The 57,671-nt window shown below is 36.1% G+C and carries 50 protein-coding genes and 2 tRNA genes (1 of these 52 running past the window's edge); 31 read left to right on the top strand and 21 right to left on the bottom strand.

The window, feature by feature from the left end:
• The 4 genes from FLAVO9AF_RS00260 to FLAVO9AF_RS00245 form a co-directional block, all read right to left on the bottom strand.
• Positions 1–1,499, bottom strand: the 5' portion of a protein-coding gene (locus FLAVO9AF_RS00260; RefSeq protein ID WP_370516436.1) for a putative porin. Its footprint begins 379 nt before the window's first position; 1,499 of the gene's 1,878 nt are visible here — the first part of the coding sequence; its start codon is at positions 1,497–1,499; its stop codon lies off the left edge, out of view.
• A gap of 224 nt (positions 1,500–1,723) precedes the next feature.
• Positions 1,724–3,580: a S8 family serine peptidase gene (locus tag FLAVO9AF_RS00255; RefSeq protein WP_159682303.1), complete on the bottom strand. Its 1,857-nt coding sequence runs from the start codon at positions 3,578–3,580 to the stop codon at positions 1,724–1,726.
• 41 nt (positions 3,581–3,621) lie between these two features.
• Positions 3,622–5,034: a RagB/SusD family nutrient uptake outer membrane protein gene (locus tag FLAVO9AF_RS00250; RefSeq protein ID WP_159682293.1), complete on the bottom strand. Its 1,413-nt coding sequence runs from the start codon at positions 5,032–5,034 to the stop codon at positions 3,622–3,624.
• A gap of 18 nt (positions 5,035–5,052) precedes the next feature.
• Positions 5,053–8,016: a TonB-dependent receptor gene (locus tag FLAVO9AF_RS00245; RefSeq protein WP_159682281.1), complete on the bottom strand. Its 2,964-nt coding sequence runs from the start codon at positions 8,014–8,016 to the stop codon at positions 5,053–5,055.
• A gap of 198 nt (positions 8,017–8,214) precedes the next feature.
• Here FLAVO9AF_RS00245 and FLAVO9AF_RS00240 point away from each other — a divergent pair, with 198 nt between their 5' ends.
• Complete coding sequence (locus tag FLAVO9AF_RS00240; protein ID WP_159682278.1) at positions 8,215–8,874, top strand: ribonuclease HII; 660 nt, start codon at positions 8,215–8,217, stop codon at positions 8,872–8,874.
• Between the two features lie 27 nt (positions 8,875–8,901).
• On the opposite strand, the gene lipB is transcribed toward FLAVO9AF_RS00240, so the two are convergent.
• The 3 genes from lipB to FLAVO9AF_RS00225 all read right to left on the bottom strand — a co-directional run bounded on the left by lipB (position 8,902) and on the right by FLAVO9AF_RS00225 (position 11,246).
• Positions 8,902–9,609, bottom strand: coding sequence for a lipoyl(octanoyl) transferase LipB (gene lipB / locus FLAVO9AF_RS00235; protein WP_159682276.1), 708 nt, complete (start codon positions 9,607–9,609; stop codon positions 8,902–8,904).
• A gap of 10 nt (positions 9,610–9,619) precedes the next feature.
• On the bottom strand, positions 9,620–10,363 hold the full coding sequence (locus tag FLAVO9AF_RS00230; RefSeq protein WP_159682273.1) for a hypothetical protein: 744 nt from the start codon (positions 10,361–10,363) through the stop codon (positions 9,620–9,622).
• Positions 10,364–10,508: 145 nt separating this feature from the next.
• Positions 10,509–11,246: a hypothetical protein gene (locus FLAVO9AF_RS00225; protein WP_159682271.1), complete on the bottom strand. Its 738-nt coding sequence runs from the start codon at positions 11,244–11,246 to the stop codon at positions 10,509–10,511.
• A 169-nt stretch (positions 11,247–11,415) separates the two neighbouring features.
• On the opposite strand from FLAVO9AF_RS00225, the gene FLAVO9AF_RS00220 reads away from it, so the two are divergent.
• The 3 genes from FLAVO9AF_RS00220 to lysS all read left to right on the top strand — a co-directional run bounded on the left by FLAVO9AF_RS00220 (position 11,416) and on the right by lysS (position 15,527).
• Positions 11,416–12,651: a hypothetical protein gene (locus FLAVO9AF_RS00220; protein ID WP_236552250.1), complete on the top strand. Its 1,236-nt coding sequence runs from the start codon at positions 11,416–11,418 to the stop codon at positions 12,649–12,651.
• A 14-nt stretch (positions 12,652–12,665) separates the two neighbouring features.
• Entirely contained in the window at positions 12,666–13,673 is a 1,008-nt protein-coding gene (locus tag FLAVO9AF_RS00215) for a hypothetical protein (protein ID WP_236552249.1), read from the top strand.
• Positions 13,674–13,823: 150 nt separating this feature from the next.
• Positions 13,824–15,527: a lysine--tRNA ligase gene (gene lysS / locus FLAVO9AF_RS00210; RefSeq protein ID WP_159682267.1), complete on the top strand. Its 1,704-nt coding sequence runs from the start codon at positions 13,824–13,826 to the stop codon at positions 15,525–15,527.
• Positions 15,528–15,595: 68 nt separating this feature from the next.
• Here the strand turns inward: lysS and FLAVO9AF_RS00205 are convergent, their stop codons facing one another.
• Entirely contained in the window at positions 15,596–16,522 is a 927-nt protein-coding gene (locus FLAVO9AF_RS00205) for a glycerophosphodiester phosphodiesterase family protein (RefSeq protein ID WP_159682265.1), read from the bottom strand.
• A gap of 392 nt (positions 16,523–16,914) precedes the next feature.
• Between FLAVO9AF_RS00205 and FLAVO9AF_RS00200 the strand changes: the two genes are divergently transcribed.
• From FLAVO9AF_RS00200 to FLAVO9AF_RS00170, 7 genes are all read left to right on the top strand, one after another.
• On the top strand, positions 16,915–19,023 hold the full coding sequence (locus FLAVO9AF_RS00200; RefSeq protein WP_159682263.1) for a ribonucleoside triphosphate reductase: 2,109 nt from the start codon (positions 16,915–16,917) through the stop codon (positions 19,021–19,023).
• A gap of 186 nt (positions 19,024–19,209) precedes the next feature.
• On the top strand, positions 19,210–19,368 hold the full coding sequence (gene nrdD / locus FLAVO9AF_RS00195; protein WP_157490620.1) for an anaerobic ribonucleoside-triphosphate reductase: 159 nt from the start codon (positions 19,210–19,212) through the stop codon (positions 19,366–19,368).
• A complete protein-coding gene (locus tag FLAVO9AF_RS00190; protein WP_159682261.1) occupies positions 19,352–20,041 on the top strand; it encodes an anaerobic ribonucleoside-triphosphate reductase activating protein in 690 nt (229 codons plus the stop codon). The genes nrdD and FLAVO9AF_RS00190 overlap by 17 nt, the downstream gene beginning before the upstream one ends.
• 192 nt (positions 20,042–20,233) lie before the next feature.
• A complete protein-coding gene (locus tag FLAVO9AF_RS00185) occupies positions 20,234–20,755 on the top strand; it encodes an outer membrane beta-barrel protein (RefSeq protein ID WP_159682259.1) in 522 nt (173 codons plus the stop codon).
• A gap of 301 nt (positions 20,756–21,056) precedes the next feature.
• Positions 21,057–21,986: a quinolinate synthase NadA gene (nadA, locus tag FLAVO9AF_RS00180; protein WP_159682257.1), complete on the top strand. Its 930-nt coding sequence runs from the start codon at positions 21,057–21,059 to the stop codon at positions 21,984–21,986.
• A complete protein-coding gene (gene nadB, locus FLAVO9AF_RS00175; RefSeq protein WP_159682255.1) occupies positions 21,986–23,521 on the top strand; it encodes an L-aspartate oxidase in 1,536 nt (511 codons plus the stop codon). Before nadA ends, nadB begins: the two co-directional genes overlap by 1 nt.
• A 71-nt stretch (positions 23,522–23,592) precedes the next feature.
• Entirely contained in the window at positions 23,593–24,039 is a 447-nt protein-coding gene (locus tag FLAVO9AF_RS00170) for a hypothetical protein (protein ID WP_159682253.1), read from the top strand.
• A gap of 56 nt (positions 24,040–24,095) precedes the next feature.
• Here FLAVO9AF_RS00170 and hemL read toward each other — a convergent pair whose 3' ends face one another.
• From hemL to FLAVO9AF_RS00150, 4 genes are all read right to left on the bottom strand, one after another.
• A complete protein-coding gene (hemL, locus tag FLAVO9AF_RS00165) occupies positions 24,096–25,382 on the bottom strand; it encodes a glutamate-1-semialdehyde 2,1-aminomutase (RefSeq protein ID WP_159682250.1) in 1,287 nt (428 codons plus the stop codon).
• Positions 25,383–25,442: 60 nt separating this feature from the next.
• Positions 25,443–26,252: a glucosaminidase domain-containing protein gene (locus FLAVO9AF_RS00160; RefSeq protein ID WP_159682248.1), complete on the bottom strand. Its 810-nt coding sequence runs from the start codon at positions 26,250–26,252 to the stop codon at positions 25,443–25,445.
• A complete protein-coding gene (locus FLAVO9AF_RS00155; protein ID WP_159682245.1) occupies positions 26,249–27,139 on the bottom strand; it encodes a 1-aminocyclopropane-1-carboxylate deaminase/D-cysteine desulfhydrase in 891 nt (296 codons plus the stop codon). Before FLAVO9AF_RS00155 ends, FLAVO9AF_RS00160 begins: the two co-directional genes overlap by 4 nt.
• A gap of 111 nt (positions 27,140–27,250) precedes the next feature.
• Positions 27,251–27,592 carry a hypothetical protein gene (locus FLAVO9AF_RS00150; RefSeq protein WP_159682243.1) on the bottom strand — a complete coding sequence of 114 codons (342 nt, stop codon included), beginning with the start codon at positions 27,590–27,592 and terminating at the stop codon, positions 27,251–27,253.
• Positions 27,593–27,693: 101 nt separating this feature from the next.
• Here FLAVO9AF_RS00150 and FLAVO9AF_RS00145 point away from each other — a divergent pair, with 101 nt between their 5' ends.
• The 7 genes from FLAVO9AF_RS00145 (at position 27,694) to FLAVO9AF_RS00115 (ending at position 35,828) form a co-directional block, all read left to right on the top strand.
• Positions 27,694–27,885 carry a DUF5522 domain-containing protein gene (locus FLAVO9AF_RS00145; protein WP_159682240.1) on the top strand — a complete coding sequence of 64 codons (192 nt, stop codon included), beginning with the start codon at positions 27,694–27,696 and terminating at the stop codon, positions 27,883–27,885.
• A 641-nt stretch (positions 27,886–28,526) separates the two neighbouring features.
• Positions 28,527–30,512: a urocanate hydratase gene (locus tag FLAVO9AF_RS00140; protein ID WP_159682238.1), complete on the top strand. Its 1,986-nt coding sequence runs from the start codon at positions 28,527–28,529 to the stop codon at positions 30,510–30,512.
• A gap of 178 nt (positions 30,513–30,690) precedes the next feature.
• Positions 30,691–31,227 carry a DUF4136 domain-containing protein gene (locus FLAVO9AF_RS00135; RefSeq protein ID WP_159682236.1) on the top strand — a complete coding sequence of 179 codons (537 nt, stop codon included), beginning with the start codon at positions 30,691–30,693 and terminating at the stop codon, positions 31,225–31,227.
• A gap of 309 nt (positions 31,228–31,536) precedes the next feature.
• The gene (locus FLAVO9AF_RS00130; protein ID WP_159682234.1) at positions 31,537–31,965 is read left to right on the top strand and encodes a hypothetical protein; all 429 of its coding nucleotides are present in this window, start codon (positions 31,537–31,539) and stop codon (positions 31,963–31,965) included.
• Between the two features lie 11 nt (positions 31,966–31,976).
• Complete coding sequence (ilvA, locus tag FLAVO9AF_RS00125) at positions 31,977–33,221, top strand: threonine ammonia-lyase IlvA (protein WP_159682232.1); 1,245 nt, start codon at positions 31,977–31,979, stop codon at positions 33,219–33,221.
• A gap of 68 nt (positions 33,222–33,289) precedes the next feature.
• A complete protein-coding gene (locus tag FLAVO9AF_RS00120) occupies positions 33,290–33,685 on the top strand; it encodes a group III truncated hemoglobin (RefSeq protein ID WP_159682230.1) in 396 nt (131 codons plus the stop codon).
• Positions 33,686–34,064: 379 nt separating this feature from the next.
• Positions 34,065–35,828 (top strand): aromatic amino acid hydroxylase, encoded by a 1,764-nt coding sequence (locus FLAVO9AF_RS00115; protein ID WP_159682228.1) that lies wholly within the window; start codon positions 34,065–34,067, stop codon positions 35,826–35,828.
• A gap of 199 nt (positions 35,829–36,027) precedes the next feature.
• Here FLAVO9AF_RS00115 and FLAVO9AF_RS00110 read toward each other — a convergent pair whose 3' ends face one another.
• Together FLAVO9AF_RS00110 and FLAVO9AF_RS00105 are read right to left on the bottom strand one after the other, a co-directional pair.
• Positions 36,028–36,648, bottom strand: coding sequence for a DUF4230 domain-containing protein (locus tag FLAVO9AF_RS00110; protein ID WP_159682227.1), 621 nt, complete (start codon positions 36,646–36,648; stop codon positions 36,028–36,030).
• A gap of 2 nt (positions 36,649–36,650) precedes the next feature.
• Complete coding sequence (locus FLAVO9AF_RS00105) at positions 36,651–37,601, bottom strand: GSCFA domain-containing protein (protein ID WP_159682225.1); 951 nt, start codon at positions 37,599–37,601, stop codon at positions 36,651–36,653.
• Positions 37,602–37,731: 130 nt separating this feature from the next.
• Between FLAVO9AF_RS00105 and FLAVO9AF_RS00100 the strand changes: the two genes are divergently transcribed.
• Positions 37,732–38,508 carry a CPBP family intramembrane glutamic endopeptidase gene (locus FLAVO9AF_RS00100; RefSeq protein WP_159682224.1) on the top strand — a complete coding sequence of 259 codons (777 nt, stop codon included), beginning with the start codon at positions 37,732–37,734 and terminating at the stop codon, positions 38,506–38,508.
• A gap of 61 nt (positions 38,509–38,569) precedes the next feature.
• Here FLAVO9AF_RS00100 and alaS read toward each other — a convergent pair whose 3' ends face one another.
• Positions 38,570–41,200, bottom strand: coding sequence for an alanine--tRNA ligase (gene alaS, locus FLAVO9AF_RS00095; protein ID WP_159682222.1), 2,631 nt, complete (start codon positions 41,198–41,200; stop codon positions 38,570–38,572).
• 321 nt (positions 41,201–41,521) lie between these two features.
• On the opposite strand from alaS, the gene FLAVO9AF_RS00090 reads away from it, so the two are divergent.
• The 7 genes from FLAVO9AF_RS00090 to FLAVO9AF_RS00060 all read left to right on the top strand — a co-directional run bounded on the left by FLAVO9AF_RS00090 (position 41,522) and on the right by FLAVO9AF_RS00060 (position 46,906).
• Positions 41,522–42,493 (top strand): M23 family metallopeptidase, encoded by a 972-nt coding sequence (locus FLAVO9AF_RS00090; RefSeq protein WP_159682220.1) that lies wholly within the window; start codon positions 41,522–41,524, stop codon positions 42,491–42,493.
• A gap of 60 nt (positions 42,494–42,553) precedes the next feature.
• Entirely contained in the window at positions 42,554–42,886 is a 333-nt protein-coding gene (locus FLAVO9AF_RS00085; protein WP_159682218.1) for a MerR family transcriptional regulator, read from the top strand.
• 31 nt (positions 42,887–42,917) lie between these two features.
• Positions 42,918–43,505, top strand: coding sequence for a LemA family protein (locus FLAVO9AF_RS00080; protein WP_159682216.1), 588 nt, complete (start codon positions 42,918–42,920; stop codon positions 43,503–43,505).
• A 58-nt stretch (positions 43,506–43,563) separates the two neighbouring features.
• The gene (locus FLAVO9AF_RS00075) at positions 43,564–44,001 is read left to right on the top strand and encodes a TPM domain-containing protein (RefSeq protein ID WP_159682214.1); all 438 of its coding nucleotides are present in this window, start codon (positions 43,564–43,566) and stop codon (positions 43,999–44,001) included.
• Between the two features lie 3 nt (positions 44,002–44,004).
• Complete coding sequence (locus FLAVO9AF_RS00070) at positions 44,005–44,817, top strand: YgcG family protein (RefSeq protein ID WP_159682212.1); 813 nt, start codon at positions 44,005–44,007, stop codon at positions 44,815–44,817.
• A 205-nt stretch (positions 44,818–45,022) separates the two neighbouring features.
• Positions 45,023–45,790: a DUF2490 domain-containing protein gene (locus FLAVO9AF_RS00065; RefSeq protein ID WP_236552248.1), complete on the top strand. Its 768-nt coding sequence runs from the start codon at positions 45,023–45,025 to the stop codon at positions 45,788–45,790.
• A gap of 93 nt (positions 45,791–45,883) precedes the next feature.
• The gene (locus FLAVO9AF_RS00060) at positions 45,884–46,906 is read left to right on the top strand and encodes a hypothetical protein (protein ID WP_159682208.1); all 1,023 of its coding nucleotides are present in this window, start codon (positions 45,884–45,886) and stop codon (positions 46,904–46,906) included.
• A gap of 65 nt (positions 46,907–46,971) precedes the next feature.
• On the opposite strand, the gene der is transcribed toward FLAVO9AF_RS00060, so the two are convergent.
• Positions 46,972–48,282, bottom strand: coding sequence for a ribosome biogenesis GTPase Der (gene der / locus FLAVO9AF_RS00055; RefSeq protein WP_159682205.1), 1,311 nt, complete (start codon positions 48,280–48,282; stop codon positions 46,972–46,974).
• Positions 48,283–48,356: 74 nt separating this feature from the next.
• Here der and FLAVO9AF_RS00050 point away from each other — a divergent pair, with 74 nt between their 5' ends.
• Positions 48,357–48,917, top strand: a complete 561-nt coding sequence (locus FLAVO9AF_RS00050; RefSeq protein WP_159682202.1) for a hypothetical protein — start codon at positions 48,357–48,359, stop codon at positions 48,915–48,917.
• 242 nt (positions 48,918–49,159) lie between these two features.
• Here the strand turns inward: FLAVO9AF_RS00050 and era are convergent, their stop codons facing one another.
• Positions 49,160–50,041, bottom strand: coding sequence for a GTPase Era (gene era, locus FLAVO9AF_RS00045; protein WP_159682201.1), 882 nt, complete (start codon positions 50,039–50,041; stop codon positions 49,160–49,162).
• Positions 50,042–50,191: 150 nt separating this feature from the next.
• On the opposite strand from era, the gene FLAVO9AF_RS00040 reads away from it, so the two are divergent.
• Positions 50,192–50,264: transfer RNA gene (locus FLAVO9AF_RS00040), tRNA-Met, on the top strand.
• Between the two features lie 35 nt (positions 50,265–50,299).
• Positions 50,300–50,372: transfer RNA gene (locus tag FLAVO9AF_RS00035), tRNA-Met, on the top strand.
• A 133-nt stretch (positions 50,373–50,505) separates the two neighbouring features.
• Here FLAVO9AF_RS00035 and FLAVO9AF_RS00030 read toward each other — a convergent pair.
• Positions 50,506–51,324 carry a Two component regulator three Y domain protein gene (locus tag FLAVO9AF_RS00030; protein ID WP_159682200.1) on the bottom strand — a complete coding sequence of 273 codons (819 nt, stop codon included), beginning with the start codon at positions 51,322–51,324 and terminating at the stop codon, positions 50,506–50,508.
• Positions 51,325–51,504: 180 nt separating this feature from the next.
• Between FLAVO9AF_RS00030 and FLAVO9AF_RS00025 the strand changes: the two genes are divergently transcribed.
• Positions 51,505–51,993 (top strand): DUF1761 domain-containing protein, encoded by a 489-nt coding sequence (locus FLAVO9AF_RS00025; protein ID WP_159682199.1) that lies wholly within the window; start codon positions 51,505–51,507, stop codon positions 51,991–51,993.
• Positions 51,994–52,165: 172 nt separating this feature from the next.
• Positions 52,166–53,314, top strand: coding sequence for a peptidogalycan biosysnthesis protein (locus FLAVO9AF_RS00020; protein WP_159682198.1), 1,149 nt, complete (start codon positions 52,166–52,168; stop codon positions 53,312–53,314).
• A gap of 52 nt (positions 53,315–53,366) precedes the next feature.
• Here the strand turns inward: FLAVO9AF_RS00020 and FLAVO9AF_RS00015 are convergent, their stop codons facing one another.
• The 3 genes from FLAVO9AF_RS00015 to FLAVO9AF_RS00005 all read right to left on the bottom strand — a co-directional run.
• A complete protein-coding gene (locus tag FLAVO9AF_RS00015; protein ID WP_159682197.1) occupies positions 53,367–55,310 on the bottom strand; it encodes an OmpA family protein in 1,944 nt (647 codons plus the stop codon).
• Between the two features lie 12 nt (positions 55,311–55,322).
• Positions 55,323–56,234, bottom strand: a complete 912-nt coding sequence (locus FLAVO9AF_RS00010) for a type IX secretion system membrane protein PorP/SprF (RefSeq protein ID WP_159682196.1) — start codon at positions 56,232–56,234, stop codon at positions 55,323–55,325.
• A 55-nt stretch (positions 56,235–56,289) separates the two neighbouring features.
• Positions 56,290–57,671: gliding motility-associated C-terminal domain-containing protein (locus FLAVO9AF_RS00005; protein ID WP_159682195.1), on the bottom strand; the 1,382-nt coding region annotated here is incomplete at its 5' end.

Raw genomic sequence — 57,671 nt, 5'->3', positions numbered from 1 at the left:
TATAAAAAGGTATTATCGAAACCAAATTTTCCAAAATTGAATTCACGACTTGCTTTTACCGATAAATAATTGATTGTTTTATCATACTGATTAGGCGCAACAATCTGTTGTCTATCTAACTTTTGAGCTGTAGTCGTTATATCTTCAAAAAATAAAAAATCTTTTAAAATGGTGTATTGAGCAGAAAAATTCACCCATTTAGTCGTAGCATTAGCTAAAATATTATTAATTTTTTCATTCTTAAAATTGTTCGACCAATTGTAGCTAACGAAACTAGATTGGTACAAATTATAATTATTATTGACTAATTTATTTTTATTTTGGTATTCAAAAGAAAACTGATTATCCTCGTCTAAGTCAAAAACCATTTTAGCCTCAAGATTAGACAACGATTGATTAGTAATAGATCGGGAATACAAAAATTTACCGTTCCATTTTCCTTTTGAATAATTGTATTGAGCACCAAAACTATTAATCTTTTCACTTATCACACTTGGAATTACGTCTGAAGCTAAAATTAAAATTTGGTTGTAATAATAGTTGCTTCTAAAATCATCAATGAAAAAATTAAACTTACCTAGTGTCGTGTTCTCATACGCAACTCCAACTCGATTATACATTTTATTGAAATGCGTTTGGTCGTTAATATCGCTCGAAGAATAAGAATCTCCAAATCTCATAACAGAGGAGTTTCCTACTGTCGATGCTACAGTGGCTTGATTGTATTCAAAGAATTTATTTTCGTAATTGAATTGATGGTTCAACAATAAGTTATTAGCTCCCTTTTTTTTGTTAATCCTAAATTCGTGATCCAAAAACAAACGCCTTCCTTTCAAAAAAGATTTTGCATCGGTTAAAAAAACCTCCAAACGTGCTCGATTATCATAGTTTGGATCCTCCCCTTCAAAATCAGAAACCGTTGTAATGCCTCCATTTTCGCCATTTAGAATATCTTGATAGGTAAAATGACCGTCGGCAATATATCTAAAATCCTTAGTATGATAACTGGTAGTAAACCTGAAATTTCCTGAACTCGATAATTGGTTGATGTATCTTCCTAAAGATCGCAATCCACGATAAGCAATAGAAAAATTCAAATTTTCATTCACATTAACTGCAAAGTAGGAATCTAAAGATTGCCCTTGCTGAATAGTCGTCTTAAAGTAAATCTCTGTAACAGGAGTAGCAACAGATGCATATCTAATTTGATTGGCCTCCATAAAATTGAAATGCTTTGCTTTAAATCCCATTTCAGGAAAAATATCATTTTTGACTAAACCGTAATTAAGTATATTATAAGTTTGCCCCTCATTCGGAAAAGCCAAAAGACCAAAATTATCTTTTCTTAAATAATTATGCGAGTACTCTTTTCTGATTGTCAAAGAGGTATCAATATAAGTAGTATCTCTATCCAAAGTAATGATACGATACAAATCTATTGGGGCAACTTTTACTTTGGTTGTATCTACAGACTTAGAACTATCTCTTTGAGAGTTCATCCTTTTTGGAGCTTGGGGGTAAGCTATACAAGAGATTAACAAGAAGAGGACATATAAGTATATTCGCATCGTAAAAATTAAATTTTAAACTTGTTCACAATTTTAGTCAGCAAAGATAATTTATATAATGTCTTTTTTGCCTACAAATCATAAAGATTTAAATCACAAAAAAGGGATTAAAAACTTAAAAGCTTTTAATCCCTACAAAATAAATACAAAATATACTATTCTTTAATAAATTTTGAAGTTACTGAAGTATTATCACCCACAAAAGATATCAAATAAAGTCCTTTGTTAAGACTACCAATTCTCAATTGATTATTGCTAAATTCATTAGTAGACAAAACCTCCTTACCCAAAACATCATACACTTTAATAGATTTAAGATTAAATTCTGAAGGCAAAGAAAACGAAACAAAATCTTGTGCAGGATTTGGATAAATCTGTATAGATTTTTCAATAGAGAAATCTTTACTTGATAATGTCAAACCACTGGCTGCATCAGCAATTAAAGAGAATTCTTGACTACCATCTTTCAAAACACCTTTGTGCTTAACTTCTATTGTATAGGTTCCAGGTTCAGCATTCTCAATATAAACTTTTTCAACATTGTCAACGTCATTATCAGAATTTTGTGTTGCAGGACTTTGAGGACTACTAACATCTAATTTCCAAGGAAAATAAACAACACCGTCTTTCATTATCTTCAAATCCAAGTTATTTACTAATCTAGGAGCTTTTTCATCTATGACATCAGCCGTGTTTAGGGCTCCTGTCGGATCTGTCCAACAAATAGTAACACCTAAAGGCTGTCTTGAATTCAAAACAATTGTTTTTGAATACACACCATTATTACTTAAAACTACTTGCTCAATTACCGAACTTTTGTTGGCATTAGAAATAATTTGTGCAGCTTTCTTCCCGTCAGCCAGCCCCCAACCAAACTCATAGTCAGGACCAAGACCACTTCCTGCTTCTTTTGCAGAATGAATTAATAAACCTCTAACCATTGAAGCTTTCATATACTTTGATGGATTAAGATTATTAAAATGATTCTGAAGTAATACAATCAAACCTGTGATAGCCGGAGCTGCCATTGAGGTTCCATTATTAACACCATAAGCCGTGTTGCTTGTCGAAATTGTTGAGCTTATTCCAACACCTGCTGCAGAGATATCAGGCTTAATTCTACCATCATCAGTAGGACCGTAATTACTAAAATTACTCATTGAAACACTAGTATTATCAGAATAGTTTTCAACTTTATTGACTGCAGCAACAACAATACTGTTTTTAGAACACGTAGCTCCTGATAACATATCATAACCTAGCTTATCTTGAATCTGAGGCAAAGCAAAATCATTCCTATCATTACCAGCAGCATAGACTACTTGATAATAAGGAAAAACATTAGATATGTCATCAATTTCAATTGAGGATTCATCATAACTACCAAAAATTGATTTTGGTGAAGAAGGAGTTAAAGCATACCCGTAAGAATGATTAGAAACTAAATAACCTTGACTAGCAAAAATTGTCATTTCATCAATATCTGAATTCCAATCATTTGTATAAGCTTTGGCATTAAATGCAATACCTTTTCTAGAAGCAGATACTCCTGACGCAATTATAGTACCTGTTACGTGTGTAGCATGTTCACTTAACGCACCTCCTCCATCATTAATGGTAACTCTACCTGAAAATTCAATATGAGTATCTCTAACTTTTCCTCCATCCCAAACCCCTGCAAAAATATTCTCACCAGACAAACTCAAGCCTAAACTTCCTCCTACATACAATTCATTTGCTCCTATTGTTTTAGCAGATAAATCATTATAAACTTTATAATAAAAAGGAACCCCTTTTCTAATTCGGACTAAAGACATCTTGTCAGAATCAACAATTCTATTTCTTTTCTTAAACTCATTAATTAACTTGGATTGAACCAGATTTTTACTATGGTTATCACTCAGAAGCTTTTGAACTTTTGCCTTGTTATATGAATTTAAAATAAATGATCTTTCCAATTCACTTTGTGAAAAAAGTGTAAAAGGCATCAATAAAAATAAAAAATATTTCATATTATGATAATTAAAAAAACCCTCCTAAGAGGGTTTTAAATTTAGTATCCTTTATTTTGAACTAAGTTCGGGTTGATATCCATTTCTCTTTGTGGTATTGGGAAAATAGTTTTATCTGCACCTGGTTGTGATTGAGCACTGTTTGCCAAACCAGCACTACGTAATGGCAAATTATTACGTAACAAATCCATTCTTCTTAAACCTTCAAAACAGAATTCTTTTCTTCTTTCATTTAGAATAGAAGTCAAATCTACAGTTGATAAATTTGCTAAACCAGCTCTTGTTCTGATCCTGTTAACATCTTGAACAGGTGTTGAACCACCTACTGTTAAAGCTCCTCTTAAGTTAGCTTCTGCTCTAATCAAATACATTTCAGAAATTCTAATAACTGGTGGGTCATCAGTATTTGATGTCCCATTAGGATATTTGCTGGTAAATAAATCAGTAGCAGAAATAGCATTAATCCCATTTCTTGTTAAAGCAGTTCCAAATCTTAAATCTCCTGTTTCAGCAGTGAAAAGATCTTTCAAATTTTGAGAAAATGGACAATCTCCTCTTCCATTCGCATTAACTCCATTAAACATTTTTGAGTAAGATTCTGCTCCAGCAGCATCACCAGCAACGTTTTGTAAAGTAAAAATCAACTCAGGATTTAAGGTGTTGTAAAAAGCAAAGTTAGTTGCTAAAGTAAAACCAGTTGTATTAATTACTTGATTTGCATAATCTGCTGCTTTACCCCATTTTTCTTGATACAAATACAATCTAGCTAAAAGTGCTTTAGCTCCTGCAACGGTTGCACGTGTTCTGTCTGTAGATGAAGAATTTATTGATGCTACCGCATCTAACAAATCAGCTTCAATTTGTGCGTGAACCTCAGATAAAGTACTTCTCTTAGGAAAAGTAACTGTACCTGTAAAAGGTTCTATTAATAATGGAATCGATAAATTAGCCCCTTTATCATTTTGTTGCAATTGATGCCCAAAACAAGCAGACAAACGCAAATTCATTAATGCTCTCATAAATTTAGCCTGACCTACAATATTAGCTTTCTCAGCGGCTGTAAATTCATCTGTAGCAGTAGAAGGAACATTTGGAGTAAACTTAATCAACATATTTGCTTGATTAATTGTTGCAAAATGTGCTGCCCAAATTGTCGCGATAGAACCATTATCTGACAATGTTGTGTAATTGTTTATATCATTAAAAGTTGGAAATGAACCAACAAACTTAACGTTATCAGACTGCCATTCTGTAATAGCATCATAAGTACCAGATAAAACATTAGAAGATTGTGCAGAACTATACATTCCATTCACAGCTCCATTAGTCAAAGATTCGTTTGAGAAAACTACGTCTGGCGTTAGTGAATCTTCAGGGCTTAAATCAAGTGTATTATCACAAGATAAAAACAACAAAGAAGACATAAATATTAACAGTATATTTTTATTTTTCATCTTAGTATAAATATTTTATTAAAAAGTCAATTTAGCACCTAACAAATAACTTTTGAATTGAGGAGGTGTGAAAAAAGTCTCGCCTGCACCTAAATTTGCTAAAGTACTAGTAGTCTCAGGATCGATACCTTTCAATTCGTCTTTTTTGAAAGTATATAAATTAGTAATAGTTCCATATAATCTCACACCACTAATAAATCCAATTCTTTCAAAAATTGATGATGGTAAATTATAACCTAAAGTAATATTCTTGATTCTTATGAATGAACCATCTTTAAGTTGGTTAGTAGAACGTTGTGCGAAAGTACCACGAGTAGCACTAGTCAAAGAAGGCGCATAGGCATTTTGACCTGGTGCTGTCCAATAATCTAAGACTTTAGGATCTTTATTAAAGTCATTAACCAAATTATCCGTGAATCTTTGTCCGTCAACGAAAATGTTATTACCATAACTAAAGTTAGCAAAAATATTTAAATCAAAATTCTTGTACTTGAATGTATTTGTTATTCCACCAACGAAATCAGGATTCGCATCACCAACTATAACTCTATCATTAGCAGTTGGTGTTGTTGTAACATTACCAGCTTTATCTAACCACTCAGCATTACCAGTTTGAGGATTAATTCCTTTGTATCTAATCAAGAAGAATGTGTTAATAGAATATCCTTCAATCGCTCTTTGAGAAGCACTACCAGTTACAAACCTATTACCGTCTAAATCAACTGCAGCACCTGGAAGAGACAAAACTTTGTTATTATTATGAGCTATATTAAAACTAGTTCTCCATTCGAAATTTTCCGTTTTAACATTCAAAGTATTAATATCAACTTCAATACCTTTATTCTCCATACTACCAAAATTTCCTGTAATTGTATTAAATCCATTTGTTGCAGGAATTGGTGGGCTCAAAATTAAATCTGTAGTTTTTTTACTGTATACATCTACAGAAACATTTACTCTACTATTAAATAAACTAACATCAGTACCTAAGTTTATAGTTTTAGATTGTTCCCAACGATATTCATTATTAGCTGGTTGAGAATATGAAAACCCTGGTGAATTATTATAAGCACCGCCAGCACCACCAGCGTACAATGGGAAGAATGCAAAATCTCCAACTCGATCATTACCTGCAGTTCCAATAGAAGCTCTCAGCTTAAGATCAGAAATCACACGACTATCTTGTAAAAATGCTTCTTGTTTTGCATTCCAAGCGAAACCAGCAGCCCAGAAAAGACCATACTTTTTGTCTTGAGCAAATCTACTAGAACCATCTCTTCTACCTGTAAGTTCTAATAAATACTTCTTGTCATAATCATAGTTTACTCTTGCAAAATAACCATTCAATCTTGCATTTTGAGTAAGTGTTGTTGTTAATGTTTTCGTTGCTCCTGAAGTAATATTCAATAACAAATCTGAAGCATAATCTGTAGCTTCTAATCTTGCCACTCTGATATCTGTTTGCTCATAAGTTGAACCAACTAGAGCATTGAAATTATGCTTTTCAAAAAACGTCTTATCATAAGACAAAGTATTTGTTACAACATATTTATTTTGCGTTGAGATATCATTGTATCCGTATCCACCAGGGCTATTAATTTCAAATGAACGCTCTTGTTGCTCTAAGAACAATCTATCAACACCGAAATCAACTTTGTACTTTAAATTTTTGAATAATTTAACTTCAGCAAATACATTACCCGTTAACCTTGATGTAGTAGCATTATTTATATCGTAAGTCTCAATTGCAACAATATTTGGAATAAAACCAGAAGGCGGAGTAAGACTACCATCAGGATTATATATTGGTGTCCAAGGAGCAATTAATGCTGCACCAGTAAAAGGAGCAAAAGTTGAATTCTCAGAACCAACACGGTCATTTTTTGTCTCAGCATAAGACATATTTGCACCAACTTTGATGTAATCATTTGCTTCGTGATCTAAGGATACTCTACCAGAAGTAATTTGAAAATTATTACCTAAGATAAATCCTTCTTGATCAGAACGACCAAAACCAACATAAAAAGATGTCTTTTCACTTCCACCAGAAACACCAATATTAGTATCTTTTGAAGTACCTGTTCTTGAAACAGCATCTAACCAATCATAAGACCCTGGTAAAAAACTTGCTGGATCTTCACCTCTTAAGGTCTTAAATTCTCTGTATTGATCTGCATTCATTAAACGTAATACATCAGTAGACTTTGTAATAGACAAAGCTTGATCAACAGTAACTTTAGTTGATTGACCTTTTTTACCCTTTTTAGTAGTAATCAAAACAACACCATTAGATCCCCTAGAGCCATAAATAGCAGTTGCAGAAGCATCTTTTAATACTGTCATAGACTCAATATCGTTTGGATTAATCTCCAACAACGGATTAAGTGCCTGTCCACCTTGAGCAGTAGTTAATTGAAGGTCATTCATTGGAACACCATCAATAACAAACAAGGGTCTACCACCACCTGAAATAGAAGCATTTCCTCTAATTTTAACCTGAGTAGCAGAACCTAGAACTCCAGAAGAGTTAACAACTTGTACCCCCGCGGCTTGACCTTGAAGTAATTCTTGAGGAGATAAAGCCACAACATTTTCAATTGACTCAGCTGTAACAATTTTATTTGCTTGCACAAGTTTTTTCTTCGATTGTGTACCATAAGCAACAGTAACCACAACTTCTTGTAACTTCACAGTACCTGTCATTTTTAAATCAACTACTGATGAAGCTCCAACAGTCATTCTCATAGTATCCATTCCTAAAAATGAAAACACCAAAACATCGCCTTGTTTTGCTTTAATGGAATACTTCCCATCAAAACCAGTTTGTGTACCACTTTTAGTACCACTTACTACTACGTTTACTCCTGGTAAAGCACCAGTTTCATCAGTAACAGTACCAGAAACAGTCTTCTCTTGTGCGAAGACAAATTGCATTGACAGTGCCAATAGCAAAGAAAAAATCCATTTGAATTTTGATCTCATATTATTATTGTTTGAATTAGTTATGCAACAAAAATCACAATAAAATCTTAATATACCAAACAAATAGCAAAATAAATCCATTAAGAAATGTTTAGAAAACAATATCTAATTGTGAAAATTTTAAATAATTCTCAACAAAAAAGTTTATAAACGAAAAATAATAGCGAATAAAACAATATTTTTGCCAAAAAAAATTTAATGCTAAAACCTTTTTTTTTAACGGGAAATTTAGAGTCGGGCAGTGACGAGGCTGGTAGAGGCTGTTTAGCGGGGCCTGTAACTGCTTCTTCCGTAATACTTCCCTTACATTTTAACAATTCTTTACTTAATGATAGCAAACAATTAACAGAGAAAACGCGAGAAAAACTTAGAGTTGTAATAGAAAATGAGGCTATAACGTATAGTGTGACACACATTGAGCCACTTGAAATTGATGAAATCAATATCCTGAATGCATCCATAAAAGCAATGCAAGAATGCGTGGTAAAATTGAACCCAAAACCATCAGCAGTTATAATAGATGGCAATGCTCCTTTTATACCCAAAAGAGGAATTATCAAAAAAGGGATTAAAATATTTACTGATGAAGAAATTCGTTTTTTAAGCACACTACCCAATGCGAGTATAATAAAAGGAGATGGAAAATACCTAAGTATAGCTGCTGCATCCGTTTTGGCTAAAACATATAGGGACGAATATATGAATCGGATTCATGAAGAGTTTCCTATGTATAATTGGAAAAAGAATAAGGGCTACCCTACTCAAGAACATCGAGAAGCCATAAAAAAATATGGTGTAACCAAATACCACAGAATGAGTTTCAGATTATTGCCTGAACAACTCAGCTTGGATTTATAAACTTAGAATGATGCTTCTTTCTATTTATTAGTGCTGTTCCGAAAACTCACATTCGAATAACGCAGCAAAGTGCTTTAGGATTTTTGCTTTCACTTCATTCTCATCTACAACTTCTACTCCAAGTTCTACATTCAAAGAAGTAACAGCCTTTCCTCGAATGCCACATGGAATGATATTATCAAAATAGCCTAAATCAACATTTACATTTAAAGCAAAACCATGCATAGTCACCCAACGGGAAGCACGAACACCCATTGCACAAATTTTTCTCGCAAAAGGAGTACCAACTCCTAACCAAACACCGGTTTCACCCTCGCTTCTACCGCATTCTAAACCATACTCTTGTAAGGTAAGAATAATAGCTTCTTCGAGAAAACGTAAATATTTATGAATATCCGAAAAAAAGTTTTCTAAATCTAAAATAGGATATCCCACAATTTGCCCTGGTCCATGATATGTAATATCTCCACCACGATTGATTTTATAAAAAGTAGCCCCTTTTGCTTCTAATTGTTCTTGATTTAAAAGCAAATTAGTCATATCACCACTTTTACCTAAAGTATAGACATGAGGATGTTCTACAAAGAGCAAATAATTAGGTGTAGGATAATTTGTTTCCTCTCTCCTATTTTGAATTTTTAAATCGACAATTCCTTTAAACAATTCTTCTTGGTATTCCCAAGTTGCCTTATAATCTTTACTGCCTAAATCTTGAAGTTGGATATTTTTATTCATTTTCTATTTTCTAAAATTCTACTTCAATATTCATTTTTTCAGGAGCATCCATATATTCTGAAAAGGGGTATTGAATGGTAATGGTTTTTCTGTCTTCGCTAAACATTGCAGCAGTATTAGAAACTTTCTTAACAGGTTTTGCAAAATGATATTTTACTATATAATTTGAAGAAGCAAAAATCATTTTATTCATTTCGGCAGTTTCCTCATTTGGCACTACTCTTTTAGAGGTATTCAAAGCTGCAGTTCGTTTAAATTTATTTCCTTTAAAACTATAAGATACAACTGCATTGTTATTCGCAAAACCATCAGCAGGAACACCAGCACCAAACTCATTAGTTTTATTGACTTTGTTTTGAAGTGAACTCATTGCATTAATAGCAACCATTGCATCTTGTAATTCTGAGACGTTCTTGAAATTAGTTTGCAACGAAAACAAAAACTGCTTTTGCTCTTGATTCATTTGCATACGCATATTGAAATTTTCTAATTTTTTCAGTTGCTGTTGCTCCGAAATTGGCAATTTTGCAATACTGTCCTTATTATCCGCTAAAAGTTGTTTAAAAGTAAAAGTAGAGTCAATGCTCTTCTCGTTTTTCAAAGAATCTTTTGGCATCATTGCCATTAAACTTGAACCATCTAAATCAACATTAAAGTTTCCCGAGCCATCAGCTTCTACATAAATATTTTCTGTAACTGTACAACTCGTTAATAGCAACGTCACACCCAAGATTAAAAACATTATCGATTTCATATGTACTATTTTTATGTGAAAGTGGTAAAAAGTAGCTACTTTAATATATAGGTATGTATTTCCTACCAATCTTTTTATCTGTGCCAAAGATACTAAAACCCAAACCATACTTCATAGAAGAAAAAATCTTTATTCATCTATACAATTATTCTTCAAAAACGATTACAACTGATGTGCTAATGGGGTCAAATAAACTTTCCAGCAAACCAAAAGTTATTTCAACTGATTTCTTATCAGGACTGACTTTGGCATTAGGAATTGAAACGGATTTTATGTTTTTCGTAAAATGATAACTAAGCGTTATTCTTTGATGCATTTTCTTGTCACCAAGCTGCTTCTTGTAGTTGTTGATTGTGGCTTGTTCTCTTTTCAAATGCTCTTCATCGATTATGGTTACCATTCTTTTGAACTCATTTGAAGATAATTGAAAAGCAACTTTATAATAATGCTCTTCGGCACTTAACGCATAATTATGAACAATATCACTAACATATTCTTGTGTTTTATATAAATCGGCGATTTGATTTGCTTGAAGAAAATTTTGCGTAAAGGTGGTACGGAATTCCTTTTCAAAAGAATTCTTCTTAGTGTGCACTTTCACGCCTTTGTATGCATTAAAAACCGCTTTATCTTCAGGCGTAAGCTTAGAAAAAGTTTCGGAATATTTCGAAATATAATCATCAAAAACATAAGTGGTATCTACAAAAACTTCGTCTTTATTGTATTCTTCACCAGCCAATTGCTGATAACTCTGCTCTATTCGAAGCATTTCTACAGTTATTGTTCCACTACCGTTTTCATTAAAATGAATGGTTTCTGTTACTTGACAACTAAAAAAAAGCAACGCGAAAATAAACAACAAAAAAATTCTTACTCGTTTCATATCTCAAATATAAAGAAAAACCTTATATAGGTAACGTAATCATTCATTCAAAATTATAGTTAATTAACAAGTCCAATAAGCATAAAATTCATTAATTAAAAAACTTTTTGATGGAGCAAATGATAAAAGAAAAAATAAATTTGTAAACCCTTAATCTTAAACCTAACCTATGAATCAAGTTCTAAAAAATGCAATGCATTGTTTTTTACTACTGGTTGTTTTGTCATTATTCACTAATTGCGAAACCGAAGTAAACTACAAAAACTACCAACCCAATTATTTATCAAGTATTGACGCTACCAATTTACCCGCTGGTAACAAACCTATGACCCTATTTGAAGACAATGAAGACCCAACCCTAATGTACAACAAAAAAGACCGTTGGTTTCGAGTTAACGAACCCCTTCAAGTCATACTAAAAGGAAAGGATTCTGTACAAGTTTCATTGTATTCGCCAGTTGCTTTGACAGACGTAAATATCTATGCTAAGCTCCCAAATTACGAAAACAAATTCGTACTCTTTCACTTTAGCAAGATTCCTGCGTTTCATCGCTCAGTACATCAAATCCCTTTAGTAGTTAGCAAAAATGATTACTTATTAGAAAATGGAAAAACGGTAACTATCGATAAAATAGAAGGATTTTCATCCGGATCTATTGAATTTTCTGTCACTTCAACTGATCCTTTATTTGCCAAATTCAAGAAAATAAAATCCAATCATTTAGTACAATTTCACGATGGTTACCACATCAACGAATATGGAAAATTTCTTCCAATGAACCCCGTTTTAGCCAAAGAAGCCATAACAATGATCATAAATTATTCCTATGCTTTAAGTCACCCACTGTATTATCAAACCTTTTCCAATTTTGATAAATACAAACAAGACCAAGCCACTTTAGCAGGAACTCCTATAAATGGCGCTTTAAATTGGCACGGCAACACTGATGATGTGAATGGAGTTTATGATTATTACACCAAGGAAGAAATAGAAAAAATTTACTGGAATTACTTAGATTCTAGGACCGTTTACCTAGCAATGGTAGGAGGCGGAAGTGCTTGGGGAGGAGGACCTTTGGCTTCTCAATGGGAATCTGGGTATATCTCAGGTCATTGGTTAGGTGAAATGTCTGTTTGGTCTCACGAATATTCACATCATATTGGATTTAGCCATAGTAGCAATTTAGCCAATAGTGGTGAAGGTGGAGGACAACAAGAAATGCTCACTCTCTTTTATAAATATCTGATTTACCTAAATGATCTTCCCTTTATTGACCCTGAAATACTAAAAGGATGGACAAAAACAGCCTATTTAAACAAAAAAGACTACAAAAAACCTGTTTTCAAAATCAGCGCTAACAACCCTTTCTTACTTAAATACAAAGGAGAAGGAAAATGGAATTAATACCACTTACTACTATGAAAAAAATTTTATATATAGCCATCGTATTTGTTTTTGCTTGTTGCAGTAAAGATTCTGACGCTGTTTACGAGCCAACCAATTATCAATATTATTACTTAAGTAACGAAACCACGATCAAAGCCAATCAAATTATCGGAGGAAAAGGTACTTTAGAAGCTAACGCCATCACCATCGCAAACAACAAATTATACATTTGCAACGGTGATGTTCTTGAAATATTTGACGCCACAACTTTATCTTATCTTTCAAGTCTCAAAAGCTATACAAAAGGAACTACCACGATTCCGTTTACAAAATTATCCTCGATTTCTATTGACAATGACCGCATTTACCTTGGCAGCATTGATTCTAGAGTTTTTGTTTTGGACGAAAAAACATTATCAGGAATCAACACGATTGGAAATGGACAATGGTGGCAAACTTTTGTTCACGTATTTGGACTAAAAGCAAAAGATGGTTTTCTTTTTGTTAAAGAAAAAGAAAATTCAATTAAGGTATTCCAAACAGCACAAATTACAGAAACTAGTAATTGGAACTTAGCTCCAATGGCTAAATTAAACACCCTAAAAGGCTACACAGAAATATATTCGATGGATATCGCCAATGGAAATTTAATCGTTGCTGGACAAAATGCCAACGGATTTTTGCATTACAATCTAAAAGACATTGAGAAAAACGCTACCAGCTCGTTGATTATTCCTATTTTACCTAATACTAAAACATTAACGGACAACCTTCCGTCGTCTGTGGTTTTTAGCGATGAATGGGCTATAACAACTGAAAAAATAAAAGGGACGAACTATATTCGTTTGTATCCAAAAAACGTTTTTTTAGATCAAAATTACACGCCAACCATCAACAATTCTGATATTATGGGAGAAAATGCGTTTAACGCTATTACCAATTGTGCTTTGCTAAAAGATCGTTTGTTTGTGGCTGACAACACCAATCAAGTGATAAGAGTTTTAAAATTAAATAAAGTAACTATTGCGGAACAAAAATAAAATGTCTTGATTTTTTCAATATGTTTTATTTATAAAAACTCTTCGTTTTAAAATAACAGAAAGACAAATAGCTGTTCCAAAAAATCTAAAATCTAAAATCTGAAGTCTGCATTCTTTTCTTATCTTTGCGGACTTAAAATTCAGAACATAATGGCCTTATCAGAACAAGAAATAATCCGAAGAGAAAAACTACAAAGCCTACGTAATTTAGGAATTAACCCTTACCCTGCACAACTTTTTCCTGTAAATCATACCTCAAAGCAAGTAAAAGAAAGTTTTGAAGAAGGCAAGAAAGTTATTGTGGCAGGACGTTTAATGAGCGTTAGAGACCAAGGAAAAGCTTGTTTTGCTGAATTACAAGATAGTGAAGGACGTATACAATTGTACGTAAATCGCGATGTTTTATGTCCAGAAGAAGACAAAACGTTATACAATCAAGTTTTTAAAAAATTAACCGATTTAGGTGATTTTATTGGTATTGAAGGAGAATTGTTTACAACCAAAGTGGGTGCACAATGTATCCGTGTGGATGAATTTACGTTTTTAAGCAAAACCTTACGTCCTTTACCCTTACCAAAAATCGACGAAGACGGAAAAATTCACGATGCGTTCAACGATGCTGAATTGCGTTACAGAATGCGTTATGTAGATTTGACCGTTAACCAACACGTAAAAGAAACGTTCATCAAAAGAACGAAATTGTTCACTGCGATGCGAACTTTCTTTAACGAAGCTGGGTACTTAGAAGTAGAAACTCCTGTGTTGCAATCCATTCCTGGTGGTGCAGCGGCGAGACCATTTATAACGCATCACAACTCTTTGGATATTCCATTGTATATGCGAATTGCCAATGAATTGTATTTGAAAAGACTAATCGTTGGTGGCTTTGATGGTGTGTACGAATTCTCAAAAAATTTCCGTAACGAAGGAATGGACAGAACCCATAATCCTGAATTTACCGCTATGGAAATTTATGTAGCCTACAAAGACTACAACTGGATGATGGAATTTACAGAGCAATTATTAGAATATTGCGCAACAGCTGTAAACGGAACAAGCGAAGTGACTTTTGGCGAGCACACTATCAATTTCAAAGCGCCTTATGCTCGTGTAACAATGACCGATGCTATTAAACACTTCACAGGTTTTGATATTTCTGGAAAAAGCGAAGCCGAATTGTTTGAAGCTGCTAAAGGTATGGGAATTGAAGTGGATGAAACTATGGGTAAAGGAAAATTGATTGACGAAATTTTTGGAGCAAAATGCGAAGGAAATTATATTCAGCCAACATTCATTACTGATTATCCAAAAGAAATGTCGCCATTGTGTAAAGAACACCGCGATAATCCAGAATTAACAGAGCGTTTCGAATTGATGGTTTGCGGAAAAGAAATCGCTAATGCCTACTCAGAATTGAACGACCCAATTGACCAAAGAGAGCGTTTTGAAGACCAAATGCGTTTGGCTGAAAAAGGTGATGACGAAGCCAACGGAACTATTGACGAAGATTTCTTGAGAGCATTAGAATACGGAATGCCTCCTACTTCAGGATTAGGGATTGGAATGGACCGCTTGATGATGTTCTTGACCAATAACGCGTCTATTCAGGAAGTGCTTTTGTTCCCACAAATGCGACCAGAAAAGAAAAAAGCAACCGTAGAATTAGAAGCTGATGAAAAAGTAATTGTTGCCATTTTACAAGCCAATGACAATCAAATGGAATTTAGTTTACTAAAAATCAAATCCGAATTGAGTGGTAAAAAATGGGACAAAGCAATGAAAAACCTTTCTGCTCTTGGAATGACCGAAGTTGTGGTTGATGGCGATGTAAAAGCTTGTCGATTGAAGGAGTAATATTTTCTTAATCATAAAAACAAACCCGATAATATGACCTATTATCGGGTTTGTTGTTTCTATACAAATTACTTTTTTACTACTTCTTTAATATGCTTTGAGTGTAGCTTGTTGTCTTTCGCATATTTTGCCAATTGTGCTCCCGCTTCTTTACTTCTATCCGAAGATAAAACAGTAGCTCCTTTCGCAATTAATTGGTAATACAACCCATCGCCATTTGCAGCAGCGCTTTTATCAATATTGCCCATAGTCCCTAAAATACAAGCGATTGAACGACTATGTAAATAAGCATATACTTCTGGTTTAGGATCCGAAGTCCCCACAAAAGCGACCATTTTTTCTGCTTTTACGCCCAAAGCTTCCATACGTTCTACGTCCTCTTTTCCTCTTGCTGAAACAGAAATCATCAAATCGGGAGCCAAACGAGCTACTTCTGCTGCTTGATTGGCATTGTAGGTTATAATTACAGAATAGGCTTCTGCCTTATTGCGACGCACTGCATCGATTACTTTTTGCATAGGAACTCCTCGCTTTACATCCAAGGTGTAAATTACTTTTCCTTTCCCCCATTGCAATACCTCATCCAAGGTTTCTATTTTGTAAGGAGTTGGGTTGCCTTGAGTATCTTCTAGATAAAAATCTTGTAATTCTTTGTACGTGTAATTACCAATCAATCCAGTTCCTGTCGTGGTTCTATCTAACTTATCATCGTGCATCATCACTAAAACCGAATCTTTGGATAATGCAATATCAGTTTCGATTATTGCTGGATTATACTGAATGGTATTAGCAAATGTTGGGGTGCAGTTTTCTGGAAAACCAACTGTTGGCCCACCTCTATGCGCGCTTACCAAAGGGTAGGATTTTTTTGAATACGTCAAGAACTTTTGCAATTCCTTTCCACTTTTAAATTCTATTCGGTATTCCTTAGTTTGGGCAAAAATTCCATTTAAGGATAGCAAAAACAAAAAAACTAGTATAACATTCTTCTTCATTGTATAGATTTTGAGCTGACAAAAATACCTATTCTTATTCGTTGTCACGGCTCTTTTTTTTAAACTTAATGAAAGAATAACAAAGTAACTTATCAACAATCTACCTCAAAAAACATCTAAAAATACAGCAAAACAAGGCTTCAGGACGGTTAATAAAAGAGCATAAAAAAACTCCAAATATGATAAATATCAGGTCGGTATTTTGCATTTAGACGTAAAATAGTAGTACCAAACACAAATTCCACAACACACATAAACCACTGATTTTAATTTATTTACAATAAAAATAAAATTGGTTCGCTATCTCAGAATTAAACTTCTGAAATCTAACTGTTTATTAAAAACACATATTCATTTATAACAACAAACGCAAACTTAAACTTTCAAATACTATGGAAAAATATGTAATCAAACGAAACGGAGAATACCGACCTTTTGAGGAATTCAAAATCAAAGATGCCATTGAAAAGAGTTTTAAAAGTGTTCAATTGGCAATAGACGAGAAAGTAGTAAGCAGTGTTTTCGAACAACTTCTTTCCAAAACTACTTGGGCCGTAGAAGAAATTCAGGATTGCATAGAAAAAACCCTTTTTGAAAAACAGTATTTTGATGTGATGCGTTCGTTTATGCTCTTTCGACATACTCGAAAGTTACAACGCGAACACATCAACGGACTCAACGAAGACACCACCTATGTAGACAGTACACAAACTATTGAAGAATACATTGAACAAACCGATTGGAGAATCAATGCCAATGCCAATACCTCCTACTCCAATGCTGGCTTGGTAAACAACGTAGCTGGAAAAATAATTGCCAACTATTGGCTAGACAAAGTCTACAGCAAACAAGAAGGATATGCGCACCGAAATGGGGATATTCATATACACGATTTGGATTGCCTTACGGGCTATTGCGCAGGTTGGAGTTTGAGAGTCCTACTCAACGAAGGATTCAATGGCGTTCGTGGGCGTGTAGAAAGCAGACCACCCTCGCATTTTAGAGAAGCTCTGGGACAAATGGCTAATTTTCTAGGAATTCTTCAAAGCGAATGGGCAGGCGCACAAGCCTTCAGCTCCTTCGATACCTATTTAGCTCCTTATGTGTTCAAAGACAATTTATCCTTTGATGATGTACTGAAAGCTGTTCGCAGTTTTGTCTACAACTTAAATGTACCCGCGCGTTGGGGACAATCGCCTTTTACCAATATTACCTTGGACTGGGTCGTTCCCGAAGATTTGAAAACTCAAATCCCAACCCGAAAAGACATTCATTTTTTTGACAAAATAACTAACGAAGACCTGTTACTTCGTGCGCAAGCGCGTGGAGTAAAAACGTTAACCGAGTTGCGCTATGAACATTTCCAACCCGAAATGAACCTCATCAATAAAGCCTATTATACGGTAATGACCGAGGGCGATGCCAACGGACAACCTTTCACTTTTCCAATTCCAACCGTAAACATCACCGAGGAATTTGACTGGAATGGAGAAAACACCGATTTGCTATTCGAAAATACCGCTAAAATTGGGTCGTCGTACTTTCAAAACTTCATTGGAAGCCAATACATTCTTGACGAAAACGGCAACAAAGAAGAAAACCCCAATGCCTACAAACCCAACGCCGTTCGCAGTATGTGTTGTCGCCTCCAACTCGATTTACGCGAATTGCTAAAACGCGGTAATGGTCTTTTTGGAAGTGCCGAAATGACCGGAAGCATTGGAGTTGTGACCATCAATATGGCGCGATTGGGCTATTTGTATCAAGGAAATAAGACCGCTTTGCTAGAACAATTAGACCATCTTTTATACCTTTCCAAATCAACTTTAGAGAAAAAAAGAGTCTTTATTCAAGAAATGTACGAGCGCGGTTTGTATCCTTACACCAAACGCTATTTGTCGCATTTCAGAAATCATTTTTCTACCATTGGTGTCAACGGAATCAACGAAATGATTGTCAATTTCACTCAAAATCAAGACCAAATCACCTCTAGAACCGGAATCGAATTAGCCGCCGAAATTTTGGAACACATTCGAAACCGTATGAAAGAATTCCAAGAAAGCACCGGAAACCTTTATAATCTCGAAGCCACACCAGCCGAAGGAACCACCTATCGCTTTGCCAAAGAAGACAAAAAACGCTTTGCCAACATCTATCAAGCGGGCGAAGGAGACAATATTTATTACACGAATAGCTCACAAATCCCAGCCGATTTCACCGAAGACCCTTTCGAAGCGCTTTGCCTGCAAGACGAATTGCAATGCAAATACACCGGCGGCACCGTATTGCATCTCTATATGAGTGAAAAAATCAGCTCATCCGAAGCCTGCAAACAATTTGTCAAAAAAGTAATTTCAAATTTCAAATTGCCTTATGTCACCGTGACTCCCGTTTTCAGCGTTTGCCCCGTACACGGCTACCTAAACGGCGAACACGAATACTGCCCAAAATGCGACGAAGCCCTAATTCTCGAAAAAGAAAAAGAAGCACTAGCCTCATAAATTTTAGGAGCAGCAAACAAAGGCTTTTTCAGGAAACACCGTCCCGCTCTCCGCTACAATTCCCCGCAGAAAAAGCGGGGGATTTTCACTGCGATCGGGGCTAAAGAGCCACAAATTACCCTTTTGGAAACATCCAAAAAAACTTTAAACAACCTTAAGCTTTAAACAATCTAAAACCCTTAAATAATGAAAACACATCCCATTCTAGAACAACATCCAGAACGCAGAACCAAATGTTTAGTCTACACCCGTGTGATGGGCTATCATCGTCCCGTAGAAAGTTTCAACATTGGCAAAAAAGGAGAACACAAACAACGCACCCATTTTAATGAATGCAAGTGCTAGCACGCCCATTTACAGCATAACACCTTTTACCTTACTAGATTATCCGCATCAGTCGGCCTGCATTCTTTGGTTTGCGGGCTGCAATATGCGGTGTTTATATTGCTACAATCCCGAAATAGTTTTAGGAAAAGGAAAACTCACCTTCCAAGACGTCTTGGATTTTCTCCACACCCGAAAAAACCTCCTAGATGCGGTTGTTTTCAGCGGTGGCGAATGCTTATTGCATAAAAACTGCCTTGAATTCATTGCAACCGTCAAGAAAATGGGCTTTCTAGTAAAAATAGACACCAATGGTTCTAAACCCAAAGTACTTCATACCCTACTCCATCAACAAACTATCGATTATGTTGCCTTGGATTTTAAATCACTACCAAACACTTTCGAAAAAATCACCCAATCCAATTTGTTTGTTTCTTTTGAGCAATCCCTCGAATTATTGCTTTCCAATTCTGTCCCTTTTGAAGTGCGCACCACCATCCACTCCGACTTAATTTCCAAAGAAGACCTTACAGCAATGATTCACTTTTTGGAACAAAAAGGCTATCAAGGCCAATACTATATTCAGTATTTCGTAAATGAAGCTCCAACTCTAGAAAAAATGGGCTATTCCCACCGCGAAATAAATTCGGAATCCCTTTCGACAGCCAACATCAAAATAGTAATTCGGAATTAAATAAACAATGCAAAGTGTAATAATGTATAATGATTGCCTTCTCTTGCGTTTCACTGATTTCTCAAGCTTTATAATCATAGCTTTATTTTCTATCAACAAAAAAACAACCAAATAAAACTAAGTTAATTCTTTCATAAAATAAATAAGTAGTATTTTATTTATAATTAAGTTTGAGAAACAAAAAAACGAATTATGAAAAAAATTACATTGGCACTAGTTGCCTTATTTGCCACAAACTTTGCTATTGGACAAGCAAAAGAGGGCCAACTTTCTAAGAAAAAATGGTTAATTGAAGCCAATACAGGCTTTGGAGATAATGTTGGAAATACTTCTTTATATTTTTCATCTAAAGACGGAAAAACATCTTACAATGTTGGACTTGAAGGTGGTTATTTCATTAAAGATAATTTAGCGCTCAAACTTGGGTTAGGATTCGGTGAAACTAGTGGTAGTGCTTCCAACGATCCAATAGCTTATAAAATTGGTGTAAAATATTATTTCAAAAAAATGATCCCTATTGAACTATCTTATAATGGGATTGGAATTGGCGACACTGACGCTAACCCAAGATCAATAGGTTTACAAGCCGGGTATGCTATTTTTATAGGAAAGAACATCAGTATAGAACCCGGTGTTCGATATAACAAAGCCTTATACAATCAATATTTTGACGATAGTTTTCAATTCAATATTGGATTCGCATTGCATCTTTAAAATATATAAAATAACTAATAGTAAATACCTCCAAAATCTTGGAGGTATTTTTTTATAGCATATAGGTTCTAGTAATTCACATAGTTACAGCATATTCAAACTTACTAGTAATTCAAGACAGCATTCAAACCAATAAGATTATCAAAATTTCATTTAAATAAACATTCGCTAAAAAAAAGCAAGAATAACTTAAATCATAAAAAACGAACACCTTCTAAACCTGACATTTATCATTGGCAGTCCAATAGGATTAAAATACTTTTACACGCCCTTTATAAAATGACATAACAAAAAAGGTAAAATGAAAGAACTCAAAGCAAAAATTGTTGCCCTAAAGAAAGAAAAAAATGCAGTCATTTTGGCGCATTATTATCAAGAACCAGACATACAAGATATTGCTGATTATGTTGGCGATAGCTTGGGTTTGTCACAAGAAGCGACCAAAGTTGATGCACCTATTATTCTTTTTGCAGGTGTTCATTTTATGGCCGAAACAGCCAAAATTCTCAATCCAAACAAGAAAGTAATTCTGCCCGACCTCAATGCAGGATGCTCCTTAGCCGATTCTTGTCCGCCGGATGAATTCAAAAAATTCAAAGAAGCACATCCAGATCACTTGGTCATTACTTATGTCAATTGCTCTGCCGAAGTCAAAGCGCTCACAGACATTGTGTGTACTTCAGCCAATGCATTAAAAATTGTAAATTCGGTACCCAAAGACACTCCAATTATTTTTGCGCCTGATAAAAACTTAGGCAAATACATTAGCAATGAAACCGGCAGAAAATTATTGCTTTGGGACGGCTCCTGTGCGGTTCACGAAGCTTTTTCGCTAGACAAGTTAGTAGCATTATACAAACAAAATCCAGATGCCGAAATCATTGCGCATCCAGAATCAGAAACACATATCCTAAAAACAGCCCATTACATTGGTTCCACTGCTGGAATGATTACTTATGTAAAAAACAGTCCAAACAATAAGTTTATTGTTGCCACCGAAGCAGGTATTTTGCATAAAATGCAACAAGAAGTACCGCATAAAATCTTGATTCCAGCTCCATCAGAAGAGGACAATACTTGTGCTTGCAGTGAATGTGCCTATATGAAAGTCAATACACTCCAAAAAGTGCACGATTGTTTGCTCAACGAAACCCCCGAAATCATCGTTCCTGAAGACATCAGAGAACGCGCTTTAGTACCTATAGAACGTATGCTTGAACTCTCCAAATAATGACACAAACCAACTATTTAATTATCGGTTCTGGTGTGGCAGGACTAACTTTTGCCCTAAAAATGGCCATTCGCTTTCCAGAAAAAAATATTACAATCGTTACCAAAGCCAATGCTGAAGAATCGAACACAAAATATGCTCAAGGAGGCATCGCTATTGTAACTAACAAAATAGAAGATTCGTACGAAAAACACATTCAGGATACCCTAATTTGTGGCGATGGCTTGTGCGACGAAACCGTGGTTCGAAAAGTCATCACTGAAGGTCCAAAACGATTGCAAGAATTAATCAATTGGGGAGCACAATTTGATAAAAACGCACAAGGCAATTTTGATTTGGGAAAAGAAGGTGGTCATTCACAAAGTCGAGTGGTACATCATAAAGACCAAACGGGTTTTGAAATTGAACGCGCTATCTTGCAACAAGTTTATTTAAAAGAAAACATCACGGTTCTTGACCATCACTTTGCTATCGATTTGATTGCAGAAGATAATTGTTGTTTGGGCGTCCAAGTTTTGAATCAAAAAGACAAAACTATTTTTCCTTGTTTTGCTGATTATACCTTGCTGGCCACTGGCGGTATAGGAAGTGTATACGGACATACCACCAATCCCATTATTGCAACTGGTGACGGAATCGCAATGGCAAACCGTATTCACGCCACTATCACCGAAATGGAGTTTATTCAATTTCATCCCACAGCTTTATTTCATAATGCATCAGGAACTCAATTTTTGATTTCTGAAGCTGTACGCGGTTTTGGTGCCTATCTACGTACCAAAAGCGGCCGTCGTTTTATGGAAGATTATGACGAAAGAAAAGAATTGGCTTCGAGAGATATTATTTCGCAGAGTATCGATTTTGAATTGAAAAAATCAGGAGATGCTTGTGTGTACCTAGATTGTACCCACTTGGATTTGGAAGCGTTTATCGCTCATTTCCCAATGATTTATAAACATTGCAAAAGCATTGGTATCGACATCACAAAAGACTGGATTCCTGTCGTACCTGCTCAACATTATCTTTGTGGCGGAATTGTAGTCGATGCTAATGGTAAGACTTCCGTAGAGCGCCTTTTTGCTTGCGGTGAATGCTCTAGAACGGGTTTGCACGGAGCCAATAGACTAGCTTCTAACTCCCTACTAGAGGCGTTGGTTTATTCCAATGCAATTTATGATTACCTTTCTGAAAACCCTGACCCAAAAGTAAGCAAAACACCCGTTTACTCCAAAATCTATAAAGACCGCTTGCCTTTGATTACCAATTCTATTTTGAGTCAAATAAAAAGTGAATTACAACTTTTGATGCGAAGCCACGCGGGAATCGTGAGAAACAATCACGATTTGAAGAAAGCCAAAAAACAGTTAAAACATTGGCTAAAAGAACTCCTAGAACTCGAACAAAATTATCAAGGGAATACCGCTTTTTATGAATTAAAAAATCTGATTACCATAGGAATCCTCATTGTACAGCATTCTATGTTACGAGAGGAAAATCGCGGTGGCTTTTTCAAAATCAAATACTTAAGACGCTAATTTTTTGTTAACATTAAACCTTTTTCTTTAAACTTCATCTTATCAGTATAAATCAAAAAAACGAAAGTAAGATGAAAAAAGTAATTATGGCTGCCTTATTGGTAGTAAGTTTAAGCAGTGTCGCACAGCAAAGAAGAGAAAGACCAAATCGTGACGAAATGGAAAAATTGACTCCAGAACAACGTCAGGAGAAACATTTAAACAAATTGACTACGGATTTAAATCTAAATGCCAAACAACAAGAAGAAGTAAAAAAATTATTGGCAGAGCAAAGCGCAAAAGCAGCTGATTTTAAAGCCAAAAGAGAAGCCAAAAAAGACGAGCAATTACTAGCTTCTGCTAAAGAAAGAAAAGAAATGGCTAAAAAAATGAAAGCCGAAAAAGAAGCAAATGATGCCAAAATGAAGTCGATTTTAACCCCTGAACAATACACCAAATGGGAAAACGACCGTGAAATTAGAAAAGAAAAAATGCTCGAGAAAAGAGAAGAAAGACGAAGACATAAAGGTGATTATTAATAAAAAAAGGGAGTTTCTACAGCAAGAAACTCCCTTTTTTGTTGTGCTACTATTTCTTAAAAAGTCTTCGATACTTTATCAATAGCTTGTATGGTGAAATCTAAATCTTCATAAGTTAACGCATCGGTAATAAACCACGTTTCATAAGCCGATGGTGCAATGTAAATTCCTTCTTGCAGCAAACCGTGGAAGAATTTTTTAAAGGTGGCATTGTCTCCTTTAGCAGCCGATTGAAAATCGACAACAGGCGCCGCATCAAAATGAACCGAAATCATAGAACCTACTCTATTGATGGTAAAAACCACACCATTTGCGGTAAGTACTTTACGAATTCCTGCTTCTAAATAAGAAGTTTTATCTTCCAATCGTTGAAATACTGCTCTGTCGTTATTTAAGGCTTCTAACATCGCCAATCCAGCCGCCATCGCTAACGGATTCCCAGATAATGTTCCAGCTTGATACACGGGACCTAGTGGCGCCAAGTAATTCATAATTTCTTCACGAGCAGCAAAAGCCCCTACTGGCAATCCGCCACCAATTACTTTTCCAAAACAAACGATATCCGCTTGAATGCCGTATAATTCTTGAACTCCACCTGCTGCCAAACGGAAGCCAGTCATTACCTCATCAAAAATCAATAATATTCCGTTAGCATAACACAACTCACGTAAGCCTTCTAAGAATCCGTTGAGTGGTGGTACACAACCCATATTTCCCGCAACGGGTTCTACAATAATGGCTGCAATTTCATTGGGATTGGCAGCAATCAAAGCGCTAACATTTTCTAAATCGTTGTAACGAGCCAACAAAGTATCTTTAGCCGTTCCTTCTGTTACTCCAGGACTATTAGGTACTCCAAAAGTACTTAAGCCACTACCCGCTGCAATCAAAAACGAATCGGAATGACCGTGATAGCAACCTGCAAACTTGATGATTTTATCTCTTTTGGTAAAGCCACGCGCCAAACGAATGGCACTCATACAAGCTTCTGTCCCCGAATTCACAAAACGAATTTTATCGATATTCGGCACCATAGCAACTGCCAAAGCAGCAATTTTAGTTTCCAATTCCGTAGGCATTCCAAAAGAGGTTCCTAATTTGGCACGTTCCGTTAGCGCATCCACAACGGGTTCGTAAGCGTGACCCAAAATCATAGGTCCCCAAGAATTAATGTAATCAATCAATCGGTTACCATCTTCATCATATAAATACGCTCCTTGCGCTCTTTTTACAAAAATTGGAGTACCACCCACGGCTTTAAAAGCTCGTACTGGCGAATTTACGCCTCCTGGAATTACTTTTTCCGCTTCAGCAAAAAGCTGACTGCTTCTTTGGTATATCATATTTTTACTATTTATAAAGTATTTTTAATTCTAAAATATCAGCTTTAACCAACGGCTATTTTACTTAACAATCAATTTTTGCCCAATTGAAATGGCGTTGTCTGTTAAGTTGTTTTTACGTTGTAAATCTTCGACCAAAACATTGAATTTTTTGGAAATGGAATACAACGTATCGCCCTTTTGGACTTCATACAACGTTCCATCACCGTTTACCCCTTGGTTGTCTACTCGACTCGAAACGGGATAATTTACCCCACTTTTTCCCAAAACCTGACTATCGTACTGATGTAAATCATAGCGTTCAATATAGGCTATCAGTTTTTCAGGATACAGCGGGTCGGTGGCGTATCCAGCGGCTCGCAATCCCATAGCCCAAGCCACATAATCTCCTTTCGCCAACGAAAAAAGAGAGGCATATCGTTTTTTGGTTGTCAAAAATTTAGAGTGGTCTTTATAAGAACCCGCAGGGTCTTCATATTTTCGGAAACATTCTTTTTCTGAATCATCATCTTGGTGTACAAATTCTCCTTCCCAATCATTATGACATTTGATACCAAAATGATTGTTGGAATTGACTGCTAGACTACTTTTCCCAGCACCCGATTCTAAAATTCCTTGTGCCAATATTATACTCGCAGGAATGCCAAAATTTTTCATATTGCTCATTGCAATTCCTTTGTATTGTTCTATGTACTGATTGACCACCTCTAATCTTTTAGTGGCAACACCATTAGCAGATGGCGTCTTAGTATAAACGACTGTTTTCTTAGCGGGAGTTGTGTTTTTTTTATGGGTTTGAGTAACCGGTTTAGTACTGTTACAGCTTACCAAAAACAGCAATACCATCAGGCAGAAAATTTGTTTCATCATAGTACTAAAATCGGTTTGTTTTGGTTTCTTAATTTGGCATTCATACCCGCAATTCCTTGGAGTCCACCGGTGTGAATCATCAGAATTTTGGATTTTGGTGGAAAATAGTTGCGCTGGATTAAATCCATAACGCCAAAAACCATTTTTCCAGTATAAATTGGGTCTAACGGAATACCCGTTTGTGCATAAAACCAATTCATCCATTCGATAAATTCGGTGGTTACTTTACCATAACCTCCAAAATGATAGTCGATTTGGAGCTCCCAATTTTTATTTTGGACAAAATTACGAATTTCATCTTGTAAAAAATCCCCTTTTAACGCTGGAAATCCCAAAACTTTTTGATGCGGCAAAGCACTGTTAATGAGTCCCGAAATGGTGCCTCCCGTTCCAACAGCGCTACAAACAAAATCAAAATCGGCATCTAGCTCGGTTAGGATTTCTTCACATCCTTTGACTGCCAAATCGTTGGTACCACCTTCGGGAACCAAATAAAAAGACCCGAATTGTGCTTTAAGTTCTTCAATAAAAGCAGCGTCTGTTTTATGACGATAGGCTTCACGGGTGACAAATTCAAAACGCATTCCGCATTCTTGAGCAAAAGACAAGGTAGGATTCTCCGAAATTTTATAACGTAATTCATCCCCTCGAATTATACCAATAGTTTCAAAACCTTGCTCTTTTCCGGCATACGCCACAGCAGCAATATGATTGGAAAAAGCGCCTCCAAAAGTGAGCAAAACCGACTGATTTTCGGCTTTGGCTTGGAGTACATTGTATTTTAGTTTTCGGAATTTATTGCCTGAGACAAAAGGATGAAGTAAATCCTCCCTTTTTATCTCAAGAGTAATTCCATTGGGCAATTCGTATGTTATTTCTTGATTCAAAGTGTATAGATTTTATAAAATTAACCGCAAGGTTCGCAAAGATTTACGCAAAGTTCACTAAGCTTTGCGGTCATTGCGCTTTCTTTGCGAACCTTGCGGTTAAATAGGCTTTTAATTTCTTTTTGTGTGCAAATAGTTTAAAAAACTAAAATATTTCCTCGTTTCAAGGTAACTCAAATTGGATTCGTTCGCATAAGCTTCGCGTTCAAAACTCAGGTTCCGATACGCCAAATTTTTATCTTTGTATTGATACCATCTCAGCAAAAACTCTAGGCTGTACCAAATAAAAAAAGGGACAATCAGCAATTCGAGTTGTTGACGCAAATGTATTTTTTCGTGATTGATGAAAATGCGATTTTCTTTGTAGCCTTCTTTTTTAACTAGCACAAACGGAAAAGCAGCGAGGCCGCTATATCCTTTTGGAATTAAATATTTAGCAACAATAAGAATCATTTCGCTTTAAAATTTATAGATTTGCAACTGTTGCAGCCTTTTATTTAAGGAAAACACCATTCGTTCTAGTAGCACGAACATCCCCAAAAAACAAGTCGCTTATGTTAGAGCAAAGTAATGAAAATAAATTAATCGAGGGTGAAGATTTTTACTTTACTCCCGAAGGCTATAAATGTTTTACCGAAAAGCATCACCTAAAAAGAGGTTATTGCTGCAAAAGCGGTTGCCGTCATTGTCCGTATGGCTATGATAAGAAAACGGGAGAATTTAAGAAGACAGAGGTAGGGAAATAGAATATAGAGAATAGAAAATAGAAGGCAGATTGAAGAAGGCAGAAATTAGTGGTCAGTGCTCAGTTTTTAGTGTTCAGATTTAGGGCGGTAAAAGCAGAAAGCACAAAAAACAAAAGATTCGCGATTTCAATGCAGCTACTACTCCCTTCTCGAAATCGAAGATTCAACGACTCCAAAAAAATAAAAAAGGGAGTTATAGGGGTCGGGGGTGTGTTTCTTTGGTGATGAAAGAAGAAAGCAAATTATATTAGACTTACCAAAGTTCACAAGTCTCGATGAAATGATTGAACTCAAAATATAAAAAAACGCTAAGAAATGGATGTCCTTTCTTTACAATACAGAATCAAAATATACAAGTCCTACCACCGGTCGGACATTAGGTATCCTTAGTCGGTTTTTAACCAACTAGAGGGTGACGATATACTGCCCAAGAAGTTTTGGAAGCAAAAAGTCCTTGGTCTACGGGTCGCGAGAGGGATAGGAACTGGCTACCGAAGTAGCGTGGATAGCCCGACCGCAATACCACAAGTGGCCGCATCACGACAACGCTGCATAGGCCACTTGGGGTATTGGGGTCTCGCCCAAATCTTACTAAAAAGTATCGCTATTATTTTATTTTCGATTGTAAAAACAAAAAAAAGATGACATTTAAAGAACAAATCCAACAAGGAATTCCTGATATATTACCACAACCTAAGCCTTATGATGCGGCCATAAATCACGCGCCGAAACGTAAAGAAATTTTGACGGCAGAAGAAAAAAAGTTGGCGTTGCGCAATGCGTTGCGTTATTTTGACCCGAAACATCATTCGGAATTAGTGCCTGAATTCTCGGAAGAATTAGAGCAATACGGTCGTATTTATATGTACCGTTTTCGTCCTGATTATAAAATGTACGCACGTCCGATTGACGAATATCCCGGGAAAAGCGAGCAAGCGAAAGCCATTATGTTGATGATTCAAAACAATTTGGATTATGCCGTAGCGCAGCATCCGCACGAGTTGATTACCTATGGCGGAAATGGCGCGGTGTTTCAAAATTGGGCACAATTCCTTTTGACGATGCAATACTTATCGGAAATGACCGATGAGCAAACGTTGACGATGTATTCTGGGCACCCGATGGGATTGTTTCCGTCGCATAAAGAGGCGCCGAGAGTGGTGGTGACCAATGGGATGGTGATTCCGAATTATTCTGCACCAGACGATTGGGAAAAAATGAATGCCTTGGGCGTTTCGCAATACGGACAAATGACGGCTGGAAGTTATATGTACATTGGTCCACAAGGTATTGTGCACGGCACGACCATCACGGTTTTGAATGGTTTTAGAAAAATTAAAAAGAATCCAAAAGGCGGTTTATTTGTGACTTCTGGATTGGGAGGAATGAGTGGCGCGCAACCCAAAGCGGGAAATATTGCGGGTTGTATCACCGTTTGCGCCGAAGTGAATCCAAAAATCACCCATATTCGTCACAGCCAAGGTTGGATTAATGAAGTGATTGAAGATTTAGATGCTTTAGTGCAACGTGTCGCCTTAGCAAAAACCAACAACGAAACCGTTTCTATTGCGTATTTAGGCAATATTGTAGACGTTTGGGAGCGTTTTGACCAAGAAAATATGCATATCGATTTGGGCTCTGACCAAACTTCTTTGCATAATCCGTGGGCTGGCGGGTATTATCCAGCGGGCATTTCGTTTGAGGAAGCCAATGAAATGATGGCCAACCAACCGGAACTTTTTAAAGAAAAAGTGCAAGAAACATTACGTCGTCACTCAGCGGCTATCAACAAACATACCGCAAAAGGCACGTATTTCTTTGATTACGGCAACGCCTTTTTACTAGAAGCCTCAAGAGCGGGAGCCGATGTTATGGCTGAAAATCCAACGCTTGGTAGAGAATTCAAATACCCTTCTTACGTACAAGATATTATGGGACCGATGTGTTTTGATTATGGTTTTGGTCCTTTCCGTTGGGTATGTACCTCAGGAAAACCAGAAGACTTGGCCAAAACAGATGCTATTGCTTGTGCCGTTTTAGAGAAAATGATTGAAACCTCCCCTATAGAAATCCAGCAACAAATGCAGGATAACATTCAGTGGATTAAAGGTGCTCAAGAAAATAAATTAGTGGTAGGTTCACAAGCGCGAATTTTATACGCCGATGCCGAAGGACGTACTAAAATCGCCGAAGCATTCAACCAAGCCATTGCCAAAGGCGAAATAGGTTATGTGGTTTTAGGTCGTGACCACCACGATGTTTCAGGAACCGATTCGCCTTACCGAGAAACTTCGAATATTTATGACGGTTCAAGATTTACCGCTGATATGGCCATTCATAATGTGATTGGTGATAGTTTCCGCGGCGCTACTTGGGTGTCTATTCACAACGGCGGCGGTGTTGGCTGGGGAGAAGTTATCAATGGCGGCTTTGGTATGGTTCTTGATGGTTCCAAAGAAGCTTCTAAACGTTTGGCATCAATGTTGTTTTGGGATGTCAACAACGGAATTTCTCGCAGAAGCTGGGCGCGTAACGAAGGAGCGATTTTTGCCATCAAACGCGCTATGGAAGTAGAACCTTTACTAAAAGTGACGCTTCCGAATGCTGTTGAAGACCATTTGCTATAATACAGGATTTCCTTTGAAATCTTCATAACAAATCCGTTTTTTGAAAGATACTGGTGGTTTTAAACTAACATTTTGATAGTTATAATCTAATGTTAAAAAAACTATCTTGAACTGAAAATAGATTATTTTGCAGTAGAAAGCGAGAATCATAATAGATAATAACTTAAACAATATCCATATGAAACCTATATCATTATTTGCCTTAGTGCTAGTTGTTTTTTTTAGTTCTTGTAGTTCCGTTAGAGTATATTCGGATTACGACAAAAATGTAGATTTTTCTCCTTACAAAACCTATGCGTATTATAAAGCGGGTATTGACAAAGTAGAGATTTCTGATTTGGACAAAAAACGTATTTTGAGAGCCATTGACCAACAAATGACTGCCAAAGGATTTACCAAAAGCGAAACACCTGATTTGTTAATCAATATTTTTACCAAATCCAGAGAGCAAGTTAGCGTAAACCAATTCAACGCTGGTTGGGGTTACGGCTGGGGTTGGGGCTGGAATCCTTGGATGATGGGTGGCAACCAAACCACCGTTTCCACCTCTACCGAAGGCACCTTGTTTATCGACCTCATCGATGCTAAAAAGAAAGAAATGATTTGGCAAGGTGAAGGTATTGGAACCTTAACTAAAAACACGGACAAAAAAGACGAAGTAGTTGCTGAATTTGTGGGGAAAATTTTAGCACAATATCCTCCAGTGAAAAAATAAATAGTGGTGAACACCATAATTGTTTATATTTGCGGTATCCCATTTTTATATGAAAAACAATAACACAATTATTAGCAGCATTTTAATTATCATTCGATGAGAATGTGAGGCGCTGTATAGTATTAACAATAACAATATAGAACCTCCCAATTGGGAGGTTTTTTTTTAGATTATGACACAAAACACTAATATTATTAACATCATTATTATTCGTCTTTGTTGACGAGTTAGGATGTTATGCATAAGTATGAAACCTTTCTCGTCACTTGAGAAAGGTTTTTTTTTGAATAAAAATGAACCACAATAACAATGAAAGAAAAAATAACCCTTACGCTGTTTTGCGAAAAAGAAGCCACGCTAATCAGTAAAATTGTCTTGATATTCACTCGGAAAAAGCTACAAATCGACCATTTTTGGGTTGACATTTGTGAGCACACTTCACTATACAAAATCAGGATTGACTATTGGAATGACGAAACGAATAGCAAAACCATAGTGGCTATTTTGGAACGAATCATCGAGGTTTTTTGTTGTTACACCCAAAATGAAAATGAACTAGAAACCCATCAAATTATACTTTTCAAAATTCCAACCATAGACAGAGAACAAATCACACACTATCCTATTTCCTTTTTATTTCAAGAAAAAGAGCATTGGATTTGTTGTGGTAAAATTATCAATGAGCACTTTTACGCGCTACAAAGCACCCTCAAAAAATCAACATTACAATTCAATTAAAAACAAATAAAATGAACTTATTTCAATCCATACAACAAGCACAACAAGAATTAGCCAACGTAGTTCCAACTACTCCTTTAACTGAAAACTTCAATCTTTCAGAAGAATTTGGAGCTACTATTTTACTTAAAAGAGAAGACCTTCAAGTGGTGCGTTCTTATAAAATTAGAGGCGCATACAACAAAATAAAATCCTTAAACGAAAGCGAAAAAACAAATGGCATTGTGTGCGCCAGCGCTGGCAATCACGCACAAGGGGTGGCGTACTCTTGCCATCTTTTGCAAATACAAGGCAAAATCTATATGCCCAAAACCACGCCCAATCAAAAGGTAAAACAAGTACAACTCTTTGGCAAAAAATGGGTCGAAATTGTTTTAACAGGTGACACCTTTGATGATGCCTATGCCAAAGCTGTTGCCGACGCCAAGGACAACCAAAAAGCATTTATCCATCCCTTTGACGACGAGAAAGTCATTGCAGGACAAGGTACCGTAGGACTCGAAATTGTTGAACAATACCAACAACCCATCGATTATGTTTTTGTTCCCATAGGAGGTGGCGGTTTAGCTTCTGGCCTATCCACCGTTTTTAAACACCTTAGCCCAAATACCAAAATCATTGGTGTTGAACCGCAAGGTGCCCCTTCGATGAAAACATCGATTGCCAATCAAGCCAATACACCTTTAGACACTATAGACAAATTTGTAGATGGAGCCGCCGTAAAACAAGTGGGCGACCAAACCTTCGCCATTTGTCAAAAAAACCTAGACGATATCGTCCTTGTTCCCGAAGGAAAAGTGTGCACCACTATCTTGCGTTTGTACAACGAAGAAGCGATGGTCGTAGAACCCGCAGGCGCTTTGACCATTGCAGCGTTGGATTTTTATAAAGACCAAATCAAAGGTAAAACTGTGGTTTGCGTGGTAAGCGGCAGCAATAACGATATTGAACGCACCGCCGAAATCAAAGAACGCTCATTACTTTACGAAGGATTAATGCATTATTTTATGATACAATTTCCGCAGCGTCCTGGAGCATTGAAAGAATTTGTCAATACCATTTTAGGACCAGACGATGACATCACCTATTTCCAATTTGCTAAAAAGAACAGTCGAGAAGTAGGCTCTGTGGTAGTAGGTTTAGAAGTGAAAAATCCAAACGACATTGTAGCCATCAAAGACAATATGAAAAAAATGGGATTTGTGTACCAATACCTCAACGAAAAACAGGATTTATTCACCCAACTCATTGGTTAAAAGAAACTAAAAAAACAAGCTCCTTTTCCAGTAAAAAAGTACCTTTGAAACCAAATTTTTAAACAGTTATGACTCCTACTCAAGACATACAAGACCTAAACGACATCAAAAAAATGGTCGATACCTTCTATACCAATGTGCGCCAAGACGAGGCCATTGGCCCCGTTTTCAACGAAAAAATAGGCGAACGCTGGCCAGAACATCTCGAGAAAATGTACCGCTTTTGGCAAACGATTTTACTCGAAGTTCACACCTATTCGGGAAGTCCGTTTCCGCCACACAAACAATTGCCCGTAGACAAAACCCATTTCGACCGCTGGATGGCGATTTTCACCACCACAATCGACGGTTTGTTTGCAGGCCCACTAGCCGATGAAGCGAAACTGAGAGCCAAAAATATGGCCGAAATGTTCAACTATAAGATTGAGTATTTTAGGAAAGCCGAAAGAGAGCAATTGAAATAAAAGATAACTATCCAACAATGACAAACGGACAAAACGGATTCTAACAGCAAAAAATCCGTTTAAATCTGTGTCATCCGCGTGCCATTTTCAAAAGGAGTATAGCCAATACATAAAATTAGCCCTACAATCAGGAGCGAAACAAAAGGCAGTATCAGCCAGTATGGGTTCCCGCCATCCGCTACAATCTTTGGTACCGAACCCCGGCACCAAAGGATTTCCGCTACTGTCGGGGCTAAAGGACTTTCATTGGGACTATTTTTAAAAAGTAAACCATTGTTAAAATCCTATAAAAACACTTGGTTTACTAAAAATACCCAATAAAAACCTGAAAATAATCATTCGAAATTGTATTTTTACAAAAAACTATACCGATTTCGATATGAATGCAAAAATAGAAAGTAATCCCCTAATCGAGCGATTACCGAAACATTTGAAACAGTTTATCAAACCTCAAGATTACGAAGACTACACGCCCATCAACCAAGCCGTTTGGCGCTATGTGATGCGTAAAAACGTGGACTACCTATCCAAGGTCGCCCACAGTTCCTACCTTGAAGGGTTAAAGAAAACAGGCATAGAAATAGACTCCATTCCGAGTATGTACGGTATGAATCGCATATTGTCCGAAATTGGATGGGCTGCCGTTGCCGTAGATGGTTTTATTCCACCCAACGCTTTTATGGAATTCCAAGCCTATAATGTGTTGGTGATTGCCTCAGATATTCGTCAATTAGAACATATCGAATACACTCCTGCTCCAGATATCATTCACGAAGGTGCTGGACACGCTCCTATTATTGCCAATCCAGAATATGCCGAATACTTGCGTCGTTTTGGTGAAATTGGTTGCAAAGCCATCTCTTCGCATAAGGATTACGAAATGTATGAAGCCATTCGTTTGCTTTCGATTCTAAAAGAAGCCGAGGGAACCCCACAAAGCGAAATAGAAGCCGCAGAAAAAGCAGTAGAAGATTTGCAAAACAATATGGGTGAGCTATCAGAAATGGCACAAATCCGAAACTTACATTGGTGGACCGTGGAGTACGGTTTAATTGGCACATTAGAAAATCCAAAAATATACGGCGCCGGCTTACTTTCCTCCATTGGAGAAAGCGCTTGGTGCATGACCGATAACGTCAAAAAAATACCCTACACGTTTAGCGCAGCACAACAAAGTTTTGATATTACCAAAGTGCAACCGCAACTCTATGTAACTCCTGATTTCGCTTACTTGAGCTTAATTCTAGAAGAATTTGCCAACACGATGGCTTTGAGAACAGGTGGTTTATCTGGCATTAAAAAACTCATCGATTCCAAAGCTTTGGGAACTGTGGAATTGAGTACTGGTTTACAAATCTCGGGTGTTTTTACCAACGTGATTGAATATGAAGGTAAACCGATTTACCTACAAACCACTGGAAAAACAGCCTTGGCTAATCGTGAAAAAGAATTAGTAGGACATGGAACTGCTGCTCACTTAGAAGGTTTTGGTAGCCCCATTGGCAAACTCAAAGGCATCAACCTCGCTATTGAAGATATGAGTCCACGTGACTTAAAAGCATACGACATTTACGAAGGCGAAACCGCCACTTTGGAGTTTGAAGGTAACATCAAAGTAGTTGGCGAAATCATAACTGGGAAACGAAATCTCCACGGCGAAATCATCCTAATTTCTTTCAAAAACTGTACGGTTACCCACGGTGAAACAGTTCTTTTTCAACCAGAATGGGGAACTTATGATATGGCGGTGGGTAAGAAATTAGTTTCGGCTTTTTCTGGACCTGCAGATGTGAATAGTTTTGATTTGATTGCTCACGTACCGAGCAGCAAAACCATCAAAGCTTCAACCTCAGAAGAAAGAGATGCCTTAGAAGTATTGTATCATACCGTTCGAAATATCCGTGAGACAAAAGACACGACGACCTCATTGGCTCCCATTTTTGAAAAATTAAAACAAGAACATCCTAATGATTGGTTGCTTTCTGTAGAATTGGCAGAACTTTTAAAAGAAAGAAACGAAACGCAATTACTTACCGAGATTCTTTCTCATTTAGAAAATCTTAAAAAACAGCGTCCTGAGGTTGCCCAATTAATTTCAAATGGTTTAGAATTGATTTTTGAAAAAGAGGAAACTGTTCACTAAAATTTACAAACACAGATTGTGTAGATTCCCGTTTAACTGCTACTTATCAATCAAATAGCAAAAAATAACCGCAAATTCGCAAATTTTTAATATGAAATAAAAATTTGCGAATTGGCGGTTTAATTTTTAAAAACACCTTTCGATGTAAACCGTTTTTTTTATGGAATTTGGAATTTATTTTTTGTAATTTACTTTTGCTTTATAACTTCAAATCCTGTTTTAGCTGGCTTTCGGTTTCGATGACTTCACCATTGTACTGTAGTTTCCAGCCTAAAGAATTCGTTAAAATGAGCATTTTGGAGATTTCGCTTACCAAACGATTTTTAGCATTGGACTTCAGTGTCGATTTATCTACTTTCTTGGCCAAATTTGCTCGTACAGTTTTATTGATTTTGTTGTAATCCGCTCCTGTGAATTCATTGAGCTTGCTTTGCTCCACATCATAATATTGGATGTCGGGATAAATCGAAATCTCTTCTTTTGGAATGGAAAGAATCGTTATGGTTTTGTTCTTTTCATCGATATCGTATTTCATTTGATGCAAATCATAAGCTACTGTTACTTTGGCATTCACAATCACAATCGCCTTCTTTTCAAAAGAAATCATATCCAAAAAGTACTTATTCGAATTCTTATACGTGATGACTTCCGAGAAATGGCCTTCGGTCACCACCAATTTCCCCACATTTAGGATTTGTTGCTGAATGAGATTCGTATTGTAATCGAACTCGTCTTCTTTTTCTTTTTTAAAATCGCAGTATTTAAACAACAACAAGCCAATAACTACTACTCCAACTCCAATTAAAATGCGTTTCAACATAACTAAAATTTCATAAATGAATACTGTGCCTCTAATGTAGCTATTTTTTCTTTCAGATTCGCCTCAAACTTCTGATGGCTTTCTGAATAAGGATTAAAAGGACGGTGCGCCAACCCTTTTCGTATGGTTTGTACCAATTCCATTGTAGCTATTGCATTGGCGTCAATCTGAGTGGCAGCAAATCGTTCCCAAATATAATCAATCGCCATTGAACTAGGATGCATCATATCATCGGCATAAAAACGATAATCTCTAAGCTCGTCCATCATAACTTCGTAGCTGGAAAAATAGTTTAATGTTTGTTGTTTAGTGTTTGTTATTGCATATATTGCAGCAATCAAATGCGCTTTACTTACCTGATTTTCGACAAAACCGTCTTTGAGATGGCGAACGGGCGAAACAGTAAAAATGAAATTACATTTTGGATTTATGGTTTCAATCAAAGAGACCGTATTTTGAATCGATTTTTGGATGCTATCAATCGATAACAACTCTTTGGTAAATTGCTTTTGTGGCACTTTGTGGCAGTTCGCTACAATTGCATTGGTTTCAATATGCCGATATACCCACGAAGTACCATAGGTAAAAATAATATGGGTCGCTTGCTGTAATTGCTTTTGGGTGTCTAAAAGAATTCGGTTCAGTTTACTCAACACTACTTCGGCATCAGCATCACTCAACTCAGAATGCACTTCATAACAATGCCATCTTTCATTGAAGAAAAAAATATCATCTTTGGTGAAATAGCGTTGTAACACCACTCTCTCTATAAGTTTTTCAATAGAAAATGGGTTAAAAATAATACCAAAAGGATTCACTTGGGTTTGAAATTTATAATAGCACAATTTATCCCCCATATTTTCAGCAAAACAAGAACCTAAGAGTAGTATTTGTGACGAATAAACTATCGGCGTATTCGTTATTGGAATAGAAACAGTAGTTTTAAAATCCATAGTACATTGATATAAAGGCAATTCCAGTTAATTTACTCAAAATTAAACACATATATTTAAATAAGGTATTCCTTTTTTTTTTGTAAGTTTAATTTAATTAAAATTAACTACAAACCAAAACCAATTATTTATGAAAAAAAATCCCATCCCATTTGCTTTGATACTGCTTGTAATCTGGGCAACTATCACTTTGTACGGCTCCATTTTTCTAGCTGGAGGCAAAGAAGTTAAACTAGACGAAATGGTAAGCTCCCAGCCTTCCTACAGTATTTTCTTAGCCTGTTTCATTCTGTTAGTTTATATGTTTACAAGAAAACTAACAACAGATGTTGGTTTCAATAGCACTCTCAATGCAAAACACAGGATTTATATCTATCCAATGGTTATGATTTCTCTTTTACTAGTTGTTGTACTGTGGAAAGGAAATGTTGATGCAGGTACTTTATTACTGGTTTTAGGCAACACTTTTGTAGTTGGGGTTTCCGAAGAACTTATGTTTAGAGGGATTTTATTGAATAGTTTTGTTCAAAAATACTCTTATTTACAATCAATACTTGTGGTTAGTTTGCTTTTTGGTTCCGTTCACGTACTTAACGGGTTTGTTACAGGTGACTTTGCTAGCAGTACTTTACAAGCTTTTATGGCTACTTTTTCGGGAATCTTATTCTTGGCGATGCGAATTAAATCCATCAACATCATTCCTGCAATGATTGTGCATTGGCTTTGGGATTTTGTGGTTTTTATCTTTATCACTTTTATCCCAAAAGAAGTAAAATCGGAACCTCTACTTATTGGTGTTTCCTTGCTATTTGGAATTACCCCAATAGTTTTTGGAATTTTAGGAATTATTGAATGCAGAAAAAAAGATACCGCAGAAGCCTTTATGAAACAGCAACTTTCTAACTGATACCAACAAAGAAGCCCTATCATTTCATAAAAACGATAGGGCTCTATTTATTATTAGAATTTTATTTCACAAAATCAATAGCCTTTTCTAAAGCTTCAGAAACACCTGTTGCATTCTTACCTCCAGCTGTAGCAAAGAAAGGTTGTCCACCTCCGCCTCCTTGGATGTATTTCCCTAATTCGCGAACTACTTGTCCCGCATTTAGATTTTTATCAGCTACTAATTCTTTAGAAATATAGCAGGTCAACATTGGCTTGTCTTCATTTACAGTAGCCAAAACAATGAAAATATTGTTTCCTAAATTACCTAATTCATACACCAAATCTTTGGCGCCTTCAGCAGTTAAATCTACTTGTTGCGCTAAGAATTTCACTCCGTTTATTTCTTGAAAAGCAGCTGCTAATTCGCCTTTCATATTCTTGGCTTTGTCTTTTAGCAACGCTTCTATTTGCTTTTTCAACTGAGCATTTTCGTCTTGCAATCCATAAATGGCTTTGATTGGGTCTTTTGGATTTTTCAACACCTCTTTCATTTCTCCAAAAGTAATCAATTGTGTTTCAAAGAAATCCTTAGCCGCTTCACTTGTAATCGCTTCAATTCGGCGAATTCCTGCAGCAACAGCACCTTCTGAAACAATTTTGAAATGCCAAATCTCAGAAGTATTCGCCACGTGTGTTCCTCCACAAAGCTCTACTGAATCTCCAAACTTAATCATACGCACCAAGTCGCCATATTTTTCTCCAAACAAAGCGATAGCACCTTCTTCTAATGCTTGTTCTTTTGGGATACCACGTTTCTCTATCAATGGTAAACTTTGACGAATACGAGCGTTTACAAAGTTTTCTACTTCTTTCAATTCTTCGTCTGACACTTTAGAGAAGTGCGAAAAGTCAAAACGTAAAGAAGCCGAACGCACCATAGAACCTTTTTGTTCAATATGTGTTCCTAACACTTTTCTCAAACCTTGATGCAACAAGTGGGTTGCAGTATGATTAGAAGAAGTTCTTGCTCTTTGCTTCACATCTACAATCGCTTGGAAAGTATCGGTTAAATTATCAGGCAATGATTTTGCCAAGTGAATCGTTTGATTGTTCTCTTTTTTGGTATCAATGATGTAAGTAATGTCGCCATTACTAGCTTCTAGATACCCTTTATCACCTGTTTGTCCACCACTTTCCCCATAAAAAGGAGTCGCGTTAAAAACCAATTGAAAAATTTCTCCGTCTTTTACACTCTCTACTCTACGGTATTTTGTGATTTTTACTTGGTGCTGCAAACGGTCGTATCCTACAAACTCCTGAATATCATCTTCTACAATTACATTCCAATCACCCGCAGTAACTTTTGAAGCCGCACGTGAACGTTCTTTTTGCAATTGTAATTGTTCTTCAAAAACTTTTTCGTCTAGTTGCAATCCTTTTTCAGATAAAATCAAAGCTGTTAAATCAATTGGAAAACCATACGTATCGTACAATTCAAAAGCTTTTTTACCATCAATCACCTTGCTTTGATTGTTTGTAATCACGGCATCTAGTAAAACCAAACCTTGATCTAGCGTACGCAAGAACGAACTCTCTTCTTCACGAATTACGTTAGAACAAAGGGCTTTTTGAGAACGAATTTCAGGAAAAGAGGCACTCATTTGTGCACTTAACGTATCTACTAATTTATAGATAAAAGGTTCTTTGGTATTCAAGAAAGTAAAGCCGTAACGAATAGCGCGACGTAAAATTCTTCGAATTACATATCCTGCGCCTGTGTTGGATGGCAATTGCCCGTCGGCGATGGCAAAAGCAACTGCACGAACGTGATCTGCAATAACACGAATCGCAATATTTATTTTTTCTTCTTCTTCATTGGAAGCTTTGATGGTATAGGTTGTACCAGTAATCGTCTCGATTTCTCTGATAATTGGGGTAAACACATCCGTATCATAATTCGATTGAACCCCTTGTAAAACCATACAAAGACGTTCGAATCCCATACCCGTATCAACGTGTTGTGCTGGCAATTTTTCAAGAGAACCATCCGCTTTACGGTTGAATTCCATAAATACATTATTCCAAATCTCCACCACTTGAGGATGATCAGCATTCACTAATTCTTTACCATCAATTACTGCTTTTTCTTCGGCTGAACGAATATCTACGTGAATTTCGGAACAAGGACCACAAGGACCTTGGTCTCCCATTTCCCAGAAATTGTCTTTTTTATTTCCTAATAAAATTCGGTCTTCAGCGATTAAAGTTTTCCAAATGTCATAGGCTTCTTGGTCGAAAGGAACATTTTCCTCAACGCTTCCTTCAAAAACAGTTACATACAATATGTCTTTGTCAATTTTATAGACTTCTGTCAGTAATTCCCAAGCCCAATGAATGGCTTCTTTTTTGAAATAATCTCCAAAAGACCAGTTCCCCAACATCTCAAACATCGTGTGGTGGTAGGTATCAATACCTACTTCCTCTAAATCATTATGCTTTCCTGAAACACGCAAACATTTTTGAGTATCGGCTATACGTTGGCTCTTTGGCGTTCCTAGACCCAAAAAATACTCTTTGAATTGCGCCATTCCTGAGTTATTGAACATCAGCGTTGGGTCATCTTTTAGCACTATGGGAGCCGATGGAACGATTAAATGTCCTTTGCTTTCAAAAAAATCTAAAAATTGCTTACGTACGTCTTGTGATTTCATTTCTATTTTTTAATCGGTTATTTGTTGATGGGTTCTTGAGTGTCTCGAAATGACGAAACGGGAATGTAACCGCTCAACTTTTGCCCCAGATAGTAGTGGAAAGCTTTGAGGATTAGAAGACTATTTTTTTCTTGCTGGGGCAGAGCGACCGGAGGAAGCTCCTGACGTAGCTAGAAAAAAAAGGCTTGTAACCGAGAACTTGCAACGAATAGCTGGATTAGGCCCTTATTTTATTTATGTAAAAAGAAAGAAGATTTGAAACATTTATTAAATTTGTTCGACTAACTCTTTACAGGTTGCAAAAATAGGGTATTTTAAACTATGGCGAAAGTAAAATATTATTACGATTCCGAAAAATTAGCGTACCGAAAAATTACGCCCAAGAAGAGAAAAAAGTTTGGTTTTGCTGCCTTATTTATTGTTGCTTCGGCTTTGTTTGGTTTTTTGTCGTTTGTGATTCTATTGAATGTGCCTTATTTTAAGACTCCAAATGATAGAGCTCAGCAAAGAGAGATTGAAAATTTGAGGCTAAATTATTCGATTTTAAATAAAAAACTGGAGCAATTGCAAGTAGTTGCTGACCAAATGGCTGAGAGAGACAATAATTTGTACAGAACCTATTTTAATACGGCTCCCATAACTGAAGAAGAGCGTAAATCGGGCTACAAAAAAAGTTATGTTGCTTTGCAAGGTTATAACAATTCTGAATTGGTGATTAGAACTACGAAGAAAGTAGATGTTTTGAGTAAAGAATTGGCGATTCAATCAAAATCTTTAGATGCTATTTTGAAATTGGCAGAAGCCAAACAGGACTTTTTGGCCAGTATTCCTGCCATTCAGCCAGTGCAAAATGAAAAATTAAGACATGTTGCTTCTGGTTTTGGTTATCGTACCGATCCGTTTACTAAAGCACGTAAAATGCATGAGGGAATGGATTTTACGGCAAAAACGGGAACACCAATTTTTGCTAGTGGCGACGGAATTGTAGCTAGAGCAGACAACTCAGCTTCTGGATTTGGGAATCATATTGTAATTCGGCATGGTTATGGTTACGAATCACTCTATGCACATTTGAGTAAATACAAATGCAGAGCGGGACAGCGTGTTAAAAGAGGAGACATCATTGGTTATGTAGGAAGCACAGGACGTTCGGAAGCTCCGCATTTGCATTATGAAGTGCATAAAAATGGTAAAGTAGTGAATCCGTTGAATTTTTATTACGGTTCAATTTCAGCGGTAGAATATGTTGCTATTTCTAATGCTGCCAACCAAGAAAACCAGTCACTAGATTAATATTTTAAACAGTAATCGGTTCGTATAATTATAAAAAGAGCGTTAAAAAAACAAGAGAAAATGCATATAGAATTAGCACCAGATAAAAGATATTACAGCATTGGCGAAGTGGCCAAAGCTTTTGGCGTTAACGCCTCTTTAATTCGATTCTGGGATAGTGAATTTGATATTTTAAAACCAAAAAAAAATGCCAAGGGGAACCGAATGTTTACTCCCGAAGATGTCAAAAATTTACAATTAATCTATCATTTGGTCAAAGAAAGAGGCTTTACTTTAGAAGGCGCTAAAACCCATTTGAAAGAAGGTCAAAAGAAAACCTTGGATAAATTTGAAATTATTCGAAAATTAGAAGCCATAAAAACACAATTAATACAAATAAAAACAGAACTTTAAAAATTAAAATTAACAACTAAATTAAATAAACATGAGAAGATTTTTGCCTTGGATTATTGCAGCTGTAGTGATATTTGGAATTTATAGCTGGGTGAAAGGAATTAACAACACTGCTGTTGGTTACGAACAAACCATCAACGAAGCATGGGGTAATGTCAATACTTCTTACCAAAGAAGAAATGACTTGATTGGAAACTTAGTAAATACTGTTAAAGGTGCTGCTGACTTTGAAAAAAGCACATTGACTGCAGTTATTGAAGCCCGTGCAAAAGCTACTTCGGTTACTGTTGACCCAACCAACATTACCCCAGAACAATTAACCGCATTCAACTCTGCACAATCAGGTGTTTCCTCTTCATTATCGAAATTATTAGTTTCTGTTGAAAAGTACCCTGATTTAAAAGCAAACGAAAATTTCTTGAAATTACAAGACGAACTAGCTAGCACTGAAAATCAAATTTTGACTGCCAGAACTCGTTTCAACGAAGCGGTTAAACCTTACAATACGCACATAAAAACCTTCCCTAACTCTATTTTTGCTGGAATGTTTGGTTTCAAAGAAAAAGCTTATTTCCAAGCTGTTGAAGGTGCAGAAAAACCTGTGGAAGTTAAATTCTAAACCTCCCCAACCCCTCCGAAGGAGGGGCTTTTTTTATACCAATAAAAAAACTAAACAAATGTCAAAAGTAGAAGACTTTTTAACTAAAGAAGAGGAAAGTGCCATAGTAGAAGCCATTCGTGTGGCAGAAAAGAATACTTCGGGCGAGATTAGAGTTCATATAGAAGCTACCACTTCTCTTGATGCTTATGACCGTGCTATGGAGGTTTTTCACGAACTCAATATGGATGCTACCGAATTACAAAATGGTGTACTCATTTATCTTGCAGTGAATGACAAAACCTTTGTGATTTGTGGCGATAAAGGCATAAACGATGTAGTAGCTCCTGATTTTTGGGACTGCACTCGCGATGCTATGGTGAGCCAATTCAAATTAGGAAATTACAAACAAGGTTTGATTGATGGTATTTTAAATGCTGGAGAACAACTTAAAAAATATTTCCCTTGGCAAGAAGGTGATACTAATGAATTGTCAAACGAAATTTCTAAAGGATAATCTATGAAAAATTCCAAATTAAATGCTTCAAATTCCAACGGGATTTTTCGATTACCTCTTTTGCTTATAGCATTCTTAACGTTTCAGTACACCTTTGCACAATTTACTATTCCAGAAAAACCTAGTTTTCAAACTTCGGTCTACGATTATGCGAATTTATTTAGTGCTGAAGAAAAAGCGCAACTAGAAGAAAAATTAGTTCGCTATTCGGATTCGACTACCACTCAGATTGTAGTAATTTCTATTGAAAGTCTGAAGAATGAAAACGTCAATCAACTGGCGACCAATTGGGCGCATACTTGGGGAATAGGACAAGCCAAGGAAGATAATGGTGTCATCATTTTGATTGCTAAAAATGATAGAAAAATAGCCATTAATCCTGGTTACGGACTCGAAGACCGACTAACTGCTGGAATTGGAGGAGAAATCATCCGAAATATCATTACACCAGAATTCAAGGCAGGAAGTTATTATAAAGGAATAGATAAAGGAACCGATGCGCTTTTTGATGTTTTCAAAGGTAAATACAAAGGAGAACGAAAAAAAGCTTCAGGAAAAAGCTTTCCCATTTTACCTTTGATTTTTATTGTTGTCGTGCTGATTATTATTTTCTCTAAAAACAAAGGCGGTGGCAATTCAGGAAACCGAGGAGGCGGAGGCCCTAGCCTACTAGATGTTATCATTTTAAGTAACCTTGGCCGTGGCGGCGGAGGCGGATTTGGTGGTTCATCTGGCGGAGGTTTTGGCGGTGGCGGATTCGGAGGCGGATTCGGCGGTGGCGGATTCTCTGGTGGAGGTTCGAGTGGAAGTTGGTAAGTAAAACTTCTACTTTAGTGTAAAAACACATTCACAAAAGCATAAAAAACAGCGCAATGATAGTTCATTGCGCTGTTTTTATTTTAAAACCAAACCAAAAAAACCTTGTTAATCAGCGCTTTGCTTTTAGATAAAAAATATTTTAATAATTCTACTAATTTTATAGAATTAATAATATATATTTGCGTCAAATTTATTTTTTCTATTGAAAACACATTTTTATACAAACAAAAAAATAGGTAGATACAACAGTCTTTTGAATCCTATACTACTATTCCTTTGTACACTTAGCTCGGCACAAAATGAAAAAAAAGTTGATCATCAGAATATTCTATGGATTCGCTATTATAATTTACTGACGGTAAACGACAATTGGTCCATTCATACAGAATTTGACAATCGCGTTTTCTTGAAACCAATTGCCGAAAATCTATTTGTTTTTAGAATCCAAGGTAGATACAAATGGAATTCAAATATAGAAACTGGAGCTGGTTTCACTTACTTTTCAGTTTATACACAAGACCCAAAACAGGACTTTGATTTTGAAATTCCTGAATATAGAGGACAGCAGGATGTAACGTATAAGTTCAATCTAAAAAAGATAACCCTCAACCAAAGACTACAGGTTGAAGAACGGTTCATACACAACGCTTCTAAAACAGGACTTATAGATGGCACTACCTTCAGTTGGCGATTTCGTTACCGATTGCAGACAGAATTTCAGTTTTGGGAAAAAGAAAAACAATATCTCAAAGCAATTGTATATGATGAGATTATGCTAAATGCTGGAAAAAGTATCTTCTACAACACCTTCGACCAAAATAGAATCTATGCTGCCTTACAATATGGCATCAACAAAAATATCTCTGTGGAACTTGGGTATCTAAAGAGCTTTCAACAACGTCCTAGCGGGGTCGACTATTTCAATAGAGACATCATAAGACTGAGTATTTTTCATAAAATGCATTGGTAAAGAATTTATTAAGTTTTACTTTTTTTCATAAATAAAGTAGTACGAAAATATTTATTCCTTTATATTTGGGCTGATTTTAAACGCCCTATATTTATGAAAATGAACCTATTAAAAACAAGCTACTTCATTATCTTACTACAAACCTCTTTGACTTTTACCGCTTATGCCCAATTTGGCGGACTTAAAGACAAAGTGTTAAGTGCGGGATCGGCTGTCGCGTCAAAAGCATTAGGGGTTGACAAAATCCTGAAACAACCTGCTGCCATAACCACTTCATTCGAAGATGTAGACAAAACTGGATCTAAACTTCCTGATTTTAAAGCTAACGAAAAAGCGCAACCGCTTTATTTACTTCCCAAAGCTCCTGATGGTGGCTATGTCCTTTGTGAGGGATTTTATGAAATGACTACCAAAAGTTATTGTTTGATGGCAGGAACTTTTGCTCCTTCTAGTGGCGATGGTTATATGTATGCCCCGACTTTGGGTCCAAAGGAGGAAATTGTAACTACGATTTTAAAAAATGCTGAAAAACATCCAGAAGTACACCAACACGATATCCAAATGTTGTTATGGGCAATTATTGCTCGAACTAAATTCGCCGATTATAGTGGCCAAATAAAGTTGACAGCTATCACTTTACTTTCACCGCAAGACTTATTGAAATTAGAAGGTGGCGCGCTAGGCATATTACCTGGTAATATAATGGAAAAAGCAAAAAGCAAATTACCAGAAGGAATTCAAACTATTTTTGAAGCCGAAAATCAAATCCGAAAATTGGTTGCCTCAGGAAACTACAGCTATGCTGAGATGGAAAAATATGCTATCATTGCTGGTTTTGCACCACCAAGAACCGATGTACCAAGTGGCATTTGGACCTTACATCCTGACGGATATTATGTCCGCTATTTTCCTTCAGGCTATTCGATTACCAAAGTACAAATCTATGTTCCCAAAGAATTACTCCTAAACTCAAACGGTAAAAGAATCATTTACGACGCTACCAATGATATTGCTTGTCCAGCGAATGTAGGATCGCAACGTTTAGCACAAACCAATGAACCGCTAAACCCTGATTACAAGCTCAAATTGAAACTGTTTTGTGTAGGAATTGAGTAAATCTAATCCAAAAGAAAAGCCTCCAAAATCAAAATTTTGGAGGCTTTTTTATGTTCACTTTTCTTTTACTTCTCTCTAATATAAATATCAATCGGAACACCAGAAAAATCCCATTGTTCTCTAATTTTATTTTCTAAATAGCGTTTGTAAGGTTCTTTTACGTATTGTGGTAAATTCGCGAAAAACACAAATTGCGGTGTAGCTGTTGGCAACTGCATACAATATTTAATCTTCACATATTTCCCCTTAGTAGCTGGTGGTGGATAGGCCTCGATAACCTTCAACATAAATTCGTTAAACTTAGAAGTAGGTATTCTTTGTTGTCTATCCTCATATACTTTTACAGTCGCTTCAAGCGCTTTCAACAAACGTTGTTTAGTCAAAGCCGAAACAAAAAGAATAGGCACATCTGTAAATGGCATCAATTCCTTTTTAATTTTCTCTTCGTAATCACGAGTAGACATCGTATCTTTTTCTACCAAATCCCATTTGTTAACCAAAATGATTACCCCTTTTCTATTTTTCTCTGCCAACCAAAAAATACTTTGGTCCTGACCTTCAAAACCACGAGTAGCATCAATCACCAAAATACAAACGTCAGCGTGTTCAATAGCACGAACGGAACGCATTACAGAATAAAACTCTAAGTCTTCTTTTACTTTGGCCTTACGACGAATTCCAGCTGTATCTACTAAATTAAATTCAAATCCAAAACGATCAAATTTAGTATCAATAGCATCACGAGTAGTACCCGCAATATCCGTAACCATAAAACGATCTTGACCAATCAAAGCATTGATAAAACTTGACTTTCCAGCATTAGGACGTCCTACTACAGCAAAACGTGGCAAAACCACTTCTTCTTTTACAGGCTCTGGTTTCACTGGGAAAGCTTCGATCAAAGCATCCAACAAATCTCCCGTTCCACTTCCAGAAATACTCGCAAAAGTAAAGTACTCTCCTAATCCTAAATTATAAAACTCCACTGCGTCTTTCTCACGCATCGCATTATCTACTTTATTTACGGCCAATAAAACAGGTTTTGTCACTTTACGCAACAACTTAGCCACCGTTTCATCCATCGGTGTAATTCCCTCTTCTACATCTACCACAAAAACAATCACATCGGCTTCATCTATTGCCAATTCAACTTGTTTGCGGATTTCTCCCTCAAAAACATCATCAGATCCGCGGACATATCCACCTGTATCTATCACAGAAAACTCTTTTCCGTTCCACTCGCTTTTACCATAGTTTCTATCTCTGGTTACCCCAGAAACTGAATCTACAATAGCTTCTCTTCTTTGTATCAGCCTATTAAAAAGGGTTGACTTCCCTACATTAGGTCTTCCTACTATCGCAACAATATTATTCATTTTATTCGTATTCAAATAGTTATCCTTAGCGCACACTTTTGCGGTTAAGGCGTGCAAAGGTAGTGTTTAAAACGATGAGAATCAATTTTTTTGATATATTAGCACAACTAAACTATACCAAACCCAATTCCCCAAAAGCTATGACCCCAGATAACGAAATTAGATTACGCCTACGATTTTACAAAGACATCAACGAAAACGCGGATATTTTACGTTCCAAATTCGAAAAATTCATCTATGAAAAATCGCCAGATTATTATGCCAAAATCAGAGGCTATCACATTTGGCTCAACATCAAAGGTGATAAAAAAAGATATTGGTCTCCCCATTTGCATCTCGAATTAGAAAAAAAATCCGAAAACGAAACCCATATCCGTGGACTCTTCGGGCCAGACCCAACTTTGTGGACCTTATTTATGTTTCTCCATTTTATGATTGCAGGTACTTTCATCGTGTTTTGCGGTATTGCCTACACACATTATGTCCTGAAAGAATCCACACAATGGGATTTAATCGTACTTTCTATGATGATTTTTGCTTGGTTTCTGCTCTATGTCATCGCCCGACAAATCCGATCCAACGGCGAAAAACAAATGAACGACTTAGAAAAAGTCTTTTTAAAAATTATTGAATAACCCTACCTATTAGGAGCTAATCCAGCTCTCCATTACAACTCCTCGTTCCAAAAAACTGCGGTTCTAATGCGCTTGCAGGAGCTTCCGTTGGTCGCTCTGCCAGCACAAGAACCACTAGTTTTTGGTACTACGGGGTTTCCATTACGATCTGGGCTAAAAAAAAAGTAGAGACAAGTCGCGACTTGTCTCTACTGATTAAACTATTTTCCCAAACATCCGTACGGACAGGTCACGACCTGTCCCTACTGATTATACCCGAAACGCTTCAACATATTGGCGTTGCTTCTCCAATTTTTGTTCACTTTTACATACAATTCAATATGAATTTGTTTGCCAAAGAATTTTTCCAAATCAACACGGGCATCCATTCCTACTTTTTTCAAAGCGGCACCTTTATGACCAATGATAATTCCTTTTTGTGTATCACGCTCTACCATAATCAAAGAGCGAATACGAATAATAGTATCTGTTTCCAAAAATTCTTCGGTAACAATTTCTACAGCATATGGAATCTCCTTACTGTAATTCAACAATATTTTTTCGCGAATCGTTTCGTTTACAAAAAAACGTTCCGGTTTATCCGTTAATTGATCTTTAGGATAATAGGCTGGAGATTCAGGTAACAAAGCAATGATTCTTTGAAACACTTCAGGAACATTAAAATTTTGCAAGGCAGATATCGGATAAATCTCGGCATTTGGAACTTTGGCCGTCCAAAAAGCTACTTGCTCTTCCAATTGCTCTTGATTCGAATTATCAATTTTGTTCAACAACAACAAAACAGGAATTTTAGAATGGATAATTTTATTAAAAAAAGCATCGTCTTTCAATTCTTGTTCGCCAATCTCCACCATATAAATCAAAACATCGGCATCTTCAAAAGCCGACTTTACAAAACCCATCATTGCTTCTTGCATTTCATAAGCGGGTTTAATAATTCCTGGAGTATCGGACAAAATCAATTGAAAATCGTCTCCATTTACAATTCCTAAAATTCTATGTCTGGTAGTTTGTGCTTTAGAGGTAATAATAGATAATCGTTCCCCAACAAAAGCATTCATTAGTGTTGATTTTCCAACGTTTGGATTTCCAATTATATTTACAAAACCGGCTTTATGTGTCATTTTTAATTCATTTAATTTTACTTCGCAAAATTCGATGTAAAAGATATAGGCTGCAAAGGTAGCCATATCAACTCAATAGACGAAATAAAACATTTTTTTAAATTTTGGTTGTATTTCTAGAAAAACGTCGTACATTTGCACCCGAAACATCGCGGGATAGAGCAGTAGGCAGCTCGTCGGGCTCATAACCCGAAGGTCACAGGTTCGAGTCCTGTTCCCGCTACTAAGTTAATTTTACTGAGATTACAAAACGCACATCGCGGGATAGAGCAGTAGGCAGCTCGTCGGGCTCATAACCCGAAGGTCACTGGTTCGAGTCCAGTTCCCGCTACTAGAAAACACCACTTGAAAAAGCTGGTGTTTTTTTATACCCAAAACTTTAGTCAATTCTTATGATACTCCACAAAAAAACCTGCTAAAAGCAGGTTTTTTATTAACTAAATCTAAAAGCGTATTGATACAAATTATATTGTTTCTAGCAAAACAATTTTTCCGTTAGAGGTCAACATCGTCATATTCAAAGCATCTTTATCAACTAAATTCTTGGATACAGGTCCATTGAACTGATTATAAGAAATGTTCAATTCTCTTAATTTTTTTAATGCTTCTAATTCTTTAGGAATCAAACCTTTCAACTCATTATCAAACAAACTCAATGTTTCTAAATCTTTCAGCTTAACAATATCAGAGAGCAATTCTCCATTTAAGCGATTTCCACTTAATAACATCACTTTTAAAGATTGTATAGTGTATAAGGAAACTGGAATTTTGCCTTCAATTTCATTATTGTAAATAGATAAAACTTCGAGTTTACTTAACTTACCTAACTCAAATGGCAAGCTCCCTTTTAATTTATTCATAAACAACTCTATTTGCACCAAATTCAATAAATTTCCAATTGATGATGGTATCACTCCTGAAAGTTGGTTATGTGATAAATTTAGCTGCGTAAGAGCCGTTAGATTACCTATTGTTTTTGGAATAGCACCCTCAATTCGATTATTGCAAAAATTTATTTTCTTTAAGGATGATAAATTACCTATAGATTCTGGCAATAAACCTGACAAATTATTATCAGACAAATCGAGACCTACTACTTTATCCTCTAGAACAGTAACACCATACCAAGTAGCAACTGGAGCGGCTAAATTCCATTTGTTTTTCCAATGATAGCCATTTGTAGAATGATATAATTCTAACAAAACCTCGCGTTCTAGGGCTGGAACCGCAGCAAATGAACTTGCAGTTAAAGACAAAAACAGTAGACAAATTACCTTTTTCATAGCTGTTAAAATATTCTTAAATAAACTTTTTAAAAATAGAATACTTAAAGGTGAAATGCAAATAAAATCGACAAAATACATCAATAAAAAAAAGAAGCCTTCAAATCCTACAAAAAAAATTACCAACCAAACTTGAACCTTTTTTGTATATTTGAATAATAACCTTAAAACCAGTTGATTATGGAAATGAATTTTGTAGCACTATTTGTAGCGGCTATTATTACACTTTTTGTCGGATTTGTTTGGTATCATCCGAAAGTATTTGGAACCATTTGGATGAAAGAAGCAGGATTAACTGAAGACCAGCTAAAAACAGGAAATATGTTAAAAATTTTCGGCTTCACTTACCTCTTTTCTTTATTTATTGCTTCTATTGAAATGACATTAACTATTCATCAAATGGGAGCACTTGGAATGGTTGGTGGTCCGGCAAAAGTAAACGAGGTTCTCCCCTCTTTCACGGCCTTTATGGCTGATTATGGAACCGCCTTCAGAACTTTTAAACACGGCGCATTGCACGGTTTTATTAGCGGTTTGTTTTTTGCTTTTCCTATGATTGCCATTAATGGCTTATTTGAGAGAAAATCTTGGAAATACATCTTTATTCATTCTGGATATTGGATAGTCACACTAACTATTATGGGCGCCATTATTTGTGGCTGGACATAAAATTAAAAATGCGTTTCAAATCTGTAGAAACGCATTTTTTTTATACTAATACATTATTACTCTACTACTGCTTTTTTTACTATTCAAAGCCTTAATTTGAGTTCTTTTTGCAATACCCAACCATATATGACTTTTTAGATTAAATTTGTCATTTATACCAACTTTAATCTAATTGAATACATCTCTCTCATTTACAATTTATCAATCAGCAAATGAACTTCCTGAAAATTGGAATACAATTGCCAACTCTACTATTTTTTTACAAAGAGAATACTTTGAAATACTTGAACAATCGTGTCCTGAGAATATGCGATGTTTTTTCATAGGTGTGTTTCAAAATAACCAATTAGTGGGTGTTGCCTTAAGTCAGTTTTTAGATTTAAACAAATTAGAATCGTTTGGAGAACGCGATAAATGTTTAAAAACAATTATTAGAAATTTTGCTTTTAAACGTTTTTCTTCCCACGTTTTATTTCTTGGCAACTGTATGTTAACTGGTGAAAATGCTTATACTTTTTTGGACTTTATCCCTTTCGATGAACAAATAAAAGTGCTTTTTGAGGCCCGAAATAGCATCGAAAGAATGTTAAAAAAGGAAGAAATTCAAATTCATTTAAGAACCAGTAAAGATTTCTCTAAAGCCGAAAAAGACAAAATCAATCAAACGCCATTTGGATCTGTTTTTCAATTCACTACGCAACCCAATATGATTTTCTCAATTCCTGAACATTGGAACAACGAACAAGATTATATAGACGCTTTATCCAAGAAATATAGAGACCAATATAAAAGAGCTAGAAAAAAAGCCGAAGGCATAATTAAACGAAAATTAGCTCTGGATGAAATAGAACAAAATGAGGCATTGATTTATGAACTCTATCATCACGTTGCCAAAAATGCTCCATTTAACTCTTTTTTTCTATCTCAGAATCATTTCAGTAACTTAAAAAAAATATGGAAAGACCATTTCTTATTTTATGGTTACTTTCTGAATGAAAAATTAATTGGCTTCAATACATTAATCAAAAATGGCGACACTATGGACACCTATTTTTTAGGTTATGATGAGACCATTCAACGAGAAAAAATGTTGTATTTGAACATGCTTTATGATATGATTGCTTATTCAATAAAAAAAGAATTCAAAACCATAATTTTTGCCAGAACAGCATTAGAAATCAAAAGTTCTGTTGGAGCGAAACCAGAAACTATGTATGGATTAATGGAGCATAAAAACCCAATAATTAATTATTTTTTACCCCGCTTCTTTCATTATCTTGAACCAAAAACAATTTGGCAAGAACGAAATCCATTTAAATAACTCCATAAAAAAAGCTACTTGATTAAGTAGCTTTTTAGTTTTGAAAAAATAATTAGAGTGCTGTTATAATAAATTCACTTCTGCGGTTCATTTGATGTTGTTCTTCAGTGCAGTTTGAGGCATTTGTAGGTTCGCATCCGCAATCGTTAATGAGTTGTGATTCTCCATAACCTCGTCCGGTAAGCCTAGAGGAATCGATTCCTTTTGATACCAACCAAGCAATTGTTGCTTTTGCTCTTCTGTCTGATAATAATAAATTGTATTTTGCTGTTTGTCTGCAATCGGTATGAGAACGAATGTCCAATTTCATAGTTGGATTTTGCATCAAAACATCTAATATTTTGGCTAAATCCAAAGCGGCTTCTTTACGAATAGTAGACTTATCTAAGTCAAAATAAATCATTTTGATGCCAAAACATTTACCCAAATCATCACCAACTGCAACTCTACAAATAGTACTTTCTAACTGAATATCAAGCTTTGTCTCTCCAGTTACTTCAGGAGTTCTAAGCTTTGTCTCTTTTGAAGTATAGTCTTTTTTGTTAGCTCTTATATGGTAAGTTTTTCTGCAATTTACATCAAAAGCATAATATCCTGAAGCATCAGATGTGGTCTCTGCAATCACTTTGTATTGCTTATTCAAAAGAATCAGCTGTACACCTGCCAAAGCAACACCAGTAGCACTATCTGTCACTATTCCTTTTAAGATTTGTTTGCACTTGTCTCTACTTGTAAATCGATAAATATCATCGGAACCCAATCCTCCTTCACGATTGGAAGAGAAGAATCCCTTATTGATTTCGCTATCTCTGTAGTATCCAAAATCATCTTTGGGAGAGTTCACTTCTGCCCCATCATTTTCAACTTCGCCAAAACTACCATCGTTGTTGATTTTGGAAGTAAAAATATCCAATCCTCCTAGTCCAGGGTGACCGTCTGAAGCAAAATACAATTGATTGTCTTTGGTTACAAATGGAAAAGTTTCTCTTCCTTCAGTATTAATTTCTGCTCCTAAATTGATGGGTTCCCCATAAGTTCCGTTGCTATTGATGACTACTTTATACAAATCAGACTGCCCAATAGTTCCTGGTCTATCTGAGGCAAAATACAACGTTTGTTCATCGGGACTCAAGGCAGGATGTGCAGTACTGAAGTTATTGCTATTGAATGGCAACTCGGTTACATTTGTCCATCTATTGTTTACCAAAGTGGCTTTATAGATTTTAAGCAACGTAACTTTGTTGGCATCTTTTCCTTTTTTACCGTCCAAATAGTTGTTTCTGGTAAAATACATAGTGTTACCATCTTTGGTAAACACTGGTGTAGCTTCATGGAATTTAGAATTAACATTTGCATCATAACGAACGGGATTACTCGGAATAAGTTCTCCGTTAACACCAGCGGCATACAAATTCGTAAAATGTTCACCTGTCCAAGCGTGTTTACGCTGACCTACTCCTCCAGTATCTCTTGCAGAAGTAAAAATCAATTTATTATCAACAATAGCACTTCCATAATCAGAATATTTAGAATTGATTCCAGCATTTTCAATGGTATAGATGCCAACATTAGCTTTAATATCTTCTAAATAATCGCTATTGTTTCTCAAGCGTCTGCTTCGACTATCGTTTGCAGATTTGCTTTCGAATTTAGCCAATACACTTGCCGCTTCTTTTTCTTTTCCTGAAGCTTTTAATGATTGAGCATAACGGTAATAATACTCTGGTGCTAATTCTGACTGCAATTGATATAGCTTTTCATAAGATTGAGCTGCTTTTTCAAAATCAGAATTAAAATAATAGGCATTACCCAATTTCTCAAACATTTCTCCCGATTGATAACCTTTTGCAGCAAGTCGCTCGTAGGTCTGTATCGCATCAATGTACGCATAACTATTGTATTTCTTATCAGCGGATGCTATCTTGGCTTTTTGAGCAAAACCAGAATTACTCAAAAAAGAGGTTATAGCAAGACAAAGAAGTAACTGTCTTTTCATCGTTTATTTTTTTTAGAAAAACCTTGGGGTTATTACTTTTTCGTTGTTTTTGAAGATTTCATATCGCAAGAAAATTTCGTGCGTACCTGAATTATAGTTCTCTAAATTGGTGGTTTCTAAATCGTATCCATACCCAATATACATTCCATCTGTAACTTGAAACCCAACCATCGCGCTCATTGCTGCGCTCCAACGATAGGCTACTCCAACGACTACTTTTTCTATGAACATAAAGTTGGCAGAAACATCAACTTGTAACGGAGAACCTTCGACTAATTTGGTTAAAAATGCGGGTTTGAATTTGATATCATTTGACAAATCAAACACATAACCTCCAATTAAATAGTAGTTTATTTTCTCTTTGAAAATTGCCACTTGATTATCATCGTATCGATTAGTTTGAATAAAATTTGGCACTGATAGTCCTAGATAAGCTTTATCTGAGTGATAGTAGATTCCTGCACCAACATTAGGGGTAAATACGTTTCTTAAATTTTGAAATTGTGGATCACCTTGATCTGCGGGATTCAGTTTATCAACATTCAAATTAAATAAATTTGCTGTGGCTTTCATTCCAAAAGAAAGTTTGAAATTCTCTGAGGTTGGAATGGTATAAGATAAGTCAGCAGAAATAGTGTTTTCATTTGTGGGCCCAATTTTGTCATTTACAAATGAAACTCCTAACCCTAAATTACTGCTATTTATAGGAGTATTAATCGATGCTGCATTAGTAGTAGGTGCTCCATCCAAACCTACCCATTGCGTACGGTGCAAAGCAAAGATACTCATAGCGCCTCGGCTCCCTGCATAAGCTGGGTTGATATTGATGGTGTTGTACATATACTGAGTGAATTGTGCATCTTGTTGACCATAACTCACTATAGCAAGTAACATTGTAATGAAAGTAACTATTCTTGTTTTCATTGTATATTTTATTTTAGCCTGAGTTTTGTATAGCTCAGGCTATTCTTTGTTTAGTTTATCTTGATAAGTATAAGAATCCTGCTTTTTGATTTACTACTCCACTAATTGGTTTTTTATATTTAACCACATAGTAGTAGGTTCCATTAGGTAGAGCATCGGCTTTGTTTACTGTTACACGGCCTTCTGACAATCCAACAAACACTTTTGAAGCATTATCATAACCCGACACTTCAAAAACTAGTACTCCCCAACGGTTATAGATTTCAACGGTGTTCTCTGGATAGTTTTCTATTCTTTCTATTAGAAACTCTTCGTTTCTTCCGTCATTATTCGGAGAAAAAGCATTGTGTATTAAAATATCACAAGAAGAGGCACTATCATCAAAATCACAAGGGTCTTTTACAACTATAGTAATCGTAGCCGTGGCACAATTGTTAGGATTAACCACATCACAAATTCTATAGGTCAATACATAGGTACCAACTGGGGTTCCAACTGGAATAGTTATTTTTCCTTGTGCGTCTACCGTAACCCCTGCTATCCCATTAGTATCAACAATAGTAATCACTACTTGAGGAGCACTTACCGTTCCGTTATTCAGCCTATCATTGGCTAAAATATCCAATACAGTTCCTTTTGAAGAATCAATAGGTTGGTTGCTGTAATCATCATTGGTCGCAACAATAACTGGTGCAACAACTGTTACTGTTACTGTGGCTTGATCACAAACTACAGGAGTGTTTTTAGTGCATATCTCATAAACAAAAGTATACGTACCTGCTGGTGTTCCTGCTTTCACATCCACTGAGCCGTCAGGATTTAGTATTAAACTACCAGTAGCATCAGCAGTGATGATACTTATGTTTACGTTATTTGCTGTTGCCGCAGCTAGACCAATAAAATCATTAGACAATATTGAAATAACATTTGTAGCACCATTAATTCCATCAATCGATCCAACAGTATCATCATCCGCAAAAACCACTGGTGGAGCTGGGGCTGGTAAATTCTGTATCTCAACGATAACTGTTGCTTGATCACACAAAACCGGAGTACTCTTAGTACAAATTTGATACACAATTGTGTAAGTACCTATTGGTGTTCCTGCTGCAACATCAATAGAACCGTCTGAATTTAAGGTAAACCCTGTTGGAACTGTTACTCCACTTAAACTAACTGTGTTGTATGTAGCTGGGGTTAATAATACTCCATTAAAAATATCATTCAATAAAACACTATTGATTGTTTTTCCAAACAAACTTACTACCTGTTGTAAGCCATCGTCTACAGCGTCGATAGTGTTTATTACAACCGTAGCTATTGCTGTATCACAATTCGCTGGGGTTGCACCTACTTCACATAATTCATACGTGATAGTATACGTGCCACTTGGAGTGTTTGGAGCAACGGTTAAATTACCATTTGCATCAATACTCA

The organism is Flavobacterium sp. 9R, assembly GCF_902506345.1.
Lineage (GTDB): Bacteria > Bacteroidota > Bacteroidia > Flavobacteriales > Flavobacteriaceae > Flavobacterium.
The sequence above is the reverse complement of the archived record's forward strand: the minus strand, read 5'-3'. Positions and strand labels throughout refer to the sequence as shown.

What these genes read in the sequence shown, in the direction of transcription:
- FLAVO9AF_RS00115 (WP_159682228.1), top strand. Translation starts at nt 34,065, where the DNA reads ATGAATGCAAAAATAGAAAGTAATCCCCTAATCGAGCGATTACCGAAA.
- FLAVO9AF_RS00255 (WP_159682303.1), bottom strand. Translation starts at nt 3,580, where the DNA reads ATGAAATATTTTTTATTTTTATTGATGCCTTTTACACTTTTTTCACAA.
- FLAVO9AF_RS00100 (WP_159682224.1), top strand. Translation starts at nt 37,732, where the DNA reads ATGAAAAAAAATCCCATCCCATTTGCTTTGATACTGCTTGTAATCTGG.
- FLAVO9AF_RS00200 (WP_159682263.1), top strand. Translation starts at nt 16,915, where the DNA reads ATGGAAAAATATGTAATCAAACGAAACGGAGAATACCGACCTTTTGAG.
- FLAVO9AF_RS00090 (WP_159682220.1), top strand. Translation starts at nt 41,522, where the DNA reads ATGGCGAAAGTAAAATATTATTACGATTCCGAAAAATTAGCGTACCGA.
- lysS (WP_159682267.1), top strand. Translation starts at nt 13,824, where the DNA reads ATGGCCTTATCAGAACAAGAAATAATCCGAAGAGAAAAACTACAAAGC.
- FLAVO9AF_RS00145 (WP_159682240.1), top strand. Translation starts at nt 27,694, where the DNA reads ATGTTAGAGCAAAGTAATGAAAATAAATTAATCGAGGGTGAAGATTTT.
- FLAVO9AF_RS00215 (WP_236552249.1), top strand. Translation starts at nt 12,666, where the DNA reads ATGAAAAAAATTTTATATATAGCCATCGTATTTGTTTTTGCTTGTTGC.
- FLAVO9AF_RS00185 (WP_159682259.1), top strand. Translation starts at nt 20,234, where the DNA reads ATGAAAAAAATTACATTGGCACTAGTTGCCTTATTTGCCACAAACTTT.
- FLAVO9AF_RS00225 (WP_159682271.1), bottom strand. Translation starts at nt 11,246, where the DNA reads ATGAAACGAGTAAGAATTTTTTTGTTGTTTATTTTCGCGTTGCTTTTT.
- FLAVO9AF_RS00150 (WP_159682243.1), bottom strand. Translation starts at nt 27,592, where the DNA reads ATGATTCTTATTGTTGCTAAATATTTAATTCCAAAAGGATATAGCGGC.
- nrdD (WP_157490620.1), top strand. Translation starts at nt 19,210, where the DNA reads ATGAAAACACATCCCATTCTAGAACAACATCCAGAACGCAGAACCAAA.
- FLAVO9AF_RS00170 (WP_159682253.1), top strand. Translation starts at nt 23,593, where the DNA reads ATGAAAAAAGTAATTATGGCTGCCTTATTGGTAGTAAGTTTAAGCAGT.
- era (WP_159682201.1), bottom strand. Translation starts at nt 50,041, where the DNA reads ATGACACATAAAGCCGGTTTTGTAAATATAATTGGAAATCCAAACGTT.
- FLAVO9AF_RS00160 (WP_159682248.1), bottom strand. Translation starts at nt 26,252, where the DNA reads ATGATGAAACAAATTTTCTGCCTGATGGTATTGCTGTTTTTGGTAAGC.
- lipB (WP_159682276.1), bottom strand. Translation starts at nt 9,609, where the DNA reads ATGAATAAAAATATCCAACTTCAAGATTTAGGCAGTAAAGATTATAAG.
- FLAVO9AF_RS00240 (WP_159682278.1), top strand. Translation starts at nt 8,215, where the DNA reads ATGCTAAAACCTTTTTTTTTAACGGGAAATTTAGAGTCGGGCAGTGAC.
- FLAVO9AF_RS00205 (WP_159682265.1), bottom strand. Translation starts at nt 16,522, where the DNA reads ATGAAGAAGAATGTTATACTAGTTTTTTTGTTTTTGCTATCCTTAAAT.
- der (WP_159682205.1), bottom strand. Translation starts at nt 48,282, where the DNA reads ATGAATAATATTGTTGCGATAGTAGGAAGACCTAATGTAGGGAAGTCA.
- FLAVO9AF_RS00120 (WP_159682230.1), top strand. Translation starts at nt 33,290, where the DNA reads ATGACTCCTACTCAAGACATACAAGACCTAAACGACATCAAAAAAATG.
- FLAVO9AF_RS00015 (WP_159682197.1), bottom strand. Translation starts at nt 55,310, where the DNA reads ATGAAAAGACAGTTACTTCTTTGTCTTGCTATAACCTCTTTTTTGAGT.
- FLAVO9AF_RS00140 (WP_159682238.1), top strand. Translation starts at nt 28,527, where the DNA reads ATGACATTTAAAGAACAAATCCAACAAGGAATTCCTGATATATTACCA.
- FLAVO9AF_RS00025 (WP_159682199.1), top strand. Translation starts at nt 51,505, where the DNA reads ATGGAAATGAATTTTGTAGCACTATTTGTAGCGGCTATTATTACACTT.
- nadB (WP_159682255.1), top strand. Translation starts at nt 21,986, where the DNA reads ATGACACAAACCAACTATTTAATTATCGGTTCTGGTGTGGCAGGACTA.
- FLAVO9AF_RS00010 (WP_159682196.1), bottom strand. Translation starts at nt 56,234, where the DNA reads ATGAAAACAAGAATAGTTACTTTCATTACAATGTTACTTGCTATAGTG.
- FLAVO9AF_RS00245 (WP_159682281.1), bottom strand. Translation starts at nt 8,016, where the DNA reads ATGAGATCAAAATTCAAATGGATTTTTTCTTTGCTATTGGCACTGTCA.
- FLAVO9AF_RS00220 (WP_236552250.1), top strand. Translation starts at nt 11,416, where the DNA reads ATGAATCAAGTTCTAAAAAATGCAATGCATTGTTTTTTACTACTGGTT.
- FLAVO9AF_RS00135 (WP_159682236.1), top strand. Translation starts at nt 30,691, where the DNA reads ATGAAACCTATATCATTATTTGCCTTAGTGCTAGTTGTTTTTTTTAGT.
- FLAVO9AF_RS00250 (WP_159682293.1), bottom strand. Translation starts at nt 5,034, where the DNA reads ATGAAAAATAAAAATATACTGTTAATATTTATGTCTTCTTTGTTGTTT.
- FLAVO9AF_RS00060 (WP_159682208.1), top strand. Translation starts at nt 45,884, where the DNA reads ATGAAAATGAACCTATTAAAAACAAGCTACTTCATTATCTTACTACAA.
- FLAVO9AF_RS00030 (WP_159682200.1), bottom strand. Translation starts at nt 51,324, where the DNA reads ATGAAAAAGGTAATTTGTCTACTGTTTTTGTCTTTAACTGCAAGTTCA.
- FLAVO9AF_RS00230 (WP_159682273.1), bottom strand. Translation starts at nt 10,363, where the DNA reads ATGAAATCGATAATGTTTTTAATCTTGGGTGTGACGTTGCTATTAACG.
- hemL (WP_159682250.1), bottom strand. Translation starts at nt 25,382, where the DNA reads ATGATATACCAAAGAAGCAGTCAGCTTTTTGCTGAAGCGGAAAAAGTA.
- FLAVO9AF_RS00190 (WP_159682261.1), top strand. Translation starts at nt 19,352, where the DNA reads ATGAATGCAAGTGCTAGCACGCCCATTTACAGCATAACACCTTTTACC.
- FLAVO9AF_RS00080 (WP_159682216.1), top strand. Translation starts at nt 42,918, where the DNA reads ATGAGAAGATTTTTGCCTTGGATTATTGCAGCTGTAGTGATATTTGGA.
- FLAVO9AF_RS00110 (WP_159682227.1), bottom strand. Translation starts at nt 36,648, where the DNA reads ATGTTGAAACGCATTTTAATTGGAGTTGGAGTAGTAGTTATTGGCTTG.
- FLAVO9AF_RS00050 (WP_159682202.1), top strand. Translation starts at nt 48,357, where the DNA reads ATGAGAATCAATTTTTTTGATATATTAGCACAACTAAACTATACCAAA.
- FLAVO9AF_RS00105 (WP_159682225.1), bottom strand. Translation starts at nt 37,601, where the DNA reads ATGGATTTTAAAACTACTGTTTCTATTCCAATAACGAATACGCCGATA.
- alaS (WP_159682222.1), bottom strand. Translation starts at nt 41,200, where the DNA reads ATGAAATCACAAGACGTACGTAAGCAATTTTTAGATTTTTTTGAAAGC.
- FLAVO9AF_RS00070 (WP_159682212.1), top strand. Translation starts at nt 44,005, where the DNA reads ATGAAAAATTCCAAATTAAATGCTTCAAATTCCAACGGGATTTTTCGA.
- FLAVO9AF_RS00130 (WP_159682234.1), top strand. Translation starts at nt 31,537, where the DNA reads ATGAAAGAAAAAATAACCCTTACGCTGTTTTGCGAAAAAGAAGCCACG.
- FLAVO9AF_RS00085 (WP_159682218.1), top strand. Translation starts at nt 42,554, where the DNA reads ATGCATATAGAATTAGCACCAGATAAAAGATATTACAGCATTGGCGAA.
- FLAVO9AF_RS00075 (WP_159682214.1), top strand. Translation starts at nt 43,564, where the DNA reads ATGTCAAAAGTAGAAGACTTTTTAACTAAAGAAGAGGAAAGTGCCATA.
- ilvA (WP_159682232.1), top strand. Translation starts at nt 31,977, where the DNA reads ATGAACTTATTTCAATCCATACAACAAGCACAACAAGAATTAGCCAAC.
- nadA (WP_159682257.1), top strand. Translation starts at nt 21,057, where the DNA reads ATGAAAGAACTCAAAGCAAAAATTGTTGCCCTAAAGAAAGAAAAAAAT.